The sequence below is a fragment of the Sporanaerobium hydrogeniformans genome, from assembly GCF_002735925.1.
Classification (GTDB): domain Bacteria; phylum Bacillota; class Clostridia; order Lachnospirales; family Cellulosilyticaceae; genus Sporanaerobium; species Sporanaerobium hydrogeniformans.
In genome coordinates, this window is sequence record NZ_PEDL01000005.1 from 1 (window position 1) to 57,671 (window position 57,671).

At 36.8% G+C, this 57,671-nt stretch carries 56 protein-coding genes, 1 tRNA gene and 1 other annotated feature (1 of these 58 running past the window's edge); of the genes, 55 read left to right on the top strand and 2 right to left on the bottom strand.

From position 1 onward, the window contains the following. Positions 1-124 precede the first annotated feature (124 nt). The 19 genes from CS063_RS06660 (at position 125) to CS063_RS06750 (ending at position 17,533) form a co-directional block, all read left to right on the top strand. Positions 125-853, top strand: coding sequence for an HAD family hydrolase (locus CS063_RS06660; RefSeq protein WP_099448920.1), 729 nt, complete (start codon positions 125-127; stop codon positions 851-853). 158 nt (positions 854-1,011) lie between these two features. Further along, a complete protein-coding gene (locus CS063_RS06665) occupies positions 1,012-2,310 on the top strand; it encodes a protein kinase domain-containing protein (protein WP_099448921.1) in 1,299 nt (432 codons plus the stop codon). Between the two features lie 71 nt (positions 2,311-2,381). Beyond that, on the top strand, positions 2,382-3,083 hold the full coding sequence (locus CS063_RS06670) for a vWA domain-containing protein (protein ID WP_099448922.1): 702 nt from the start codon (positions 2,382-2,384) through the stop codon (positions 3,081-3,083). Then, a complete protein-coding gene (locus CS063_RS06675; protein WP_099448923.1) occupies positions 3,073-3,915 on the top strand; it encodes a PP2C family serine/threonine-protein phosphatase in 843 nt (280 codons plus the stop codon). Before CS063_RS06670 ends, CS063_RS06675 begins: the two co-directional genes overlap by 11 nt. Then, complete coding sequence (locus tag CS063_RS06680; RefSeq protein WP_180270714.1) at positions 3,915-4,985, top strand: tetratricopeptide repeat protein; 1,071 nt, start codon at positions 3,915-3,917, stop codon at positions 4,983-4,985. Before CS063_RS06675 ends, CS063_RS06680 begins: the two co-directional genes overlap by 1 nt. A 136-nt stretch (positions 4,986-5,121) precedes the next feature. Then, positions 5,122-6,366 carry an ATP phosphoribosyltransferase regulatory subunit gene (hisZ, locus tag CS063_RS06685; RefSeq protein ID WP_099448925.1) on the top strand — a complete coding sequence of 415 codons (1,245 nt, stop codon included), beginning with the start codon at positions 5,122-5,124 and terminating at the stop codon, positions 6,364-6,366. A gap of 12 nt (positions 6,367-6,378) precedes the next feature. Beyond that, on the top strand, positions 6,379-7,014 hold the full coding sequence (gene hisG, locus CS063_RS06690; RefSeq protein ID WP_099448926.1) for an ATP phosphoribosyltransferase: 636 nt from the start codon (positions 6,379-6,381) through the stop codon (positions 7,012-7,014). After that, positions 7,015-8,313 (top strand): histidinol dehydrogenase, encoded by a 1,299-nt coding sequence (hisD, locus tag CS063_RS06695; protein ID WP_099448927.1) that lies wholly within the window; start codon positions 7,015-7,017, stop codon positions 8,311-8,313. A 1-nt stretch (position 8,314) separates the two neighbouring features. Further along, positions 8,315-9,370 (top strand): histidinol-phosphate transaminase, encoded by a 1,056-nt coding sequence (gene hisC, locus CS063_RS06700; protein WP_099448928.1) that lies wholly within the window; start codon positions 8,315-8,317, stop codon positions 9,368-9,370. Beyond that, positions 9,352-9,942 carry an imidazoleglycerol-phosphate dehydratase HisB gene (gene hisB / locus CS063_RS06705; RefSeq protein ID WP_099448929.1) on the top strand — a complete coding sequence of 197 codons (591 nt, stop codon included), beginning with the start codon at positions 9,352-9,354 and terminating at the stop codon, positions 9,940-9,942. Before hisC ends, hisB begins: the two co-directional genes overlap by 19 nt. 3 nt (positions 9,943-9,945) lie before the next feature. Next, positions 9,946-10,572 carry an imidazole glycerol phosphate synthase subunit HisH gene (gene hisH / locus CS063_RS06710; protein WP_099448930.1) on the top strand — a complete coding sequence of 209 codons (627 nt, stop codon included), beginning with the start codon at positions 9,946-9,948 and terminating at the stop codon, positions 10,570-10,572. Between the two features lie 2 nt (positions 10,573-10,574). Next, the gene (gene hisA / locus CS063_RS06715) at positions 10,575-11,291 is read left to right on the top strand and encodes a 1-(5-phosphoribosyl)-5-[(5-phosphoribosylamino)methylideneamino]imidazole-4-carboxamide isomerase (RefSeq protein WP_099448931.1); all 717 of its coding nucleotides are present in this window, start codon (positions 10,575-10,577) and stop codon (positions 11,289-11,291) included. A 15-nt stretch (positions 11,292-11,306) separates the two neighbouring features. Then, positions 11,307-12,068 (top strand): imidazole glycerol phosphate synthase subunit HisF, encoded by a 762-nt coding sequence (hisF, locus tag CS063_RS06720; protein ID WP_099448932.1) that lies wholly within the window; start codon positions 11,307-11,309, stop codon positions 12,066-12,068. Positions 12,069-12,077: 9 nt separating this feature from the next. Continuing rightward, entirely contained in the window at positions 12,078-12,746 is a 669-nt protein-coding gene (gene hisIE / locus CS063_RS06725; protein ID WP_099448933.1) for a bifunctional phosphoribosyl-AMP cyclohydrolase/phosphoribosyl-ATP diphosphatase HisIE, read from the top strand. 103 nt (positions 12,747-12,849) lie between these two features. Further along, positions 12,850-13,371, top strand: coding sequence for a hypothetical protein (locus CS063_RS06730; RefSeq protein WP_099448934.1), 522 nt, complete (start codon positions 12,850-12,852; stop codon positions 13,369-13,371). A 160-nt stretch (positions 13,372-13,531) separates the two neighbouring features. Continuing rightward, positions 13,532-14,329, top strand: a complete 798-nt coding sequence (locus CS063_RS06735) for a hypothetical protein (RefSeq protein WP_099448935.1) — start codon at positions 13,532-13,534, stop codon at positions 14,327-14,329. A 12-nt stretch (positions 14,330-14,341) separates the two neighbouring features. Then, positions 14,342-15,466, top strand: a complete 1,125-nt coding sequence (locus CS063_RS06740) for an ATP-binding protein (protein ID WP_099448936.1) — start codon at positions 14,342-14,344, stop codon at positions 15,464-15,466. Positions 15,467-15,471: 5 nt separating this feature from the next. Continuing rightward, positions 15,472-16,794 (top strand): vWA domain-containing protein, encoded by a 1,323-nt coding sequence (locus tag CS063_RS06745; protein ID WP_099448937.1) that lies wholly within the window; start codon positions 15,472-15,474, stop codon positions 16,792-16,794. A gap of 82 nt (positions 16,795-16,876) precedes the next feature. Beyond that, positions 16,877-17,533 carry a flavin reductase family protein gene (locus CS063_RS06750; protein WP_099448938.1) on the top strand — a complete coding sequence of 219 codons (657 nt, stop codon included), beginning with the start codon at positions 16,877-16,879 and terminating at the stop codon, positions 17,531-17,533. A gap of 96 nt (positions 17,534-17,629) precedes the next feature. Here the strand turns inward: CS063_RS06750 and CS063_RS06755 are convergent, their stop codons facing one another. After that, complete coding sequence (locus CS063_RS06755; protein WP_180270715.1) at positions 17,630-18,250, bottom strand: DUF4397 domain-containing protein; 621 nt, start codon at positions 18,248-18,250, stop codon at positions 17,630-17,632. A gap of 198 nt (positions 18,251-18,448) precedes the next feature. On the opposite strand from CS063_RS06755, the gene CS063_RS06760 reads away from it, so the two are divergent. From CS063_RS06760 to CS063_RS06915, 32 genes are all read left to right on the top strand, one after another. Further along, a complete protein-coding gene (locus CS063_RS06760) occupies positions 18,449-19,573 on the top strand; it encodes an AlbA family DNA-binding domain-containing protein (protein WP_099448940.1) in 1,125 nt (374 codons plus the stop codon). A gap of 12 nt (positions 19,574-19,585) precedes the next feature. Beyond that, entirely contained in the window at positions 19,586-19,936 is a 351-nt protein-coding gene (locus tag CS063_RS06765) for a hypothetical protein (protein ID WP_099448941.1), read from the top strand. Position 19,937: 1 nt separating this feature from the next. Beyond that, positions 19,938-20,351 carry an ATP-binding protein gene (locus tag CS063_RS06770; protein WP_330400991.1) on the top strand — a complete coding sequence of 138 codons (414 nt, stop codon included), beginning with the start codon at positions 19,938-19,940 and terminating at the stop codon, positions 20,349-20,351. A 40-nt stretch (positions 20,352-20,391) separates the two neighbouring features. After that, on the top strand, positions 20,392-21,696 hold the full coding sequence (locus CS063_RS06775) for a [Fe-Fe] hydrogenase large subunit C-terminal domain-containing protein (RefSeq protein ID WP_180270716.1): 1,305 nt from the start codon (positions 20,392-20,394) through the stop codon (positions 21,694-21,696). Between the two features lie 16 nt (positions 21,697-21,712). Next, positions 21,713-22,045, top strand: coding sequence for a DRTGG domain-containing protein (locus CS063_RS06780; protein ID WP_099448943.1), 333 nt, complete (start codon positions 21,713-21,715; stop codon positions 22,043-22,045). 8 nt (positions 22,046-22,053) lie between these two features. Then, positions 22,054-22,761 carry a PHP domain-containing protein gene (locus CS063_RS06785; protein ID WP_099448944.1) on the top strand — a complete coding sequence of 236 codons (708 nt, stop codon included), beginning with the start codon at positions 22,054-22,056 and terminating at the stop codon, positions 22,759-22,761. A 186-nt stretch (positions 22,762-22,947) separates the two neighbouring features. After that, positions 22,948-23,436 (top strand): NADH-quinone oxidoreductase subunit NuoE family protein, encoded by a 489-nt coding sequence (locus tag CS063_RS06790; protein ID WP_099448945.1) that lies wholly within the window; start codon positions 22,948-22,950, stop codon positions 23,434-23,436. A gap of 18 nt (positions 23,437-23,454) precedes the next feature. Next, a complete protein-coding gene (locus CS063_RS06795) occupies positions 23,455-23,853 on the top strand; it encodes a (2Fe-2S) ferredoxin domain-containing protein (protein WP_099448946.1) in 399 nt (132 codons plus the stop codon). A gap of 11 nt (positions 23,854-23,864) precedes the next feature. Continuing rightward, complete coding sequence (gene nuoF, locus CS063_RS06800; protein ID WP_099448947.1) at positions 23,865-25,652, top strand: NADH-quinone oxidoreductase subunit NuoF; 1,788 nt, start codon at positions 23,865-23,867, stop codon at positions 25,650-25,652. A 17-nt stretch (positions 25,653-25,669) separates the two neighbouring features. Then, positions 25,670-27,424, top strand: coding sequence for an NADH-dependent [FeFe] hydrogenase, group A6 (locus tag CS063_RS06805; RefSeq protein WP_099448948.1), 1,755 nt, complete (start codon positions 25,670-25,672; stop codon positions 27,422-27,424). A gap of 345 nt (positions 27,425-27,769) precedes the next feature. Beyond that, positions 27,770-28,015 (top strand): (2Fe-2S) ferredoxin domain-containing protein, encoded by a 246-nt coding sequence (locus CS063_RS06810; protein ID WP_099448949.1) that lies wholly within the window; start codon positions 27,770-27,772, stop codon positions 28,013-28,015. A 13-nt stretch (positions 28,016-28,028) separates the two neighbouring features. Continuing rightward, positions 28,029-29,744 (top strand): [Fe-Fe] hydrogenase large subunit C-terminal domain-containing protein, encoded by a 1,716-nt coding sequence (locus CS063_RS06815; RefSeq protein ID WP_099448950.1) that lies wholly within the window; start codon positions 28,029-28,031, stop codon positions 29,742-29,744. Continuing rightward, positions 29,741-30,901, top strand: coding sequence for a SpoIIE family protein phosphatase (locus CS063_RS06820; protein ID WP_099448951.1), 1,161 nt, complete (start codon positions 29,741-29,743; stop codon positions 30,899-30,901). The genes CS063_RS06815 and CS063_RS06820 overlap by 4 nt, the downstream gene beginning before the upstream one ends. Positions 30,902-31,053: 152 nt before the next feature. Next, a complete protein-coding gene (locus CS063_RS06825) occupies positions 31,054-32,586 on the top strand; it encodes a L,D-transpeptidase (RefSeq protein ID WP_099448952.1) in 1,533 nt (510 codons plus the stop codon). Positions 32,587-32,707: 121 nt separating this feature from the next. Beyond that, on the top strand, positions 32,708-34,102 hold the full coding sequence (locus tag CS063_RS06830; protein ID WP_099448953.1) for an aminopeptidase: 1,395 nt from the start codon (positions 32,708-32,710) through the stop codon (positions 34,100-34,102). A gap of 21 nt (positions 34,103-34,123) precedes the next feature. After that, positions 34,124-34,630, top strand: a complete 507-nt coding sequence (locus tag CS063_RS06835; RefSeq protein ID WP_099448954.1) for a peptidylprolyl isomerase — start codon at positions 34,124-34,126, stop codon at positions 34,628-34,630. A 26-nt stretch (positions 34,631-34,656) separates the two neighbouring features. Further along, positions 34,657-35,577: a dipeptidase gene (locus CS063_RS06840; RefSeq protein WP_099448955.1), complete on the top strand. Its 921-nt coding sequence runs from the start codon at positions 34,657-34,659 to the stop codon at positions 35,575-35,577. A gap of 72 nt (positions 35,578-35,649) precedes the next feature. Beyond that, positions 35,650-36,006, top strand: a complete 357-nt coding sequence (locus tag CS063_RS06845; protein WP_099448956.1) for a DUF1292 domain-containing protein — start codon at positions 35,650-35,652, stop codon at positions 36,004-36,006. A gap of 132 nt (positions 36,007-36,138) precedes the next feature. After that, positions 36,139-36,789, top strand: coding sequence for a peptidylprolyl isomerase (locus CS063_RS06850; protein ID WP_308415448.1), 651 nt, complete (start codon positions 36,139-36,141; stop codon positions 36,787-36,789). A gap of 84 nt (positions 36,790-36,873) precedes the next feature. Further along, on the top strand, positions 36,874-38,841 hold the full coding sequence (locus CS063_RS06855; protein WP_099448957.1) for a DNA gyrase/topoisomerase IV subunit B: 1,968 nt from the start codon (positions 36,874-36,876) through the stop codon (positions 38,839-38,841). Between the two features lie 17 nt (positions 38,842-38,858). Further along, entirely contained in the window at positions 38,859-40,988 is a 2,130-nt protein-coding gene (locus tag CS063_RS06860; protein ID WP_099448958.1) for a DNA gyrase/topoisomerase IV subunit A, read from the top strand. A gap of 27 nt (positions 40,989-41,015) precedes the next feature. Continuing rightward, a complete protein-coding gene (gene proB / locus CS063_RS06865) occupies positions 41,016-41,825 on the top strand; it encodes a glutamate 5-kinase (protein ID WP_099448959.1) in 810 nt (269 codons plus the stop codon). Between the two features lie 13 nt (positions 41,826-41,838). Then, a complete protein-coding gene (locus tag CS063_RS06870) occupies positions 41,839-42,066 on the top strand; it encodes a DUF896 domain-containing protein (protein ID WP_099448960.1) in 228 nt (75 codons plus the stop codon). Continuing rightward, positions 42,044-42,637 (top strand): 5-formyltetrahydrofolate cyclo-ligase, encoded by a 594-nt coding sequence (locus CS063_RS06875; RefSeq protein WP_180270717.1) that lies wholly within the window; start codon positions 42,044-42,046, stop codon positions 42,635-42,637. The genes CS063_RS06870 and CS063_RS06875 overlap by 23 nt, the downstream gene beginning before the upstream one ends. An 85-nt stretch (positions 42,638-42,722) precedes the next feature. Continuing rightward, positions 42,723-43,310: a Holliday junction branch migration protein RuvA gene (gene ruvA, locus CS063_RS06880; RefSeq protein ID WP_099448962.1), complete on the top strand. Its 588-nt coding sequence runs from the start codon at positions 42,723-42,725 to the stop codon at positions 43,308-43,310. Between the two features lie 13 nt (positions 43,311-43,323). Continuing rightward, complete coding sequence (gene ruvB, locus CS063_RS06885) at positions 43,324-44,325, top strand: Holliday junction branch migration DNA helicase RuvB (protein ID WP_099448963.1); 1,002 nt, start codon at positions 43,324-43,326, stop codon at positions 44,323-44,325. 89 nt (positions 44,326-44,414) lie between these two features. Then, entirely contained in the window at positions 44,415-44,792 is a 378-nt protein-coding gene (locus tag CS063_RS06890; RefSeq protein ID WP_099448964.1) for a cell division protein ZapA, read from the top strand. A gap of 46 nt (positions 44,793-44,838) precedes the next feature. Then, positions 44,839-47,163 (top strand): U32 family peptidase, encoded by a 2,325-nt coding sequence (locus CS063_RS06895; protein WP_099448965.1) that lies wholly within the window; start codon positions 44,839-44,841, stop codon positions 47,161-47,163. Positions 47,164-47,177: 14 nt separating this feature from the next. Next, positions 47,178-48,533 (top strand): FtsW/RodA/SpoVE family cell cycle protein, encoded by a 1,356-nt coding sequence (locus tag CS063_RS06900; RefSeq protein WP_099448966.1) that lies wholly within the window; start codon positions 47,178-47,180, stop codon positions 48,531-48,533. Next, on the top strand, positions 48,526-50,019 hold the full coding sequence (locus CS063_RS06905; protein WP_099448967.1) for a peptidoglycan D,D-transpeptidase FtsI family protein: 1,494 nt from the start codon (positions 48,526-48,528) through the stop codon (positions 50,017-50,019). The genes CS063_RS06900 and CS063_RS06905 overlap by 8 nt, the downstream gene beginning before the upstream one ends. A gap of 30 nt (positions 50,020-50,049) precedes the next feature. After that, complete coding sequence (locus tag CS063_RS06910) at positions 50,050-50,484, top strand: NUDIX hydrolase (RefSeq protein WP_099448968.1); 435 nt, start codon at positions 50,050-50,052, stop codon at positions 50,482-50,484. 102 nt (positions 50,485-50,586) lie between these two features. Beyond that, positions 50,587-52,086, top strand: a complete 1,500-nt coding sequence (locus CS063_RS06915; protein ID WP_099448969.1) for a B12-binding domain-containing radical SAM protein — start codon at positions 50,587-50,589, stop codon at positions 52,084-52,086. Positions 52,087-52,188: 102 nt separating this feature from the next. On the opposite strand, the gene CS063_RS06920 is transcribed toward CS063_RS06915, so the two are convergent. Further along, a tRNA-Leu gene (locus CS063_RS06920) sits at positions 52,189-52,271 on the bottom strand. A gap of 199 nt (positions 52,272-52,470) precedes the next feature. Here CS063_RS06920 and CS063_RS06925 point away from each other — a divergent pair. From CS063_RS06925 to ppdK, 4 genes are all read left to right on the top strand, one after another. Then, on the top strand, positions 52,471-53,076 hold the full coding sequence (locus tag CS063_RS06925; protein ID WP_099448970.1) for an RNA polymerase sigma factor: 606 nt from the start codon (positions 52,471-52,473) through the stop codon (positions 53,074-53,076). 15 nt (positions 53,077-53,091) lie between these two features. Continuing rightward, positions 53,092-53,910, top strand: a complete 819-nt coding sequence (locus CS063_RS06930; protein WP_099448971.1) for an anti-sigma factor family protein — start codon at positions 53,092-53,094, stop codon at positions 53,908-53,910. Between the two features lie 88 nt (positions 53,911-53,998). Then, positions 53,999-54,174: a binding site (T-box leader), on the top strand. Positions 54,175-54,225: 51 nt separating this feature from the next. After that, entirely contained in the window at positions 54,226-55,611 is a 1,386-nt protein-coding gene (locus CS063_RS06935; protein ID WP_099448972.1) for a glycine--tRNA ligase, read from the top strand. Positions 55,612-55,913: 302 nt separating this feature from the next. Beyond that, positions 55,914-57,671, top strand: partial view of a pyruvate, phosphate dikinase gene (gene ppdK / locus CS063_RS06940; RefSeq protein ID WP_099448973.1) — the 5' portion only. 867 nt of this gene lie beyond the right edge of the window; 1,758 of the gene's 2,625 nt are visible here — the first part of the coding sequence; the start codon lies at positions 55,914-55,916; its stop codon lies off the right edge, out of view.

Here is a 57,671-nt window from a genome sequence, read left to right on the forward strand (position 1 = left end):
CTTTCTATGGAAAATGAAAAACATAGAAAGCTTTTTAGGGGATTTGCATCCTTTGCTTGTAAATATCAGGAGTTTATGGCATGATAGTAAAAATAAATAGCAATAAAGAAAAGGAGAGGGTCAGGTGAAACAGATTGCTGCATTTTTTGATATAGATGGAACCATTTATCGTGAAGGGCTGATTACTGAGGTTTTTAAAAAACTAGTAAGTTATGAGCTTATCGATGGAAGCAAGTGGTACAATGATGTACGCCCTGCCTTTTTAAGCTGGGATAAACGAATAGGAGATTATGATACCTATCTTTTAAAGATGGTGGATATTTATGTGGAAGCGGCACAAGATATTCATGAAGATCAAATTGCTTATATTGCTAAGAAAGTAATTGAGCAAAAAGGAGATAGAGTATATACTTTTTCAAGAGAACGTATTAAATGGCATCAAGAAAATCAACATAAAGTCATTGCTATTTCAGGTTCACCTATTGAATTAGTTAAAGAGATGTCAGAAAAATATGGTATGGATGATTACAAAGGAACGATTTATGAGAAAACAAAAGATGGTAAATACAACGGCAAAGTGGTACCTATGTGGGATGCTGCTAGTAAGAAGAAAGCTATCTTGGAAATGGTAGAGCGTTATGGGATTGATTTAGGAGCCAGTTATGCCTATGGAGATACAGCAGGAGACTTTATCATGCTTAAAATGGTAGGGCATCCTTTTGCTATTAATCCCACTAAAGAACTCCTTACCAAAATTAAAGAAGATGAAGCATTAAAGCAAAAAATTACGATTATTGTTGAGCGTAAGGATGTGACTTATCGCCTAAATATTGAAAGTTTAGATCTTTTATAAATAAAGAGTAAGTGAACTTTTTGTAAAGAAAATCCTCCATTTTTGATGGTAAATCAAAAGGGAGGATTTTTTGTCTTGCTTTTCTAAAATTTATGTAAAAATTTAAAATATATAGTATAATAAAGCTGAATGAGCAGATAGGGAATAAGGAGAGGGGAATGCAGGTGACGATTTCAATGCTTCAAAGTGGAGATGAGCTTATTTCTTCTCAGGGTAAGGTCTATAGAGTGATTGCATTACTAGGCAGTGGTGGACAAGGAGAAGTTTATGAGGTTGAAAGTGAGGGGAAGCATTATGCTCTCAAATGGTATCATGAACATATGGCAACACTAAGACAAAGAGAAATCATTGAAAAGCTAGTGGAAAATGGTTCGCCAGATATACGTTTTTTATGGCCAATGGATCGTATTAATGGAAAGCGAACCTTTGGGTACATTATGGCACTAAGACCTAATCGGTATAAAAGTATTGTAGATTTGATGAAGCGTAAGGCAGAGCCTTCGTTTTGGGCGCTATGTACAGCGGGCTATGAACTGGCAGACTGCTTTCAAAAGCTACATTCATTAGGCTATAGCTACTGTGATATTTCGTTTGGGAATGCTTTTTTAGATCCTGAACGAGGGGAAGTGCTCATTTGTGATAATGATAATGTAGTGGTAACAGGCCTTTCCAAAAGTGGAGTAGAAGGAACGCTTGGTTTTATGGCACCCGAGATTGTTATGGGCAAAACCGGACCTAAGGCAGAAACCGATTTATATTCTTTGGCAATCTTACTTTTTTATATGTTTATGCTACATCATCCTTTAGAGGGAGCAAGAGAAGCAGATATCAAATGCTTTGATGCAGTAGCAAAGCAAGAAATTTATGGACGTACCCCTTTATTTATATGGGATCCACAAGATAAGAGTAATCGTCCTATTGCCGGTTATCAGGAAAATGCTATTATTTATTGGAATTTGTATCCTAAGTTTATCAAAGATTTATTTATAACAGCTTTTACAGAAGGGTTACATAATCCCAACCGCCGCATTGTGGAGAATCAGTGGAAACGGGCATTTATTCGCCTAAGAAACAGTATATTACAATGTCCTTCTTGTGGGGTAGAGAATTTCTATAGAGAAAGTGACCAAATTGGTGCAGGTAACATATGCTGGTGTTGCAATAAAAATATAAACAAGCCACCTTCTATCCAAATAGGAAGTACTTTCGTTGTATTAGGTAAGGAAACAGAGCTTTTAGCCCATCACCTATATGACAACTTTGACATGCAGACAGTTATAGCAAAAGTTTCTCAACATCCTAAAGATCCTACTAAATGGGGACTGAATAATGTAACGGATAAGGAATGGATTTGGATAAAGCCAGATGGCACAAAATCTGCGGTACTACCAGATAAAAACGCACCTCTTTTAAAGGGGTCACGTATTGATTTTGGGGGAGTGGAAGGGCAGTTTTAAAAGAATAAAGATGAAAAGACAAAAGATAGAAAGTAAGGCTTCTATAAGGGAAAAACAAAGGAGGAGTTAGAATGACAGAAGGATTTAAAAGACCAGGAGGAGAGATGGCGTCAAGGCCACTTCATTTTATATGGATTTTAGACTGTTCAGGCTCTATGATGGGAGAAAAAATTCAGTCTCTTAACTATGCTATTAAACAAACCATTCCAGATATGCGGGCAGCAGCAGCAGAAAATCCAAATGCTAAACTTTATGTGCGTGCCGCTAAATTTTCTGAAGGAGCAAGCTGGCATGTTGCTACGCCTACTACTATTGAGGAGTTTGAATGGTTGGATATTGAAGCAGATGGACTAACTGATATGGGTAAAGCCTTTCATTTAGTAGCAGATCAGCTAGAGATGCCGCCTATGCCAGAACGAGCCTTGCCACCTGTTTTAGTGCTTCTTTCAGATGGACAACCTACTGACTCCTATAAGGAAGGTTTAGAACGCCTTCTAAGTTTACCTTGGGGCAAAAAAGCTGTAAGGATTGCTATTGCCATAGGTAGTGATGCAGATACCACTGTATTAAAGGAATTCATTCACCAGAGTGAGATACCTGTTTTACAAGCGAATAATCCGGAGGCACTGGTAAAATATATTAAATGGGCCTCTACGGTAGCTAAACAAGTATCTAGCCCGAATAGTCGCGTTTTAACAGCTACCTCTAAAGCTAGCCCTATTGACTTAGAGGCTATTCCAGTTATAGGAGAAGAGGATAGTGATGTATGGTAATAAAGTACATATAAAGGATTGGAAAGCTATAGGTGAATCCGTTCAAGGAGCCAGTCATTTGCGGTCAGGTAAGCCTTGTCAAGATGCTCTTTTGCTTGAGAGTCTAGAAGGACAGAAGTTGCTATGTGCTTTAGCAGATGGGCATGGAAGTGAACGCTGTAAATACAGTAAGGATGGAGCAGAACTTGGTGTAAAAGTTATACACTGGTTTTGGGAGGAGCTTTTAAAAAGCCATTCGGACTTATTTCTTTATGAGTTTTTAAGCCAAACCAAAGATATTGACTTACCTAAGGCACTGGAAAAAGAGTGGAAGCAAGCAGTAAAGGCTTTTCATCAAAAAAGTGGAAGGCAAGAGGCTGAGAGTGACCAAGAATTATGGACTTGGTATGGTTCCACCTTACTCTTTATATTAGTTACGAAGCAACTGGTTTTTGCCATGCAATTAGGTGATGGGGATATTTTAGCAGTTTTTGAAGGAGGTGAAACCTCTTGGCTTTTGCCTTATGAAAAACAATATGGCACAGAAACTTACTCTTTGTGTCAAAAGAATGCATGGCAGTACTTTAGAAGTTTTTTAGCACCTTTATCTTATTATACTACCAGACCACAGCTTTTTTTACTTAGTACTGACGGCTATGCTAATAGCTTTATAAGTAGTGAAGGGTTTTTACAAATAGGAGAAGATTATTTAAAGCTTTTAAAACAGAAATCTTCCCTTTATTTAGAAAGTCATTTAAGGGAATGGCTAGAGGAAGCTACCCGTTGTGGAAGTGGAGATGATATTACTGTAGCAGTGATTTATACTACCGAGCTTGAGAAAGGAGGATGCTAATGCGTAAAAAAATCATTCGTCAAATCCTTTTTTTGAAAAATACTTATGGGGAAGAGTTGTTGCAAGATAAAAAGCGCCTCATGGCCTTTGTGAGAGATTACTTTCCTTTTGCCAAATGGGAACATCAACTTTTGCAGCTTGGCCTGGCAAGTGATATTTATGGACAACTAAAAGGTTGTGATATTCATACCTGTATGCTAAAACGCAATGAGTGTATCTGCCTTTTGCAAAAGGAGCAAGGCTGTGAACGGCGTTTGGCAGAAGAAGCTGTTGATTTATGGATGAGTCTTATTAAAAAAGAAAAAAATATAGATACTGCCTTTAGTGAGGATAAGCCTTTGGTACAAAAGTTAGGAGAAGCTTCTGGTAAACAACAAGAAAAGCTGATGCTTTCTGAAAAGGCTGAGGCTATCTTGAGGCGTGGAGATGCTTTTTATAGTGGTGAAGGTATACGCCAAAGCTATAAGGAAGCTCTGAAGACTTATGAAGAGGCAGCTAGTTTAGGTAGTGTGGCCGCTATGAAGTATTTAGGGAATATGTATTATATAGGACAGGGTGTTGGGCAGGATTATGAGAGAGCACTTTTTTGGTATAAGGAGGCAGCTAGTCAAGGAAGTGCCACAGCAATGAATTATTTAGGAAATATGTACCATGAAGGAAAAGGAACAACTGCTCAGCAAGAAAAGGCATTACAGTGGTATCAGCGAGCTGTAGCTTTAGGCAACTATACTGCTATGTTTAATATCGGGTATTTGCAACATGAAAAGCATCTTCAAAAAGAGCAACAATCCTTTGAATGGTACGAAAAAAAAGCCCAGCTAGGAAATAAAGAGGCTATTTATCATTTAGCGTATTTATATCATACAGGAGATGGTGTGGAACAAGATTACGAAAAAGCTATGAAGTGGTATAGGAAGCTAGCAGAGGATGGTTATACGTATGCAATGATTTGGATTGCCTATATGTATCTCAATGGGCAAGGGGTAGAAAAAGATTATCATGAGGCGATGAGCTGGTGTGCCAAAGCAGCTCAGTTCTTAGAGCCACTAGAGAATAAAAGAGATTGTTAGAAGATAAGGATCATCTAGCAGTCTCTTTTTATAGGCAAAAAATAAAATAAAAACTTGATTTTTTGAAATAAACCTACTATACTTACTTTAGTGATTTATTAATTTACTACTTTAATTGAGTGAAGTGGAGGGCGCTATGAAAAATTACACGTTACATATCCCAGAAGGGGTTAGAGATTATATAGGAGAAGAGGCCAGTATCAAGGAAACCTTACAAAATCAAATTAAAAAGGTTTTTACTGGTTATAGCTACAATCTAATAGAGACACCTACCTTTGAATACCTAGATGTTTTTACCCTTGGGGAAAATAGTTTTCAAAAACCTCAGCTTTATCATCTTATTAATCGTCAAGGAGAAGTTGTAGCTCTTCGAAGTGATATGACACGAGCTATTGCCAGGGTGGCTTCCACACAAAATAGTCAATGTCCTTTCCCACAGCGCTATGCCTATATGGCAAATAGCTTTCGCTATCCTGAACGTTACCAAGGAAAATTACATGAATTTACTCAAGGGGGGATTGAACTCATTGGGATTAATAGTATAGAAGCTGATGCAGAGGTCATTAAGGTAGCGATTGATGCCCTACGTGCAGTAGGAGTGGAGGATTTTACGATTCATATAGGAAGTAGTCAGTTTTTAGAATATACATTAAGTGACATTGGGTTAAGTGAAAAGAGTAAAGAAGCTGTCTATAAAGCCATTGATCATAAGGATGCAGTCAGTTTAAGAAGTATTTTAGAAGCTGCTCACATGGATAGTGAAACATTAGAAATGCTTCTAGAGCTTATGCAGTGTGCAGGAAAGATTGAACTTTTACGCAGTGTAAAAGAAAGGATGAGTGCACCTGCTTCAAAAGCAGCCCTTACTTATTTAGAGGAGCTTTATGAAGTTTTAGAAGATTATGGTGCATCCCAGTATGTGCTTTTTGATTTTAGTCTCCTTTCTTATGCGAACTACTACACAGGGGTTATGTTCCAAATCTTTACCAAAGGCGTAGGAAGTGCCATTGTAGAAGGTGGACGTTACGATGGGCTGCTTCAAATGTTTAAGGAAAACAGACCTGCTGTAGGTTTTGGGGTACATATTCATCTGCTCTTACAAAAGCTTTTAAAAGAAAAGGTAGTCCCCTCTATGAATAAGAGCCGTACTTTAGTTTTTTATAAGAGAGAAGCGCGTCAAATGGCTTTAAAAGTAATAGAAGGTTTTAGAAAAGATGGTCTAGTCGTGGAAACGAGTTTTTTTGATACGTTTGAAGAGACACTTGCTTATGGTAAACAAATGGGCATGGGAGGTGTACTTTACTTTAAAGAAGACGATAAAGTAGAAATTTATAATTTAGAAAAAGATACGATGCAAGAGACCAACGTAAATGCTTTATAAGGGGGAGAAAAAATGAGTCAAATAACCTTTGCTTTAGCGAAAGGGCGATTAGCCAAAAAAGCCATGGGCATTTTAAAAGAAATAGGCATTACCTGCAGTGAAATGGAAACAGAAAGTCGTAAGTTACTTTTTACCAGTGATGATGGTAAGTTTCGCTTCTTTTTAGCCAAAGCCTCTGATGTACCCACCTATGTAGACTACGGTGTAGCCGATATTGGGATTGTAGGAAAGGATACCATTGTGGAAGAAAATCGCAATGTCTATGAGGTCTTAGATTTTGGTTTTGGTAAGTGTAAGATGGCAGTAGCAGGTGAACCAAGCAAAAAAGAACTTTTAGCGAGTGGTGCTTTTATACGAGTAGCTACTAAGTATCCCACCATTGCGAAAAGCTATTTTGAAAAGACCAATCGTCCTGTAGAGATTATTAAGCTGAATGGGTCTGTAGAGCTTGGACCCATTGTAGGGCTTTCAGATGTTATTGTAGATATTGTAGAGAGTGGCAAGACTTTAGAAGAAAATGGTCTAGTAGTACTTGAAGACATTATTCCTCTTTCAGCGCGTTGTATCGTCAATACGGCTAGCATGAAGGTGAAACACGATACCATTCATCATCTATTAAGAGAAATGGAAAAAAGGAGGGACGTTTAAATGCTAAAAAAGATAGAAACACATGAAGCAAGGGCAGATTTTTTAAAGACTTTAGAAGTAAGAGGGAATATGGATACAGGTATCTATGCCCAAGCGACACGGCAAATTGTAGATGCCGTTCGACAAGAAGGTGATGCAGCCCTTTTCCGTTATACGAAGCAGTGGGACTCTGAAAGTCTCACACCAGCTAATGTGAAAGTTAGTAGAGAAGAAACAAAAGCAGCTTTTGAACGCCTTCCTGAAAGCTTGCAACAAGCCATTACTTTAGCAGCTGCTCGCATTGAACGTTTTCATGCCCAACAAAAACAGAAGTCTTGGATGGATTTGAAAGAAACAGGAGAAATTCTGGGGCAACGTGTGACGCCTCTTGAAAAGGTGGGTGTCTATGTCCCAGGAGGTAAAGCGGCCTATCCTTCTTCTGTTTTAATGAATGTGATTCCAGCTAAAGTAGCAGGTGTTAAACAAATTGTGATGGTAACACCTGCTTCTAAAGCAGGTACCCTTCAAGATGAAGTTTTAGCAGCAGCTTATGTAGCTGGAGTAGATGAAGTGTATAAAATCGGTGGAGCACAAGCCATAGCTGCTCTTGCTTTCGGAACAGAGACCATTCCTAAAGTGGATAAAATCGTAGGACCAGGGAACATCTATGTAGCTCTTGCTAAACGAGAGGTCTTTGGTTATGTAAGTATCGATTCCATTGCAGGCCCTAGTGAAATTCTTATCATTGCTGATGAGAGTGCTAATCCCACTTATGTGGCAGCTGATTTTCTTTCTCAGGCAGAGCATGATGAACTAGCTTCAGCAGTCCTCATTACAACGAGCAAAAACTTAGCACAAGAGGTGCAAAAAGAAGTCATGCGTTTCTTTGAAGAATTGCCACGCAAGGAAATTTTATTGGAATCTCTTAAAAATTATTGTGCCATTATCCTTGTAGAGGATCTGGAAGAAGCTTGTCAACTCTCCAACGCCATTGCTCCAGAACACTTAGAACTTGCGGTAAACGCACCCTTTGAAGTGTTAACCAAAATCACCAATGCAGGAGCGATTTTCTTAGGGCACTATACGCCTGAACCAGTAGGAGACTATATGGCAGGACCTAATCATGTGCTACCTACTAATGGCACAGCACGTTTCTTTTCACCTCTAAGTGTGGATGACTTTATCAAAAAGAGCAGTATTCTTTCCTTTACCAAGGAAGCCCTTATGCCCCTTGCAGATAGTATCATTGCGTTTGCAGAAAGTGAAAGACTCTTTGCACATGCCTTATCTGTTAAGGTTAGAAAAGAAGGAGTGAACTAATATGCCTTTTATGAAACAAAATCTAGCAGGTCTTGAAGCCTATAAAGCCCCTTATATCACAACAGGGATTAAATTAGATGCCAATGAAAACACACACCCTATCCCACAAGCTTTACGTGACCATATGAGAGAATGGGTAGATTCGATGCTCATTTCTCTTTATCCAGACACCAATAGTATAGCACTTTGTGAAGCCCTTGCAAGGAACTATGAGGTGCCTAGTGATTGGGTGGTTTGCGGAGTGGGTTCAGATCAACTTATTGATTACCTTTTACGTGCTGTATTAAAGGAAGGAGATAAGGTATTAGCTCCTGGTCCTTCCTTTAGTATGTATCGTCAAAGCACCTTTATTAATGGAGGGCAGCTTATAGAAGTGCCTTTAGCATCTGATTTTAGTTATGATGTGCCAGCCTTTTTAGAAGGCATCCGTAAGGAACAGCCTCAACTCATCTTTATTTGCAATCCCAATAATCCAACGGGGTGTGCCTTAACCAATGAAGAGATGGAACGTATTGTAACGAGTACCTCCGCTCTTGTTATTATTGATGAGGCGTATGGAGAGTTTTTAGGAGAAACAGCTATACCACTGGTTAAAAAATACAGCAATTTAATTGTTTTAAAGACTTTTTCAAAAGCTTATTCTTTAGCAGGTGCTCGTGTGGGGTATGGTGTGGCTCAGGCGCCTCTTATTACTATGATTAATAAAATAAGGCCACCTTTTAATCTTAATATTTTTGCGCAAGAAGTAGCTCTTTGGGTCATTACTCATCAAGAAGCTTTTGCACCTTCTATTGCGGCTATTGTGAGTGAAAGAGAGAGATTAATTAAAGCCTTAAAGGAACTAGGGTTAACAGTTTATAACTCTAAAGCCAACTTCCTTTGGGTAGAAACCCCTCTTGCTTTGGATGAAATCCTAACAAAGGAAGAGATATTTATTAAGAAGATGGGGTATAATGGCAAGCCTTATTTCCGTATAAGCATTGGGACACCCAAAGAAAATACACTACTTATAAATGTTTTAAAAAAGGAGGCGAGAGTATGCGCACAGCAAGCTTAAAACGAAGTACAGCAGAAACGACTATTGAAATAAGTTTAACGATTGATGGAGAAGGCAAAACCCAGGTTGATACAGGGATTGGTTTCTTTGACCATATGCTTACCCATATTGGTAAACACTCTTTAAGTGATTTAAAGGTAGAAGCCAAGGGTGATTTAGAGGTGGATTGTCATCATACTGTAGAAGATACAGGGATTGTTTTAGGAGAAGTTTTAAAGATAGCTCTTGGTAACAAAGAAGGCATTACCCGTTATGGGCATGCTATTATCCCTATGGAAGAAGCCCTTATTCTTTGTGCGGTAGACATTTCAGGACGTCCTTATGTGGATATTGAGGCGCCTTTTACAGTAACTAGGGTAGGTGACTTTGATACGGAGATGGTAGAGGAATTCTTTCGTGCTGTAGCCATTCACGCAGGACTTAATCTCCATATTCAAGTTTTAAAAGGAAAGAATAATCACCATATTATTGAAGGAATGTGCAAGGCTTTTGCTAAAGCCATGCTAGATGCTATGAGTCTCCATCCAAGAGTTAAAGGTGTGCCTTCAACAAAGGGCATCTTGGAGGTATAGAAGATGGGAATAGCTATAGTTGATTACGGGATGGGGAATCTAAAAAGTGTTTATAAGGCTTTTTATTCTCTAGGATTAGAGGCGGAAATTACATCCTCACCTGAGAGGGTTTTAAAAGCCGAAAAAGTAGTTTTGCCTGGGGTAGGAGCTTTTAGAGATGCTATTTCAGAGCTAAACCGAACAGGTTTAGGTGAGGCCGTTTGTGAAGTGGCCCAAAAGGGTACACCCCTTTTAGGGATTTGCCTGGGCATGCAGCTTTTATTTAATAAAAGCTATGAGTATGGGGAATATGAAGGTCTGAAGCTTTTACCAGGTGAAATTGTAAAATTTAAGCCTGAGAACATGGTAGATGAAGCAGGAGTCAGCTTAAAGGTACCACATATGGGGTGGAACAATCTAAATTTTTTGAAGAATGCTCCCTTATTTGAAGGATTAAAAGAAGGAGATAGTGTCTACTTCGTTCACTCTTATTATTTAGAAACAATGGCAGATGTAGTGAGTGCCACTACGGATTATGGCACCACCATTGCTGTAGCTGCTCAAAAGGATAATATCTTTGCCACACAGTTCCATCCTGAGAAGAGTGGAACGGTAGGCTTACACATACTGAAGAACTTTGGAGGATTATAAGGATGAAACTTTATCCAGCGATTGATTTAAAAGCAGGGAGCTGTGTAAGACTCTTTCAAGGAGATTACAACCAGGTGACCGTTTTTGGGAATAGCCCAGTAGAGATGGCAAAAAAGTGGGAGAGCTTAGGTGGTGCTTACCTTCACATTGTGGATTTAGATGGGGCAAAGGAAGGCAAGGGCATGAATGATACCGCTATTACTGAAATGGTGAAGGCTTTACATATTCCTATTGAATTAGGCGGTGGCATCCGCACTTTAGAGGATATCAAGGCAAAGTTAGACCTAGGTGTAGACCGTGTTATCTTAGGGAGTGCAGCTGTTAAAAATAAAGCTTTAGTCAAAGAAGCTTTAGAAATCTTTGGGCCAGAAAAAATTGTTATTGGTGTGGATGCCAAAGGGGGTAAGGTCGCCATTGAAGGTTGGTTAGAAGTGACAGATACTACAGCCCTTGAATTTTGCAAAGAACTAGAAAGCATGGGTGTAAAAACTGTTATTTATACGGATATTGCCAAGGATGGCATGATGCAAGGTCCTAATATTGAGGAGACAGCTAAGCTTGTAGAAGCAACAAAGCTGGATATTATAGCATCTGGAGGGGTATCTAGCCTTGAAGATTTAGAACGTCTTGAAGTGATTGGAGTGCATGGAGCCATTATTGGTAAAGCGCTTTATATCGGTGCTATTGATTTAGAAGAAGCTGTGAAACGTTTTCAGTAGAAAGGAGGAGAAGTAATGCTCTGTAAACGTATTATTCCTTGCCTAGATGTTAAAGGTGGGCGAGTTGTAAAAGGAGTTAACTTTGTTAATCTCATTGATGCAGGTGACCCTGTTAAAGTTGCTAAGGCATACAGCGATGCAGGAGCAGATGAAGTGGTCTTTCTAGATATTACCGCTTCTTCGGATGAGCGTAATATTATTTTAGATGTGGTAGAAAAAACAGCTGAACAGGTCTTCATCCCCCTTACAGTAGGGGGAGGTGTTCGTTCATTAGAAGACATCCGCAACATTTTAAATGCAGGGGCAGATAAGATTGGCATGAACTCTGCTGCCATTAAGGATCCTGACCTCATTTCTCAGGGAGCAGAACGCTTTGGGGACCAATGTATTGTAGTAGCTATTGATGCCAAACGTAAGGTAAATGAATCAGGCTTTGAAGTTTATATGCATGGTGGCCGTATCCCAACGGGCATGGATGCAGTAGAATGGGCACTGGAAGCCGAGAAGCGTGGAGCAGGCGAAATCCTTTTAACCAGTATGGACTGTGATGGAACCAAGGCAGGCTATGACTTAGCCTTAACCCGTGCTATCAGTGAGGCGGTTTCAATCCCTGTTATTGCATCAGGTGGTGCAGGAACCAAAAGACATTTTTTAGAAGCTTTTGAAGAAGGTAAGGCAGATGCAGCGCTAGCAGCTTCTCTCTTTCATTTCAAAGAGCTAGAAATTAAAGATTTAAAAGATTATTTAGCGGCGCATCAGGTTCCCGTTAGACGATAGGAGGCACATATGAAATACGAAGCATTTCTTAAAGCAGTGAAATACGATGCACAAGGCTTAGTCCCTGTTATCGCTCAAGATAAACACTCTAAAAAGGTACGCATGATGGCCTATATGAACGAGGGAGCCCTGAAGCTCACTCTCGAAACAGGTAAAGTTCACTACTATAGCCGTAGTCGTCAGTCTCTATGGCTCAAAGGAGAAACCTCTGGTCACTTCCAATACCTCAAAAGTATCAGCATAGACTGTGATGGGGATACCTTACTCCTTCAAATCGAACAAGAAGGTGGCATCTCTTGCCACACTGGTAACTCTAGCTGCTTCTATCGTGAGCTAGAAGAAGACTTACCAGAAATAAAAAATCAAGAAAGCGTAGTAGCACCTTTTTTAAATGAAGAAAGTGCCCACGAATTCAGCGCTCTTTACAAGGTAGTTATGGATCGCAAAGTGCATCCCAAAGAAGGCTCTTACACCAACTACTTACTTGATAAAGGGGTTAACAAAATCCTCAAAAAAGTAGGAGAAGAATGTACGGAAGTCGTTATCGCAGCCAAAGAAGAAGAAAGCAGTGAGCTTGTCTTTGAAGTAGCAGACCTTATGTACCACCTCACTGTACTTATGGCACTAAAAGGTATCACTTGGGAACAAGTTGAAGTAGAATTAGGTAAGAGAAAATAATATAAAAAGTCATGTGAGCATTTGAATGCTCACATGACTTTTTTGTTTTGTAAGTGATACAATAACGAAAAAAGTATTTATATTTGAGGAAGGAGGCAATAAGGTGAAATTAAAAAAATATAGTGTTCCTTTAGTGATGCTTATATTTATAGGATTTTTAATAGGCTTTTTTATTAACAAAAGTAAATGGAGTGGTGCTACCATTGAAAGCAGAGAACTTAGGTTAAGAGAAATCAGCAATTTAGGTGAGGCTACCACCATCGACCAAGAGATTATGATTGATGGCTATATTATTAGCGGCTATACTACTAAAAACAATAGACACGGATTAGCCGTTTTTGCACCGATAGGTAATGATAAATATGAATTTCAAACAAATGTTACTAGACCCAATGATAAATTAATCTTTACAACTGCTACCATTAATCAAAGACTTTATAACTTGTTTTGGGCAAATAAAGCAGATTTAGATTATGCAGAAATAACCTATACGATGGATGGCAAAACTGGGGAAGCAATAAAGCTAGACGCCCGAAACAATAAAATTATTTATAAGGAAGCCCCCTCAAATGACTTCTCCGTTGAATGTTATTTTGTTGATGTAAATGGAAAGCGTTATGAGTAAATAGCTTAAGAGCTAAGGAATGAAATCATCAACTTGAGTCATGAAGTTGGTGATATTTTTGTTTCAAATTTTAGCACAAAGGAGTATAATTATTATATAATAATAGAAATTAGAGCTGAAATAAGTAGTAGTTTGAAATAAACGTAAGGAAAGGGTAGCCATGGAAGAAGAAAAGCTTATTCGAATGATAAAAAATAATCCTGATGTGATTAAGACTATTTCTCATCCTACAGAGGAGATGAAAAGGCTAGCTGTTAGTGAAAAGGGTTTAGTACTAGCTTATATTGAAGATCCTATAAGGGAAATAGAAGAGTTAGCTATGAATCAGGATGTAAGAGCAATTAAGTTTATTAAAGAACCCACGGAAGAGATGATGTTACAGGCAGTTAAGGAAAGCTGGGTTCTTTTGGAATTTATAAAAAATCCTACTCAGAAGATTTTGAAATTAGCCTTAGAGCAATCTGGTTGGGCCATTCAGTATGTTAAAGAACCTAGTGAAGAATTACAGTTATTAGCTGTACGGAAGAATGTAGATGCTATCAAATATATAAAAGCGCCTTATGAAAGCGTACAGGAAGAAGCTGTGAAAGGAAGCTATGAGTCACTAAGATATATTGCTGAGCCAAGCTTAAAAGTAGAGACAATGGCCATTCAAAGGAATGAAAGAGCCATTCAATTTATCAAATATTTAGATCAGGCAAAAAAGCGCACCTTTTTAGGGGTGAATAGTTTAGTCATAAAATATATAGAAAAGGATATTACCCAAGAGGAGGTTGAAGAAGTACTAAAGGAAGTAGTGGCGCAAGAGGATGTAAGTGATAAATATATAAGAGATTTCCTAAATTGTCGTACGATGGATCGCGTGTTGTCACATAGGGATAAGATGCTATTTATTGATAGGTATGGCAGTAAAAAAGCAAAGAAGATAGCAGTAGATGAAAAACTAAAGAGGATATAGGAGAAGGTAAGCATGAATTTTAATGATACATTAAAGAGTGCCGAGTTGGTACTAGCTACAGGAGAAGTTCCTCTCATTGTAGGGGAAAGTGGCATAGGCAAAACAGCCCTAGCCAAAGAGTTAGCAAAGAAAAAGGGTTGGAAGCTCATTGTCATAGATGGCAATTTGCTTAAAGAGGGAGAAATAGGTGGATTGCCAACCATAGAAGCTTATATAACAAGGGATGAAAAGGGTCATCCTATCGAAAAAAAAACCACAGTCTACGCAGTGCATACCAAATTAAGAGAAATAGATGAAAAGCTTGCTAAAGGTGAGAGTGTTCTTTTATTTATTGATGAGATCAATCGTTGTGAGCATACTGTTCAACAAGAGCTGATGAATCTCATCTTAAATCGAGAAATTAATGGCTACAAGCTTCATGAGGAGGTTAAGGTTTTGGCAGCCATGAATCCTTCTAGCAAGTATGGTGCGGATTTTGAATATCAAGTCGTAGATATGGATGTGGCTCAAGAAAATCGATTTGTTTGGCTTTTTATGGAGAGTGATGTCACTCAATGGTTACAATGGGCTATAAAGGAGAAGTTAGAACAAAAGGTTATCGCATTTATTTCAACTTTTCCAGAGTATCTAAATAAGAAAAATGAAGGGGATGTTCGTGCTACACCCCGTAGCTTTGAAAGGATTTCAAAAAGTTATACGTATTATAAGGCCAATAAAGAGCTACTATCTAGAGCGGTTTTTCTGAATGTTGTAAAGGGAAATATAGGAAGGGTTTTGGCAGAGGAGTTTCTTCATTTTATAGAGAGTGACTATAAATCCTTAGTGACTTTTCAAGATGTTTTTTTGGGAGAAACTTTGAGTGAATATGTAGCAGAAAGAATACAAAAAGAGAGTCATACAAGGCTCTATTTAACAGCCAGAAATATTTTAAGTTATCTAGAAAGCCATATGGAAGAGTTAGAAATAGAGCCTAGTATTAAAAGACTTATTGCATTTATAAGACTTTATCCTGTAGATCTTAGGATTGGGATTATGAAAGATATGAAAGAGAGTTATAGGGCTGTCTACGAAATAGCTATGGAAAACGAAGCATTTGTGGCACTTTATTTTGAGGCGCATCGTTTAATGAGAGGTTAAAGGTTATGGAAACTTATTTTGAAAAACAAACCCAAGCCCTTTATACAGAGGCTATAGAGCTTTTAAAAGAAACAGAAAAGGAAATACCTGAAGATTTCCGAAAGGCTTTTTTTAAGCTTATTGACCAAGTAAATATGAGTTTAATGGAAGAAAAAAATGATTTTTATAGTTATTTTTTAATTCAAATGGATAGGGAAATTCGCTTAGATTTAGAATACTATACAGGTGTAAATTTTAAAGGTGCACATTATGTGATTTATTTTAATCCCCTTTTATTTTTAAATTTAACATTAGAGCAAATGAAATCTTCTATTAAACATGAGATCCATCATATTCTCTCTTTGCATTTAGTAAGAGCCAAAGAGCTCAAAGAGAAGTATAGCTCACTTGCTATAGATAGAGCGATGGATATTGTTGTAAATCAATATTTAAAAGACCTACCTCCTTATGCAACTACCTTAGAACAAATAAATGTGAAATATGACTTAAAGTTAAAGCCTTATGAGCCCTTTGAATACTATGTGGAGAAGCTTCAAATAGAAATAGATTTGTCAGAGCAAACTGAGGAGGAGGACATGCATGCGATTTGGGAAGAGTCTGAAGTATTAGATGAAAAGCTACTACGAGACTTTACAGAAAAGTTTGTAGAGGCTTCTCAAAAAGGAAAGGTTCCTACTTATCTAGAGGGGCTACTAAATGGCCTCAAAAAGAATAAAGAGGAATTGCCTTGGCAACTTTATCTTAAACAGCTAATGGGAACAGTAGAGGGGCATAAAAAAAAGACTAGGATGAGACGAAGTAGAAGACAGCCTGACAGGCTAGATTTACGAGGTGAATTAAGAGCACATCGAGCAGAAATAGCTGTGGCACTAGATATAAGTGGGAGTATGAGTGATGAAGAATTTAAGCAGGCCATTAAAGAAGTTCTTGGTATTGTTAGGAGTGTGAATTATGAAATAACTGTCTTGGAATGTGATGATCAAATCAGACGTATCTATAAAGTGAAATCTGAAAAGGATTTAAAAGAGAGAAACCCTATACGAGGTGGCACGAAATTCACCCCTGTTTTTGACTATGCCAATCAGCATAAAATAAATGTATTAATTTATTTCACAGATGGCAAAGGAGAAGAGAAACTAGAGATAGTTCCTAGAGGGTATAGGGTGTTATGGATTATTTCAGGAAGGGGTGACAAGCTTTCCTTAAAAGAACCTTATGGTAAGGTAAAGAAACTAAGTCAAATAGCAGTCAAAGAAGTTTATTTAGATATGAATGATGTAAGAGCAGATGGCTACTCTATGAATAATCAAGCACCTGGCATTCTTTAAAGCCTCTAGAAATATTTGCCCTAGTAACTATCCTTGTTATACTATTAAAAGGAAATCATAAAAGACTAAGGAGAATGAGAGAATGAAAAAGCAAAAGTGGAAAGCAGGAAATATGATTTACCCTTTACCTGCTGTAATGGTAAGCTGTGGCACAGTAGAAAAGCCCAATATTATTACGATTGCGTGGACAGGAACGATTTGTACCAATCCAGCTATGACGTATGTCTCTATTAGGCCCTCTCGCTTTTCTTATGAACTGATAAAAGAAACCGGTTATTTTGTCATTAACTTAACGACGAAAGAGCTTCTTAGGGCAACTGATTATTGTGGGGTAAGAAGTGGACGTGACCATGATAAGTTTTCCGAGATGCAGCTGACACCCGACTATGAGAATGAATCTGGTTGCCCTATGATTTTAGAAAGTCCAGTAAGCATTGAGTGCAAGGTCAAGCAAATCATGCCTTTAGGTTCTCACGATATGTTTATTGCAGAAGTGATGAATGTCTATGTTGATGAGAACTATATGGATGAAAAGGGAAAATTTCAGCTGAATCAAACAGGACTTATTGCCTATTCTCATGGTACGTATTTAGAGTTAGGTCAAGAATTAGGCACCTTTGGCTATTCGGTAAAAAAAGGAAAGAAAATCCAAAAGAAAAATAAGGAATCAGAAAGATTGAATAATCAAAAGACAGGTGAAAAATCTAGAAAGAGAAATAAAAAATCTAAAAAGAGATGAGCCTTAAGTAAAGTGAAAGGTACATGAGTATAAAAAGCAGATGCTTCTTTGAGGGCATCTGCTTTTTGGACTTTTAAGAGGTGTATCTTCATATATTTATAAATAAGAAGGTCCATCTAAAGGGAGGATGGCAAGGTAAGGATAGTCTTTTGTTCCCTGACCTACTGCATAAACCGAATAAAAACGATAGGGTTTTAATTTTATGGATTGAGTAAAAAGGACAGTATGTGTAGCTGCTTCTTGAAGTTTAAGGGTGTAGTTGCCAGGTGGAAAAGCAGTATAGGAAGAAAGTTCACCAAAGCTTATATGGCGAAAGAGTGTTTTCTCTTCCTCTAAGCTAAGTTCCAAACGACTTATAGTAGCTGCAAAGTGACCTAGTCGTATAACAAGGTGACCATCTGGCAAGGGACGTCTTATATCTTCTAAAAAGAAGCAAATAGGTGTGAGAAGTTTGAAGGAAGCTGGAGCGATGAGGCAGGTATAAATTTTTTGATTAAAGACGCTGATTTTTTTAGTTGTAATCATTTCATGTGTATGTGTATGACGGAGTTCTAGGGTATGCGTACCTGGTTCAAGGGAAAAATAATGAGTGAAGTCTTCAAAAAGTAAATCTTGAGCAAGAGGTTTTTCATCCAAATAAAGTGTGAAGCTTTCCCCAGAAGGGAAGGCATGGAAGAATCGAATAAAGGCTTGTGGTACCATTTCTTTTTTTTGCATAAAGCCACTCCTTAAGAAAGAATTAGTATAGTATATGATTAAAAAAGAGTAGATAGGCATAGGAGATAGAATTTCAAGGAGTGAAGACATGCCGTTAGAGAATAAAGATAGGGATCCTGCTTGTCACAACTCAAGTTTCCATGCTAAAATAAAATATAAAATTATAACAATTTTGACATATAAGAAGGGAGCCTATCAGTGAATAGACAAAAAATCAAACAGTTATTAGCACAGGATGAAGGGTTTAAACTGGATTTTAAGCTGAAGCTTTCTTTAGAACTTGAATCAGAGAAAAAAGAGTTTGTAAAAGATGTTATTGCCATAGCGAATACGCCAGATGGAAGAGGTTATATTTTGTTTGGTATAGAAGATAAGACCAAAGCTATTGTAGGTATTGAAGAGGTACCAACTGATATAGAGGAACGTATTCAACAAATCATAGTGAATCGGAGTGTTCCGCCTGTTCCAGTTAAATTTGAATTAGAAGAAATAGAGGAAAAGACCATTGGGATATTAACTATTTTTAAAAGCATGCAAGTTCCTCATCAAATGCTACAAACAGGTGCATTTTATGTGCGCCGAGGTTCTACCACAGATAAAGCAACCCGTCATGAGATAGCTAGTATGCTCCAACAATATGGCATGCTAAGTTTCGAAAATGTACCTTGTAGGCAAGCCACTTTAGAGGCATTAGATTCAGTTCTTTTGCAAAGTGTCTTAGGTTATTTTGTAGATTATAAAGAACAGGATAAATTGATTTTAAGCACCCTTGGGATTATTGCGCCAGAACCTGAAAAAGAAAGATATTATCCAACTTATGGTGGCTTATTACTTTTTGGTAAAAATCCTCAAGATTTTATTGCGCAAGCTGTATTAGAGATTAACTATAAAGGAAAAGTAGAAGCGATTACAGGAAACATTACAACTATGCTTAAAATTTTTCAAGAACGTATGCAAGTACTTCTTCCAGAGCAGTATCCCATTCAAGGCCTTTTAGAGGTCGTTACTAATGCAATGATCCACCGGGATTATTGGAATAACACCCAGTATATTGAAGTTAGGATAGAAGAAGAAACGCTAACAGTCACCAATCCCACCAGTTGCATGTATACAGAGATAAGAGAAGGAAGAGTTAGGATAAACCCTTGGTTATATTCAAGACTTCTTATTTTAGGACAAAAGGGCAATAGCTTTCATTTAGGTATTGGACTTTCTAAGGCAAAAGCTTTATTTGAAAATAAAAAGGAAATACAAATAACTACTCATTTGGAAAGTAATACCTTAGAGGTTATATTACCAGGTGTTCACTATTATAAAGTATAGGAGGCTACAACAATGAAAATGAAAAAGGTACAAGAAATTTTAGAGGCCCATATTTGGGCAGGAGAAGAGGACTTAGAAGGAGAAGTGTATGCAGCATGTGGTTGCGACCTTATGAGTGATGTGTTAGCTTTTGCTAAAGAAAAGGTACTTCTACTTACGGGACTTGTTAATCCTCAAGTGATTCGAACAGCGGAAATGTTAGATATCCGAGCTATTGTATTTGTGAGAGGTAAAGAGCCCTCTAAAGAAATGATTGAAATGGCAAATCATAAAGGTATGATTATTTTATCCACACAAGAACCACTTTATATGGCTTGTGGCAAACTTTATGCAGCAGGATTAATGTGTGAAAGTGAGGATTAAGATGAAGTTACATTATGAAGTAGATGGGGATAATTTTTTAGTAGCAGGAGAAGCTTCTGGTGCAGTGAAGCGTACCTTGAAACAAATTGGCATAGATGCAGCCATAATAAGGAAAATTGCAATTTCCATGTATGAAGCAGAAATGAACATGGTGATTCATGCCGATGGAGGAGAAATTGATGTAGAGATTACCTCTGAAAAAGTGAAGATTGTGTTAAAGGATAGAGGACCTGGTATCCCTAATATAGATTTAGCGATGAAAGAAGGATACTCTACTGCTTCCCATGAGATTAGGGAACTAGGCTTTGGGGCAGGGATGGGGCTGCCTAATATGAAGAAGTACAGTGATGACTTAAAGATTACATCTGAGGTAGGCGTGGGGACTACAGTACAGTTAGTTGTTTTTTTGCACTAGATAAAGAGTAAAAAAGGAAGCTAAGAGAGGAGGAATGCAGATGTATAGCCATTCTGTAAGATTAGAAAAGGAAAAATGTATTGGATGTACAGATTGCATTAAACGTTGCCCAACAGAAGCTATACGCGTAAGAGGGTCTAAGGCTCAAATTATAGAGGAGCGTTGTATTGATTGTGGAAACTGTATTCGTATATGTCGCAATGGTGCCAAGAAGGCGGTGACGGACGATTGGCGTATGCTAGGTCGATTTAAACATCGTGTTGCCTTACCTGCACCTTCTTTTTATGCTCAATTTCCTAAAGCTAAAAGTATTGAGCACATCTTAAATGCCTTATATGCCATTGGTTTTACAGATGTATTAGAGGTAGGTGCAGCGGGTGAGGTGATAGCAGAAAAAACCTATGCATGGTTAGAAGAAGCCACACATTTTCCTGTTATTTCATCTTCATGCCCAGCTATTGTAAGGCTTATTCAGCGGCGGTTTCCATCTCTTATTCACCAAGTACTTCCTATTATCTCACCTATGGAACTAGCAGCCAGATATGTAAGGGAATGTTATAAGAAGCAAGGGGCTTCTAGAGAAGAGGTAGGGATTTTCTTTCTTTCACCTTGTCCTGCTAAAGCTACGGAGATAAGGCGCCCTAAAGGAATTAAGGAGTCCGAAGTAGATGGAGTTATTGGGATGCAGGATATTTATAAAAAAGTACTTCCTTATTTAAATAGTGAGGGAGTAGATAAGATTATACGTCAAACCAGCTTAGAAGGATTAAAGTGGGCAAGGCGAACAGGTGGATTAAATGAAGTACGTTTAAAGAGTCATTTATCTGTTGACGGGATGGACAATGTTATTGGAATTTTAGAAAAGGTTGAAGATGGGACACTGACAGAAGTACATTATATAGAAGCTTTAGCTTGTACAGGAGGTTGTTTAGGGGGAGCATTGACCGTGGAAAATCCTTTTGTAAGCCGCTGTTATCTTCAAAAATGGATGGAGCAAGATAAGAAAGAAAAAAGAGTACAAAATACGGAGTTATTAGAAGATATAGCTAAAATGCCTGTGAGATATGAAAAGAGTATTGTGCCACGACCAGTATTTTCGTTAGATCATGATACGCAAAAAGCTATAGAGAAAATGCAAGCTATTGAGGAGCTTTATACTCAATTACCTCAAATTGATTGTGGTTCTTGTGGAGCACCCACTTGTCGTTGCTTTGCAGAAGATGTGGTACGTCATAATGCTCAAATTGAAGAATGTATTTTTATGTTTAGGAAGAAAGTGAAGGAGCTTTCCGAAAATATGCATGAGCTTACACAAACAACTCTTCCTACAGCAGATGAAAATTAAAAGGAGGTTACGGAAAATGACTGTGGAGTATATAGTAAATACATTAAAAGTAGAGGTAATAGCAGGTAAAGAAGGGCTTTCTAATGAAGTAAGTGGAGGATATACAGGTGATTTATTAAGCTTTGTCATGTCTCATGCGAAAGAAAAAAATATATGGCTTACCATTCAGGGGCACATTAATTCGGTAGCAGTTGCTAGCTTGCTTGGACTCTCAGCTATTGTTCTTACAGAAGGGGTAGAAGCTGATCAAGAGATGCTAGATAAGGCTAATGAGGAAGGTATCCCTATTTTAAAAACCCTCTTTAATAGTTTTGATTTTGCTGTAAAGCTAGCACAAATAGAAGGCTAGGTGAGTTTATGAAGCTAGCCTACGACTTCCATATTCACACCGCAGCCTCACCTTGTGGTGATCAGTGGATGTCTCCACATAATATTGTTAATATGGCACTTTTGAATGGTTTAGATGCCATTGCTATTACCGATCATAACACCTGTGCTAATTGTGCTTCAGTTATGAAAGTAGGCAGAGCAAAGGGCCTTCTTGTCATCCCAGGAATGGAAATTGAGTGCCAGGAGGAGTTTCACACAATAGCCCTCTTTCCAAGCTTAGAAGCAGCTTATGAAGTGGAACGAAGTGTTAAAGAAGGGTTGCCTTCTCTTAAAAATCGTATTGATATTTTTGGCAATCAGTGGAAACTAGACGAGGAAGACGAAATAGTAGGTGAGATTGATCAGTTTTTATTAACAGCTACATCACTTACTGCACAAGAAGTTTTTAGAAAAGTACGCGAAGTAGGTGGTATTATTTATCCTGCTCATATTGATAGACAGAGTTATAGTATCCTCTCTAATTTAGGTTTTATTCCACCAGAATTAGGAGTAAATGCTATAGAAATATCAAAGGGAGCTCCTAAAGAAGTATATGAAAGGAATTATATAAATTACCAATTATTGCAGTCTTCCGATGCACATTATTTACAAGATATCTCAGAAAGAAGGCACTTTTTGTCGGCAGAAGCATGTACAATTTATGAAATCTTCAAGGTTATAGACAAAAAAACTTAAATTATTTAAAAATGAATTAAATTACACATAAATAGTGTTAATTCGAAGTAAAAAGATAATTAATTGACATTCCATTTTTTTTGTGTTATTTTCATAAAGTAAGTGGTTATTTTATAGGGTTTATGTTAAAAAATTAACAAAAGAAAGCTACAAGAATTAAAAAAATAGTCATAAGGAGGATGCATTATGTCATGTGAAAGCTGCACAAATGAACTGACAAAGAGCCTGTATTTGGAACTTGAAAAGTTCATCAATGAACTACCAGAAAAAAGAGGGGCACTCATTTCTGTACTTCATAAAGCCCAATCATTATTTGGTTACTTACCAAAGGAAGTACAAGTATTTGTAGGGAAGAAATTAGGGGTACCTGTTTCTCAAGTTTATGGTGTAGTCAGTTTTTATTCTTTCTTTACTATGCTTCCAAAAGGAGAACATCCCATTTCTGTTTGTCTTGGGACAGCTTGCTATGTAAGAGGTGCAGATAAAGTATTAGATGCCTTCAAGAAAGAGTTAGGTATTGAAATAGGAGAGACAACACCAGATGGTAAGTTCTCATTGGATGCTTTAAGATGCGTAGGTGCTTGTGGGCTTGCTCCAGTTGTCTTAATTGGAGACAAAGTATATGGACGTATTAACACTGCAGATGAAGTTAGAAAAATTCTTAGCGAATATTAAAATAGAGGAGGATTACCTATGCCTAAGATCATGTCTTTAGATGAATTAAAAGCTCTTAGAGATAATGTGAAAAATAAAGTAGATTTACGTATAAAAGGCGAAAACGTAGATAAAATGGTCGTTGTACGTGTGGCTATGGCAACATGTGGGATTGCTGCTGGAGCAAGAGAGATTATGAATACTTTTGCTGATATGGTAAGAGAGCATGACCTTGATTATGTCATGATTACACAAAGTGGTTGTATGGGATATTGCTATGCAGAACCTACTGTAGAAGTAACACTTCCAGGTCAAGAGCCTGTTGTATATGGTCATGTAACAAAAGAAAAAGCAAAAGAAATTTTAGAAAAACATATCCAAGGTGGGGAAATGGTAGATGGTATTATTCCAGTTGCTCACAAATCATTAGATGAGTAGGAGGCCTGTCAATGTCAAAATATAATATGCACATTTTAGTTTGTGGAGGTACAGGGTGTCTTTCTTCACAATCTAATTTAATTGTGGAAAATTTAGAACGTTACATAAAAGAAGCCAATATGGAAAATCAGGTACAAGTTTTAAAGACAGGTTGTTTTGGTTTTTGTGAAAAAGGACCTATTGTTAAGATTCTTCCAGATAATACTTTCTATGTACAAGTTAAACCAGAAGATGTAGAAGAGTTAGTAAAAGAACATGTGATTAAGGGACGTCGTGTAGATCGCCTTCTTTACCAAGATCCAACAACAAGTGAACATGTCGAAGATTCTAAACATATGGATTTCTATAAAAAACAACAACGTGTAGCTCTTCGTAATTGTGGGTTCATTGATCCAGACAATATTGAAGAATATATTGCAAGAGACGGCTATGCTGCTCTCGGTATGGCACTTAGTATGTCTACACAAGAAGTTATTGATGAAGTGAAAAAATCAGGTCTTCGTGGACGTGGGGGTGGTGGTTTCCCAACAGGACTTAAATGGGAATTTGCCTCTAAAAATGCAGCTGATCAAAAATATGTGGTATGTAACGCAGATGAAGGGGACCCAGGTGCATTCATGGACCGCTCTATCTTAGAGGGAGATCCACACTCTATCGTAGAGGCGATGGCAATTTGTGGTTATGCTATTGGTGCCACAAAAGGTCTTGTGTATATTCGTGCAGAATATCCTTTAGCAGTAAACCGTTTACAAACAGCTATTCGTTCTGCAAGGGAATATGGTTTGTTAGGTAAAAATATTTTAGGAACAGATTTTGAATTTGATATTGAAATTAAATTTGGTGCAGGTGCCTTTGTATGTGGAGAAGAAACAGCACTTATTCATTCGATGGAAGGTATGAGAGGTGAACCTACTACGAAACCTCCATTCCCAGCGGCAAGTGGTTATTGGGGAAAACCAACCAATGTAAATAATGTTGAAACCCTTGCTAATATACCTGTTATTTTCCTAAAAGGAGCAGATTGGTTTGCTTCTATCGGAACAGAAAAATCAAAAGGTACAAAAGTATTTGCTTTAGCAGGTAAAATTAATAATGTGGGTCTTATTGAAGTACCAATGGGTACAACTTTGAGAGAAGTTATTTATGATATCGGTGGTGGTATCAAAGATGGTAAGAAATTTAAAGCAGTACAAACAGGTGGACCATCTGGTGGCTGCTTAACAGAAGAAGACTTAGATACACCTATTGACTTTGATAACCTTATAGCAAAAGGCTCTATGATGGGGTCTGGTGGTATGATTGTTATGGATGAAGATGACTGTATGCCTGCAGTTGCTAAATTCTACTTAGAGTTTACAGAAGAGGAATCTTGTGGTAAATGTACTCCTTGTCGTATAGGAACAAAGAGACTTTCTGAGATTTTAAGCAAAATTGTATCAGGTAAAGGAACAGAAGAAGATCTTGAGATACTTAAAGAGCTTAGTCAAGTAATTAGGGATACAGCACTTTGTGGTTTAGGCCAAACTGCTCCAAATCCTGTTCTTTCTACACTTAATAAATTTGAAGATGAGTATATCGCTCACGTACGGGAGAAGAGATGTCCAGCTGGTCAATGTAGTGCACTTTTACAATACAAAATTACAGATAAATGTATTGGCTGTACAGCCTGTGCAAGAGTCTGTCCTGTTAATGCTATTACAGGAGCTGTTAAGGCAAAACATACGATTGATCAAGAAAAATGTATTAAGTGTGGCGCTTGTATGGAAAAATGTAAGTTTAAAGCCATTGTAAAAGAATAGGAAAGGGAGTGGAAAATATGTCAGAAATTAAAATTACAATCGATGGCACCGACGTGATGGTTGCACCAGGTGCAACAATATTAGATGCTGCTAAGAAAATAGGTGTACATATCCCTACTCTTTGCCATTTAGATTTACATGATACAAAAATGGTGAATCAAGGTGCTTCATGTAGAATATGTGTTGTAGAAGTAGAAGGACGTAGAAATTTAGCGCCTGCTTGTGCAACGCCTGTTACAGACGGAATGATCGTTAATACGCGTTCTATTAAAGTACTTCATGCTAGAAAGGTAGTACTTGAACTGCTTTTATCAGACCATCCAAAAGATTGCTTAGTATGTGAAAAATCAGGGAATTGTGAACTCCAAGATTTAGCTATTACTTTTGGCATACGTGATATTAAAATAGGTAAAGATGGTGCACAATCCACTTATAGAAAAGATGTAAGTGAAGCCATAGTTCGTGATATGGATAAATGTATTATGTGTAGACGTTGTGAGACAATGTGTAACAAGGTGCAAGCAGTAGGTGCTTTATCAGGTGTCAATAGAGGTTTTAATGCCGTAGTAGCACCCGCTTTTGAGGTAGACCTTATTGATTCGGTATGTACACATTGTGGACAATGCGTAGCTGTCTGTCCAACGGGCGCTCTTTGTGAAAAGGAACATATATGGAGTGTAGTGGATGCTTTAGCTGATAAAGACAAAATTGTTGTTGTGCAAACTGCACCAGCTGTTAGAGCCGCTTTAGGTGAAGAATTTGGTATGGAGCCAGGTACACTTGTAACAGGTAAAATGACAGCAGCACTTAGAAGATTAGGATTTAATTATGTATTTGATACAGATTTTGCTGCTGATGCAACGATTATGGAAGAAGGCGCTGAACTTGTTGACCGTCTAACAAGATTCCAAAATGGTGATCCAACAGTAAAACTACCTATTCTTACAAGTTGTTGTCCTGCTTGGGTAAACTTTTTTGAAAGTCAATTTCCAGATCTTTTAGATGTACCTTCAACAGCTAAATCACCTCAACAAATGTTTGGTGCTATTGCAAAAAGTTATTTTGCTGAAAAAATGAATATTCCAAGAGAAAAAATGGTAGTTGTATCTGTTATGCCATGTTTAGCTAAAAAATATGAAGCTTCTCGTCCTGAATTTAATAGAGATGTAGATATTTCTATCTCAACAAGAGAGCTTGCACATCTTATTAAGCAAGCTAATATTGACTTTGTAAATCTCCCAGACGAAGACTTTGATAATCCATTAGGTGAATCAACAGGTGCATCTGTTATATTTGGTACAACAGGTGGTGTTATTGAAGCTGCTGTACGTACGGCTTATGAAGTCATTACAGGGGAGACTCTTGAAAAGGTAGATTTTGAAGAGTTAAGAGGCTTTGAAGGCATAAGAAATGCTACTGTAAAAGTAGGTAATCTAGACCTTAATATAGGTATTGCCCATGGCCTTAGTAATGCAAAAGCACTTCTTGAAGAAATCAGAAATGGTAATCCAAAGAATTTCCATGCGATTGAAATCATGGCTTGTCCAGGTGGATGTATAGGTGGAGGTGGTCAGCCTTATCACCACGGCAATAGTGAGATTCTTAAGAAACGCCAGACAGCAATTTATAATGAAGATAAGAATAAGGTTCTTCGTAAATCTCATGAAAATCCATTTATTAAAGAAATGTATAAAGATTATTTTGAAAAACCAATGAGCCATAAAGCACATAAACTTCTTCATACTTCATATGAAGCAAAGGAAAAAATGTAAACGCAAAGAAAGTTTTATTGAATAATAGAAGAATAAAAAAGATAGAAGGCAAAGGATTTGTTTTCTATCTTTTTTTATTTGAACAATAAGTTTTAATAGATTTCTACTTAATCAAACTTATAGTTAGCTTTTGACAAGAAAGAACTGATTCATTAAAGATATAAGTAAACTGCTAAAAGTTATGAAAGGAATAAAGGGAGGATAGATGAATTTAAAAGAAAAGCAAAGTAAGAAGGGATAAAAAAAAGTCAAGAAAATAAGAAATCATTTGATTGACTAAAAAATAACAATGGAGTATGCTAGATTGAGAGAAGCAAATGAGGTTCTAGTAAAGGAGTGGGGAAAATGAAGGTTGTTAAAATTTGTATTGGAAGTGCTTGTCATCTCAAAGGCTCCTATCATGTAATAGAGGCTTTTAAGGGATTGATTGAAGAATATAAGCTTGAAGAAGAAATAGAATTAAGTGCTGCTTTTTGTGTAGGAAAATGTACTGAAGCAGTATCTGTTGTGAGATGGGATGGTGAAGTGCTATCCGTTACCAAAGCTAATGCAAGAGAGATATTTATTAACCAAATTGTTGCCTATCTTTAAGGAGTGACTACCTATGTGGATTATTAATTTTTCAGAAGCAGATTGTAAAAATTGTTATGCTTGTGTAAGAGCCTGTCCAGTACATGCTATTGAAGTAAAAGCAGAACAAGCTCAAATTATGAAGGAAAGGTGTATCGGTTGTGGCAGATGTCTCAAGGCATGTCCTAAAAATGCCAAGCAAGTAAAGCCTGAATTAGAAAGCGTAAAAGAATATGTGAAAAGACCTGGAAAGGTTGTAGCTACTGTAGCACCTACTTATGTGGGTGTGTTTGGCGAAAATGCAAGTAAGCTTAGCACAGCTCTTAAAATGCTAGGTTTTGATGCAGTAGAGGAGACAGTAGTAGGTGCTGACTTTGTAACCGAGCAATATGAAGCTTATGCCCAAAAAGAGGATGATGCTTGTTATATTACAAGTTGTTGTTCTTCAGTAGTTTATTTGATTGAAAAGCATCACCCTAAACTTATCCCTCATTTAATTCCAGTGGTTTCACCTGTTGTGTGTCATGCTAGAATGTTAAAGCAAACTTATGGTACAACTAGCAAGGTAGTTTTCATTGGTCCATGTCTTTCTAAAAAGATAGAAGGCCATGAGGAAGAAAGTATAGATGCCGTACTTACTTTTGATGAATTAGAAAAGTGGCTAGCAGAAGAAAATATTCATTTAAATGATTTAACTAAAAGTGCTTTTGACCAAACCAATAGTAAACAGGCCTTTTACCCACTTGTAGGGGGAGCTACTAAAACGGTTAAACAAGAGGGACTTAAAAAGCAAATTATCCCTGTAGATGGTGTAGAGGAATGTAAGGAAGTACTAAAAGCTATAGAAGAAGGAAGCCTTAAAAACATTCTCTTCGAAATGAATTGTTGTAGACATAGCTGTGTAGGTGGTCCAGGACTTTCAGAAGATGGTAGAAGCGTTTATGAACGTAAAGAATGGATTAAGAAATATGTAAAAGAGCAACAAAAGCAAGGTGAAGGATGTAAACAGACAGATATGAGAGCTATAAAAGGCTTAGAGATAGGACGCCGTTTTGAGCCACTTTATGTACCACTTAAAAAACCTAAAGAAGGACAAATACGTGAGATTTTGGGAAGTATTGGTAAGTATACCGAAAATGATGAACTTAATTGTGGAAGCTGTGGTTACCCTACTTGTCGAGATAAAGCTATTGCTGTTTTTAATGGTATGGCAGAACCCAATATGTGTTTGCCTTTTATGCGTCAAAAAGCAGAAACTTTAAGTAATGTTATTTTTGATGCGACACCCAATCTCATTATTATTGTAAATAAAGAATTAGAAATTATAGACTTAAATCCTTCAGCTGCTCAATTCTTTCATACAACAAAGGAAAGTATGATCGATCTACCTATTGAGATTTTATTGGATACCGATATTTTTATGCAGGTAAAAGAAGCTAAACGTAATGTGGTTAGTCAAAAAAAGATAGTTAAAAATACACAATCTACAGTTATTCAAAGTGTGATTTGGATTGAATATCATCAGGTGATGCTTTGGATTGCACATGATATCAGCCGAGATGAAAAATTAGAAAAGCGTCTTCAGACCATGAAAATTGATGCGATTAATATGGCACAACAAGTTATTAATAAGCAGATGACAGTAGCTCAAGAAATTGCAAGTCTTTTAGGGGAGACCACTGCAGAGACCAAGGTAACGCTAACTCAACTTAAACATTTGATTCAAACAGAAGAGGACGTGAAACCATGAAATTCTTTATAGATTTTGCAACAGGGAGTTTAAATAAACAAGGTGAAGAATTATGTGGAGATAAAGTGGAATTTGTACAAGAGGAAGAGAGTTTTATAGCTGTTCTTTCTGATGGATTAGGAAGTGGCGTGAAGGCAAATATTTTAGCTACTTTAACGGCTAAAATTGCCATTACAATGCTTAAAGAGGGACTATCTATTGAAGAGGTTGTAGATACCATTATTCATACTCTACCGGTATGCTCAGTACGTAAATTAGCTTATTCGACCTTTACCATTATTAAAGTTAATAAAGAAGGTATGGTGTATGTAGTAGAGTTTGATAATCCAAGTGTGTTTTTTCTTAGAAACAATCAAGTGATTCCTCTTGATACAACAGTGAAGGAGATTAACGGACGTCAAATCAAAGAGAGTCAATTTGAATTACAGGAAAAAGATATTCTTGTTTTTGTCAGTGATGGAGTGATCCATGCAGGAGCCGGTATGATTTTAAATTTAGGTTGGAGCTGGAAAGAAGTGGCAAATTACTTGCAGACAGTCACAGACCGAGAAACAACAGCCAAGATGGTAACTAATCTTTTGTTAGGGGTTTGTGAGGATCTTTATATCAAACGTCCAGGAGATGATACAACAGTAGCAGCTATTAAAGCCATTACGCCAAAGAAAGCTACTTTACTTTCAGGCCCACCTGTTGATAAAAATAGGGATAAAGAGATGATTAGTCATTTAATGCATACTATCGGGAAAAAAATTGTATGTGGTGGAACAGCTGCTAATATGGTTGCACGGGAGTTAGGAACAGAGATTAAAACGAGTTTTGAGATGCCTGATCCCAATATCCCACCTATTGGCTACATACGAGGAATTGATTTGGTAACTGAGGGAATCTTAACTTTAAAAGGAGCGGTAGAACGATTAGAAAGAGTAAAGGTATCTAAAGAGCTGGATTTTCTTTATGCAGGTGATGGTGCCTCTCAGCTAGCACGTATCCTTTTTGAAGACTGTACACATATTAAAATGCTTATAGGAAGGGCTATTAACCCAGCTCATCAGAATCCGGATTTTCCTAATGAATTAAGTATTAAACTTCATGTGTTGCATCGATTAGAGCAAGTTTTAATCAGCTTGGGAAAAATTGTAGAAGTAGAATATTACTAATCTAAAAAGTGATAGGCGACAGATAAGTCTCTATCACTTTTTTAGGTGTTTAAATTAAAATAATTAAACATTATCTTCTTTATTGCTAATTAAAAAAGTATTTGATATACTTAAAAGGTAAAAAATGGAAATTAGTAATAGGGGGATAAAACGTGAAAAAAATACCAGTGATGTTATGTACTGCAGCATTTTGTACACAAATAATTTGGGGAAATGACGTAGTAGGAAAGACAGTAACTAACTTGAATCAAGTCCAGCAACTGGAGACAGTTGAAAAGGAGCAGATAGTTACTCAAGAAGAGGAAATAAAAGACATAGCTATAAATCGCCCACTACAGAAATGGGATTTTGATATTAAGAAGCCTTTAGGTAACTTACAGCTAAGCAAAATAAAAGTAAGTTTAGCAGATAGAAGCTATGATACATATGAACTTGAAGGAGGAGTGTATATTCCCCTTCTTGCTTTAGAGAATATGGGATTTGTCATTCAAAAATTAGAAGGTGGATTAAAACTTAACTGGAAGAATAGTTCAGGGTCAAAAACAATACCAACACTGCATAATCAAGTTGTAACCTTTAGTGAACAAGTTGTTTACATAGGACCTTTTCGTTTTTTTTGTTTGCAAACTAAAGATCAACTTTTAATTTCTGTTAAGGCACTAGAGAATTATTTTGAAATAATAGCGACTTCAACAGAAAAAATTCTCTCTCCCTATATATATATACCCGAGCATTACATAGAGGTAGATGAAGAAGGCATAAAGAATGTGGGAGCTGAAGTATTAGAAGTTGATTTTCAGCGTCTTTACTGGGAAAAAGGGCAAGTTGTTGAGGAACCAGCTCAAAAATGGCAACTTAGTCCAGGAGAGAAAAGAGCTTTTGATACACCACAAGGTATTTCGAAGGATGCAAAGTTTTTAACGACTCACCTCTTAGAATGGCTTTGTGAAGGAATACGCATGGAAAGTACTTTACCTATAGGAAAAGAGGAAATAGCTCTTTTAAAAGAATACGAACAGAAAATAACTAAAGAAGAACAAAATACTGAAGAATCTATACTTTTTCCTACTTTTGTTATTGAAGGGACTATGAAATATGCGACAAATGGTTTTAAAAAAGGGGAAAAAGTACAAGTTTGGGCTGCACAAGATGGTTTTTATTATTGGGTGATTTCAGTAAAGGGGCAAAAGGTTAAGGTGCCTTGGAGAAGTGTAAGTATTCCTAAAAATCCTCAACCTCTTAAAAATCAGCCAACGAAGGAGCAAATAGAAGGCTTTATTAATAGTACAGGGATGAAAAGTAAGACAGCTTATTTGATTTGGTCAGACTTATCACGTCAGTATACCTATGTTTTTGAGGACAAAGGGAAAGGGTGGGAACTTATCCGGCGTATGGCTTGTTCTTCTGGTAACAATGTAACACCTACTCCAACAGGTGAATTTGAGTTAACCAATCGTGTACCTTATTTTGGACTTGATAAAGGCTATCGTTGCAAAAATGCCTATCAAATCTTTGGAGATTACTTGTATCATTCTGTTCTTTTTGATGTAACGGGTTCTCGTATTATTAGTGGTTATAATCAGCTTGGACAGCAAGCTTCTCACGGATGTATCCGTTTAGCACCTGAGGATAGTTTATGGCTTTATGAGACAATGCAAAAAGGGACTAAGGTGTGGATCCGCTAAACCGTATAGAGATAAATAGAATAAGGATGGAACGGGCATACTTGAATAAAAGCGACTGAGTAACTGTAGAATTTTAGAAAATTATGGTATACTACAGCTAGCAACTGATAAGGAGGATAACATGACAACATTGAAAAAAGAGTATAAAACCGTATGGTCTCAGTATTCTGAGGCAGATTTAAAGGCACTGTTTGCTTATGGTGAGCGTTATAAAGCATTCATTTCTAACTGTAAAACAGAAAGAGAATGTGTACGCACAATGGTGAAGTATGCTGAGAAAGAGGGCTATCAAAATATAGAAGAGCTAATGAAGCAAAATGCCCAAATTGGCCCTGGGGCAAAAGTATATGCCAATTATAAGGATAAAACACTTATTCTCTTTTGTGTAGGTGAGCGTCCTTTAGAAGAAGGGCTTAACTTATTAGGAGCTCATTTAGATTCACCACGCCTTGACTTAAAGCCTAACCCACTTTATGAGGATAATGAACTAGCTATGTTTAAAACACACTATTATGGTGGCGTAAAGAAATACCAATGGGTAGCCCTTCCCTTAGCTATTCATGGTGTAGTGGCTAAAAAAGATGGGACAGTTGTAAATATTCATATTGGTGAAGCAGAAGAAGACCCTGTAGTAGGTATTTCTGATTTACTGATTCATTTAGCGAAAGAACAGCTAGAGAAAAAACTAGGAGATGCTATTTCGGGTGAAGATCTTAATATTTGTTTAGGTAGTATGCCACTAGAGGGTGAAGAAAAGCAAGCTGTAAAAGCGAATATTTTACATTTATTAAATGAAAAATACGGTATTGACGAAGAAGACCTTGTGTCTGCTGAAATCGAAATCGTACCAGCTGGTAAGGCGAGAGATTATGGTCTAGATCGTAGCATGATTATTGGCTATGGACAAGATGACCGTGTATGTGCTTATGCTTCTTTTGAGGCACAGCTTGAAGTGACAAATCCAAAGAAAACAACAGTATGTGTGCTTGTAGATAAAGAAGAAATTGGCAGCGTAGGAGCTTCGGGTATGCAATCTAAGTTTTTCGAAAATAGTGTAGCTGAGCTGCTTAATTTAGTAGGTGACTATTCAAGCCTTAAATTACGTCGTACTTTAGCTCATTCTAAAATGCTTTCTTCAGATGTAACAGCAGGCTACGATCCAAACCATCCTACGGTTTTAGAAAAGCAAAATGCGGCTTATTTTGGGAAAGGTGTGGTATTTAACAAATACACTGGTTCCAGAGGAAAATCAGGTTCTAACGAGGCAAATGCAGAATATTTAGCTGAGCTTCGTCGTATTATGGCCGATAATCATGTAACATGGCAAACTTCTGAACTTGGTCGCATTGACTTAGGTGGTGGTGGAACAATTGCTTATATACTTGCCAACTACGGTATGGATGTTATAGACTGTGGAGTAGCAGTGCATAGTATGCATGCACCATGGGAAATCACCAGTAAGGCAGACATCTATGAAATGCGAAAGGCTTATATAGCCTTTTTACAAAATGCTTAAAGAAAAGTGGAGGAAAATAAAATGGAAAATACAAACCCAGTTGTAACAATTACAATGGAAGATGGCAGTCAAATTGTAGGAGAGCTTTATCCAGAAATTGCACCTGAAACAGTTAAGAACTTCATAAATCTTATCCAAAAAGGTTTTTATGATGGTTTAACTTTTCACCGTGTTATCAGTGGCTTTATGATCCAAGGTGGATGCCCACAAGGGACAGGAACAGGTGGTCCAGGTTACCATATTAAAGGTGAATTTAGTGCCAATGGCTTTAAAAATGATTTAAAACATACACGTGGTGTATTCTCCATGGCACGTGCAATGGATCCTAACTCTGCAGGCTCACAGTTTTTTATTATGCATCAAGATTCACCTCATTTAGATGGACAATATGCAGCCTTTGGTAAAGTGATAGAAGGAATGGATATAGTAGATGCTATTGCAAGCACCCAAACAAACTTTATGGATCAACCCACTGTACCTGTTGTAATGAAAACAGTTACTGTAGATACAAAAGGTAAAGACTACTAGATGAAAGAAAGAAGAGGGGGAGCTATTTGGCAATTATTGATTTTCATTGTGATACCATTGCTAAACTCTATGAAAATAAAGGAAGCTTAAGAACCAATACGTATCATGTGGATCTTGAAAAATTAAAAGCATCAAAGTACTTGGCTCAGTGGTTTGCAATTTTTATAGATAAAGAACAAGTAGAGAGTTCTTTAATAGAAAAAGCTCTTGAAATGCTTACTTATTTTAAGGAGCAGTTAACACTTTGTAGTGACACCATAACCCTAGCAACTAGCTACGAAGCTTATGAAAGGATAAAAAAACAACAGAAAATAGCTGCTTTTTTATCCTTGGAAGAAGGGCAAGTGATAGAAGGCTCACTAGAGAATCTTATAAAGCTTGTAGAAGAAGGAATTCGTTTAATGACTCTCACATGGAACTATGAAAATACCCTTGCTGCCCCGCATTGGAGTACGAAAGGACTGACTTCCTTTGGAAAAGAGGTAGCACAGCTTGCTAATACACTTCCACTTCTTTTAGATATTTCACATGCTTCAGAAGGAGTGTTAAAGGATTTACAAGGCTTGTATCATAAGCCTATTGTAGCTTCTCATTCCAATGCTTATGCCATTTATCCACATACCCGTAATCTGTCCGATGGAGCCATCCGCCAGGTGGCAGAATCAGGGGGAGTTATAGGAATTAACTTTTATAGTGTGTTTTTAGATGGAAGCATGTATAGTACGATTGAGGCCATAGAACGTCACCTTAATTATATTCTTAAAGTAGGTGGTGAAGAAGTCATTGCTTTAGGCTCTGATTTTGACGGCATTGTCTGCAAAAATGAGGTATGTCATGCTGGAGAAATGGGTAAACTGACACAGAGCCTAAGTAAGAAATACAGTCCAAGACTTATTGAAAAGTGGACCTATCAAAATGCAGAACGCCTTTTAAGGGAAAACTTCTAAAGGAAAGGGCTTGGAAAATTTACACAGTATGCTATAATAAAACAGAAATCCATTCCTAAGGAGGAACGAAACATGGAAGAGAACAAAAAATGTGGTTGTAACCATGAAGAAAATACCTGTGATTGCTCACACGAGGAACATGACTGCGAATGTGGTTGCAACGAAGAAGGTTCTGTTATTTATATTACCTTTGAAGACGAAGATCAAGAAGTGCCATGTGATGTACTGAGCATTTTTGAAGTAGATGATGTGGAATACATTGCTGTTGCCCCACAAGATGAAGAAGAAGTACTTATCTTCCGTTATTCAGAAGAGGGAGAAGAAGTCAAATTAGATGAAATTGAAACAGATGAAGAATATGAAAAAGTAGCAGCAGAATTCGATGAACTATTCTTTGGTGAATTTGAAGAAGGTTCAGAAGAAGAATAAAAGAGGCTTAGCCTCTTTTTTTTTGCTTTTTTGTAAAATATAAAGACGGGAAATCTAAAAGCAAGACGCATTAGGACAAAGTATAAAAAAAGCAGGAATACCCCATACTTAATAAAAGGAAAGGGGTGTGTTATGAGAAAAATAGTTAAGATAGGACTTCTTGTTTTCTGTCTGACCTTAATGGGAGGAGTAGCTTATATGGAAAGCCGAGCGAAAACTTCACCAAAGGATTGGCCACATCCTATTGTAACAGTAACTTTAGAAAATGGTGAAGTATTTAGAATAGAATTATATCCAGAAGAAGCACCTAATACAGTTAATAATTTTATAACACTTGCTCAAAAACGTTTTTATAATGATCTTGCCATCAGTAAGGTTATTCCAGACTACCTCATTCAGACAGGGGATCCTCTAGGAAATGGTAGAGGTTTTCCTGGGTATCTCATTAAAAGTGAATGTAGGCAAAATGGCGTGTCTAACAGCCTACCCATTGAAGCTGGTACAGTATGTATGGCACGAAGTAGTCGATTTAATACAGAAGGCTCTCAGTTTTTCATTCTTCTTCAAAAAGACAGCCGTTTAGAAGGCTATTATACAGCTTTTGGAAAAGTGATAGAAGGACTTCCCATACTAGAGGAGCTATCTAATGAACCAGCTAGTGGCAAAGGAGTACTTCAAACAGAGAGAAGAGTAAAGACCGTTACTATTGAAACGTTTGGATATGCCTACGACGAACCGGAAGTTTTATCTCCTGTACAAGTACGCGAAGCAAGTCATTTTTAGAAACTTATACAAGATTTAAAACTTGACAAGAAGTAGGGTTTTCTTTACAGTTATAGGATAAGAAGAAATTTATAGGTGATAGAGATGAAAGAGAAAACATATGGTAACCAAAGTATATCTGCCTTAAAAGGGGCAGATAGGGTAAGACTTCGTCCAGGAGTTATCTTTGGGTCGGATGGATTAGAAGGTTGTGAACATTCAGTATTTGAAATATTAGCCAACTCAATTGATGAAGCAAAGGAAGGTTACGGCAGTGTCATAGAAGTAACCTTACATACGGACTATTCCATTACTATCCAAGATTATGGAAGGGGTATTCCCTTAGATTTTAATGAGGTAGAGCAGCGTTATAATTGGGAATTAGTTTTTTGTGAGCTATATGCTGGGGGAAAATATAATAATAATGAGGGTGAAAACTATGAATTTAGTTTAGGGCTAAATGGACTAGGTTCATGTGCAACCCAATACAGTTCAGAGTTTATGGATGTAGAAGTAAAACGAGATGGCATGATTTATGAATTGCATTTTGAAAAAGGGGAAAACATAGGAGGGCTTCGCAAAACTCCAGGAGAGTTTAAAAGGACAGGAACGCGCATTCATTGGAAGCCAGATAAAGACGTTTTTACAGAAGTGGATATTCCAGCCACTTATTTTCAAGATGTCCTAAAACGACAAGCAGTGGTGAATAAAGGGCTTAAATTTAACTTTAAAAATGAATTGGAAGGCATAACAGAAAGTTATTATTATGAAGAGGGGATTGTGGGTTATGTAAAAGAATTAGCTGTAGGCAAAAATTTTACAGATATTCGAGTAGCAGAGCAGGAAACAAGAGGGCAAGATAGTCCAGACCGTCCAGAATATAAGCTTAAATTTCAAATAGCTTTTTGTTTCTGTAATGAAAAGAATAGTTTAGAGTATTACCATAACTCAAGCTATCTTGAGTATGGTGGTTCACCAGATAAGGCTATAAAAAACGCCTTTGTTTATGCCATTGATCAGTATCTTAAAAATGAAGGTATTTACAATAAAGATGAAAAGAAAATTACTTTTGTAGATGTTCAAGATAGCTTGATTTTAATTGCTAACTCTTTTTCAACCATAACAAGCTATGAAAACCAAACTAAAAAAGCAATTACAAATAAATTTATTCAAGAGGCGATACAAGAATATCTTAGGGAATACTTATTTATTTATTTTACAGAAAACAAAGATGAAGCAAGTAGGATTGCTAAGCAAGTTTTAGTTAACAAACGTAGCCGTGAGAAGGCAGAGCGCACACGTATTAATGTGAAAAAGCAGTTGAGTGGCTCCATTGATATTAGCAATCGTGTTAAAAAGTTTGTGGATTGCCGAACAAAGAAGGTAGAAGAACGCGAACTTTATATTGTAGAAGGTGATTCAGCGCTAGGTTCTTGTAAGTTAGGACGTAATGCAGAGTTTCAAGGTATTATGCCTGTACGTGGTAAAATTCTTAATTGCTTAAAGGCAGATTACGATAAGATTTTTAAAAATGATATTATTGTAGATCTTTTAAAAGTATTAGGCTGTGGGATTGAAATTACATCAAAGCATAATAAAGATCTGCATACCTTTGATATAGACAATTTAAGATGGAATAAAATTATTATCTGTACAGATGCAGATGTAGATGGTTATCAGATTCGTACGCTTATTTTAACGATGCTTTATTCCTTGGTACCAACATTAATTAATAAAGGCAAGGTATTTATTGCAGAAACACCTCTTTATGAAATTAACACAAAGGGTAAAACCTATTTTGCGTATTCAGAATATGAAAAAGGACAGATTCTAAAAACTATTAAGACGAAATATACATTACAGCGTTCAAAAGGGCTGGGTGAAAATGACCCGGATATGATGTGGGAAACCACTATGTGTCCAGAGACAAGACGTCTTATTCAAGTTGTTCCAGAAGAGATAGAAGCAACGAAAACGATGTTTGATAAACTTTTAGGAGATGACCTGGCTGGTCGTAAGGAGTATATTGCTACAGAAGGTCATCGCTATTTAGAGTTAGCGGATATGAGCTAGAGAAAGGAGAACGTTTAATGGAAGATCATGTGATTCGCCAGAACATTACCGAAACACTTGAAAATAATTATATGCCTTATGCCATGAGCGTTATTGTCTCTCGTGCATTGCCCGAAATAGATGGATTTAAACCCTCTCATCGTAAATTGTTATATACCATGTATCGTATGAATCTTATCAAAGGAGCACGAACCAAATCAGCTAATATTGTAGGACAAACCATGCGACTTAACCCCCATGGAGATATAACTATTTATGAAACCATGGTACGCTTAACGGAGGCGAATGGGGCACTTAATCTACCTTTTGTTAATTCAAAAGGTAACTTTGGTAAAGTATATTCCCGTGATATGGCTTATGCAGCAGCTAGGTATACAGAGGCTAAGCTAAGTCAAGTATCAGCAGAGCTTTTTAATGATATAGAAGAAAATGCAGTAGATTTTGTGGATAATTATGATGGTACTATGAAGGAGCCTGTTCTTCTTCCAGTTACCTTTCCCAATATTTTAGTTAATCCTAACCAAGGGATTGCTGTTGGGATGGCAAGCAATATTTGCAGCTTTAATCTTAGGGAAATTTGTGAAGCAACGATTGCGTACCTAAAAGATGAGAAAGCAGAAATGATGGACTACATTATTGCTCCAGACTTTCCAACAGGAGGCAGTATTGTATATGATGCAAGCGAAATCAAGAATATATTAGATACAGGTAGAGGAAGCTTTAAAATACGCTCACATTATAGATACATGAAAAAAGAAAATTGTATTGAAATTACTGAAATTCCCTATACCACTACAGTAGAAACGATTATCGATAAAATTGAAGAGTTAGTGAAAGAAGGAAAAATTAAGGAAATCATAGATGTGCGTGATGAAACAGATTTATCTGGTTTAAAGCTTACCATTGATTTAAAACGTAATACAGACCCTGAACTTTTGATGAGTAAACTCTTTAAAATGACAGCACTTGAAGATAGTTTCAGCTGTAATTTTAATGTGCTCATCGGTGGGATGCCACAAGTGATGGGGGTAAAAACGATTATTGGGCACTGGTGTGACTTTAGAAAAGAGTGTATTGTAAGAAAATACACCTTTAATTGTGAAAAGATGGAAAAGAAACATCATCTCTTATTGGGTCTTAAAAAAATCTTATTAGATATTGATAAGGCTATTTACATTGTGCGTCATACAGAAAAAGAAAAAGAAGTTGTACCTAATCTGATGCAATCTTTTGATTTAAGTGAGATGCAAGCAGAATATGTAGCTGAAATTAAATTGCGTCATTTAAATAAACAATATATCTTAGAAACCTTAAAGGAGCTGGATGTATTGGAGGCAGAAATGAAACGTTTGAGAGAAATCATTTCTAGTGAAGCAAAGATAAAAAAGGTTATTAGCGATGAACTAAAGCAAATTCATAAAAAATATGGTAGAGACCGACGTACACAAGTGATTAAGCATACGGAGATAGTAAAACCTAAGGCAGAAGTTTTTATAGAAGATTACCGTGTAAAACTTTTCTTTACAGATCATCAATACTTAAAGAAGATTACCTTAGTTTCCTTAAGAAGTAGTGGAGAGCAAAAGTTAAAAGAAGATGATGTCATCTTACAAGAAATGGAGAGCAGCAATAAAAATGAGTTATTACTTTTTAGTAATAAATGTAATGTATATAAGTTAAAGCTCCATGAAATTGAAGATACAAAAGCCAGTCAATATGGAGTGTATTTACCGAATTTATTGGAGATGGAAGAAGGTGAACAGATTATCTTCATCCATCCAACGGCAGATTATAGTGGATTTATAGCCTTTGGTTTCTATAATGGAAAGGTAGCTAAAATCCCTGTGAAGGCTTATGAGACAAAAACCAATCGTAAAAAGCTCGTTAAGGCATACTCTGATAAAGTACCTTGTGTAGGAATGGCTTATGTAGAGGAAGAGGATTTTGTAAAATTAGTAAGAGAAGATGAGAAAGTAGCTATTGTACCTACTTATCTTATTAGCGAGAAGCAAAAGAAAGACTCGGCAGGCATTCAGGTTTTGAACATTACTAAAAAGATTGGAATGAGTCGGATTGAAAAAGTAGAAGATGAGGCCCTTACAAAAGGGGCTGTAAAAACTATTCCAGCGGCAGGAAAACATTTATAAGTCGCAAGAAAATGAGGGGGCAATAAAATGTGCGAGGCTACACGTGAAGCTATAAAGAAAGCAAAAAGAATTGTTATTAAAATAGGAACTTCTTCACTTACTCATGAAAATGGGCGTGTGAATTTGGATAAAATGGAGAAATTAGCTAGAGTATTAACGGATATTAATAATTCAGGTAAAGAAGTAATCCTTGTTTCTTCGGGAGCAATTGGAGCCGGAATGCAACGAATCGGGCGTAATAAAAGGCCTGAAGATTTACCTTTAAAGCAAGCAACAGCAGCTATTGGACAAGCTATTTTAATGCAAATGTATCAGAAATTTTTTGGAGAATACAATCAAGTAATAGCACAGATTCTTTTAACTAAAGATGTGATGGAGGATGAAATTAAAAAGGTAAATGCTAAAAATACCTTTGAGACTTTATTAGATTTAGGGGTTATTCCTATTGTTAACGAAAACGATAGTATTTCTACGGCTCAAATTGAAGGATATCGCTTTGGCGATAATGACACGCTTTCAGCCACAGTAGCTCATCTTATTGGAGCTGATCTTTTAATTCTTCTAACAGATATTGATGGACTCTATACAGCTAATCCGAAGGAAGATGCATCGGCAACTTTAATCCGCACAGTAGAGGAGATTACGGAGACTATCAAGAATTTAGCAGGTGATGCAGGTTCGCATTTGGGTACAGGAGGAATGATTACTAAAATTATGGCAGCAGAAATTGCTAAAGCATGTGGTGCGCATACCATTGTAGCTTCTGGAGACCATATAGATATATTAAATGCCATTTTAAATGGTGAAGAAATAGGCACTTGGTTTGTGGCCAACTAGAAAGGAAAACAATATGGAAATGAATAAACTTATTGCACGTATTAATGAGCTTGCACGTAAACAAAAGGATGAGGGTTTAACAACCCTTGAGCAAGAAGAACAAGCAAATCTTAGACAAGAATATTTAGCCATTTTCAGAGGTAATTTTAAAAATCAATTAAAAAATACAAAAATTCAAACACCAGATGGTAAACTTCACCCTCTCACCTATAGACCAAGTGATAAACAAGTTAAGCATTAGGCAATCAATTAGGGAACAGCGTAAAAGGCAAGAGCAAGCGGAAATAGAGTGGGCTTCTAAGCAAATAACTGAAAAGCTTAAAACCTTAGAAGCATATCAAAACGCAACAAAAATATTGAGTTATGCCGCTATGCCTTTAGAAATACAAACTTCTACTATCCATCAAAAAGCACGAGAAGAGGGGAAGCAGGTGGCCTATCCATTGATGGGACCTAATGAAGGAGAAATGACTTTTTATGAGGTAGATAGGTTAGAGGAGTTAGAAGTGCATTATTATGGTTCTTTAGCCATAAAAGAGCCTAACCCTTCGTGTCATACGTTAATCATTCCAAGCAAGGGAGATATTATGCTTGTTCCTGGCTTGGCTTTTGATAGAAAAGGTGGACGAATAGGGTATGGAGGTGGTTTTTATGATCGCTATTTAATCAAGTATCCCTTTCTATATACCATAGGGGTAGGACAAAAATTTCAACTTTTAGAAACAGTGCCTATGGAAGAAACAGATCAACTCCTTAAAGCACTTTTAATCAGTGATAAGTCATGGGGGTGTGAGGAAATACAGGTAATATAGCCTGCTTTCCTTGCATCCTTATTTGCTATTTTTCACCAGATAGTATACAATAAGAACAAATGTTCTAAATCATGAGGAGTCAAGGATGATTACGTATATTAGAGGTAAATTAGTAGAACTGGGTGAAAGTTTTATTGTTATTGAAACAAATGGCATAGGTTATGAGATATTTTGTAATGGTTACACCTTTGAGGTGACTTTAGGTAAAGAAGAAAAGATTTATATTTATGAGCATATAAAAGAAGATAGTTATGATCTTTATGGATTCAAAACGAAAGAGGATAAAGAACTCTTTAAAAAACTTATTAGTGTCAGTGGTATTGGTCCTAAGGGAGGCATGCAAATTTTAAATAAGTATGCAACAAGTGAGGTCATTGGCTATATTACACAAGGAGACACTAAAGCACTTAGTAAAGTGAGTGGTATCGGCCCTAAAACAGCTCAACGTCTAGTGCTTGAGCTTAAAGATAGTTTAGCCAAACTAGCTCTTGCAGAAATACCTCTCTTACAAACAGGTAAGGAAGATTATAAAGAAGTAAAGGAAGAAGCAATTGAAGCTTTAATGATTTTAGGCTACGGACAAAATGAATCAAAGAAAGCTGTTGAAGCTCTCTTTGAGTACCAGGATACCAGTGAGAAGCTCATTAAAAAAGCCTTAAGTTTACTAGGCTAGAAAGGGGGAAAAGATGACAAAACGCATGATGTCTTCAGATTTACAGCTAGAAGACTCGGAAATAGAAAGTAATATTCGTCCCTTGACATTAGAGGACTATATTGGTCAAACTGCTATTAAAGAAACAATCCGCATTTTTATAGAGGCAGCTAAGAAGCGTGACGAACCACTCGATCATGTGCTTTTATATGGACCACCGGGTCTTGGAAAGACAACACTTGCAGGTGTTATAGCCCATGAGATGGGGGTTAAGTATAAAGTAACCTCTGGTCCAGCTATAGAAAAACCAGGTGATTTAGCAGCTATTTTAAATAATTTACAACCAAGAGATATCTTATTTATTGATGAGATTCATCGTATGAGCAGACCTATTGAAGAAGTGTTATATTCCGCCATGGAAGATTACTGTATTGATATAGTGGTAGGGAAAGGGCCAGCTGCAAAATCTATTCGTCTGACCCTTCCACCTTTTACGCTAATAGGAGCTACCACAAGGGCAGGTATGCTAAGTTCACCGCTCAGAGATCGGTTTGGAATTATACAACGACTGGAGTATTATACAGATGAAGAGTTGGCGCAAATTGTAAGTCGTACCGCACGTCTTTTAGAAACGCCTATTATAGAAGAGGCCGCTCTTGAGATTGCTAAAGCCAGTAGAGGGACTCCAAGAGTTGCTAATAGGTTGTTAAAGCGTATAAGAGATATTGCACTTATCAAATATGAGAAAAACATTGATTTTACAGTATGCTTAAAGGCTTTAGAGTTATTAAATATTGACCGAAGAGGTTTGGATGAAATTGATAGGCGAATTATACAGGTTATTGCAACTCAGTTTAAAGGGGGACCGGTAGGTCTTGAAACTTTAGCAGCTGCTATTGGAGAGGAAAAGGATACATTAGAAGATGTGTATGAGCCCTATCTTTTGCAGCAAGGCTTGTTGCAACGTACACCTAGGGGACGTATGTTAACACCTTATGCTTATGAATGCTTTGAGTTAGGAAGTCTATCTTTGTGAGGAATGTTAGAGAGAAAGAGTAGGTTTTTTAACATCCCTATGGTATAATGACAAAAAAGGTAAAACTAAGCGTATAGGGGTGGTGAGTGATGTCAAAAAATAAGGTAGAAGTCATTATTGGCGGAACTATTTTGGCACTTCAAGGGGAGGAATCAGAAGAGCATATTCAAAAGGTAGCTAGCTTGATAGACAAACAACTCATGGCAATTCAAAAAAACAATGTGAGAAAGAACTTAAATCCTACAAAGGTGTATATGCTAGCAGCCTTAAATATTGCCAATGAATATATTAAGGCTTTAGAAGAGCTAAGTGTATGTATGGATGAAATTCAATCTTTTGAAGAGGAAAAAGAACGGCTTAAAAGAGAGCTTTCAGCTTTAAAAGAAGAGAATGCAAAGCTTCAACTCTTAGAACAACCCACTTATGCGTCCGTTAACAGAAAGAAACATATTAACAGGGGGAGGTAATACCTTCCCCTGTTCATTCTATAAAGAGAAAAGGTGAACGATTTAGATGGTAGAATTATTAGCCCCTGTGGGAAAACTAGAAAACGCTTATGCGGCTATTGAAAATGGAGCCAATGCCCTTTTTGTAGGAGGCAAATGCTTTAATGCAAGGAAGTATGCAGACAACTTCACAGACGAAGAACTAGAAACGATTGTACGGTATGCGAAACTTCGTGATGTAGCTGTTCACGTCACAGTCAATATTGTGATTAAAGAGCAAGAAATGGAAGAACTCATTGGCTATTTAACGTATTTAAATGAGTTAGGTGTAGATGCCCTTATTGTACAAGACTTAGGAGTGGCACGTTTGGTAAAAACACATTTTCCTCAGATGGTATTACATGCCAGTACACAAATGTCAGCACACAGCATCGAAGATGTCTTATTCCTCAAGGAAGCTGGGTTTAGTCGTGTCGTCTTAGCACGTGAATTGCAATTAGATGAAATAAAGGATATTTGTGAAAAATGTGATGTGGAGATTGAAACGTTTATCCATGGGGCCATGTGCTATAGTTATTCAGGGCAATGTCTAATGAGCAGTTTAATTGGTGGGCGTAGTGGTAACCGTGGACGTTGTGCACAGCCTTGTCGTATGCGCTATACCCTTCAAGAGGGAAACCGTTCACTTACAGAGGATACATTTATGCTGAGTCTAAAGGATATGTGTACACTAGAGGATTTACCTACCCTTATAGCAGCGGGTATAACCTCTTTTAAGATAGAAGGGCGTATGAAATCACCTGAATATGTGGCTTCTGTAGTAAGTACTTACCGTAAGTATATTGACCTAGCTGAAAAACAGCTAACCTATCAAGTGGCTCGTGAAGATTGGGGAAGAGTGGAAGGAATTTTTAATCGTGGGGGCTTTTCAAAAGGTTATTATTTTCAAAAGTCAGGAGTGAATATGATAACAGAAGAAAGTCCTAAACATTTGGGTGTGCGTATAGGTACAGTCATAGCTTTTTCTCCCAAAACGTCTACAGCGACCATTCGATTGGAAGGCAATTTAAATGCAGGAGATGGCATTGAAATACTAAGAACGGGTAAAGAAAGTGTGGGTGCCGGGATTTCAAGAGCTTATAAAAAAGGAGATACTCTTATTCAAAAATTGGAGGGATATGTAGCACCTTCAAGTCCTGTTTATTTAACCAAAAATCATCAGCTGATTAAAAGCTTAAAGGCATCTTACCAAAAGCCATTACGTAAAATCCCAGTAGAACTTTTAGTCGTTGGTAAAATAGGAAAACCTCTTTATTTACAACTAAAATATAAAGACCTAACCGTTACTTATCAAGGTGAAATAGTACAACAAGCATTAGAAGCTCCACTTACAGAAGAAAAGGTGATGAAACAATTAACCAAATTTGGGAATACTTCTTTTGTAGTGGCAACTTCAAGTGCCCAATGGACAGAGGGTGCTTATTTAGCAATTAGTCAGCTTAACGAAGCACGAAGACAGGTTATTGCATTATTAGAAGCAGCACTTTTAAAAAAGGAAAACATGCAACAAAAACCGATTATACGTGAAACACCTAAGACATTGGAAAATAGTAATTGGCATGTAGGTGTACGAACACTACAGCAATTAAAGATTTGCCTTGATTATACAGAAATAACACGTATTTATTGGGAATGGCAATATAATAATGAAGATACACAAATAGCATTGGAACAGACAAAAAAAGCAGGGAAAGAGTTTTATATTGCCTTTCCAAGTATCATAAAAACAGCTCATTATACGCGCTATAAAAAAGATTTCTTCATATGGGAGAAGTCAATTTGTGATGGGTATTTAGTGCGTACCTATGGTCTTTGTTATCTTTTTTCAGGAACGACTAAAAAGATTCAGTTAGATTACAACTTTAACCTGCTTAATAATGAAGCTGTTCTTTTCTGGCAGGATAAAGGGATAGATGGTATGACGCTTTCGCCAGAACTTACAAGAAAAGAAAGTGAAGCATTAAGAGGACCATTAGAACGTTTAGTTTATGGTTATTTGCCAGTCATGACTACCTCGCAATGTCTTTTAGGGAATTATAAGCAGTGTCAAAAAGGTAAAGATACAAAAAGAAGTTTGTATCTTAAAGACCGAAAAGATAGTAAATGGCCGATTGTAACAGATTGTGAAGGGTGTGTCATGCAGCTTCTCACTCCAAAACCGTTAGTTGTTAAACAAGTAGAAAGTTTCAATAGACAGAGAACAACACATTTAAGGTTGCAATTTACTTTTGAAAAGGATTATGAAATCAAACAAATTTGTGAAGCTTATTTGTATAAAGATGAAAAGTCTATTACTACCTTAGATGGGGTAGCTTTTAAAACTGTTGAATAAAGAAAGGAGAATCTATGGCCTATTTTAATTTGGCAATTTTATTAAGTCGTGCTATTTTTGCAGGGTTTAGTTTGCTCTTTATTATTGTTGCCTATAGCTTTATGCAGCCTTTTACGCATTATGCTCTGGGACATTCCAGAGAAAAAAATAGGTTCCTTTATCTCTGCCTAACCTTTATTCATTTAGGTGGTATAGCTATTTTAGCAGGAAAGACAACAGACGTAGTGGCACGAGTGGCTATTTTGCGTAATGGACTTATTGTTTTTATCCTGATGAGTCTGACACTTTGGCTTCTTAGATTTTGGCGAAGAGATAAAGAAATTGTTTTATGGAATCTTGTTTTTTTCTTGATGGATATGGGTTATTTGATGTTAGAGCGTTTAGATCACGATTTGGCAACAAAGCAAATAATTGCCTACCTATTAGGAGTAAGCTTTGCCCTTGTACTTCCAAGCCTTTTTTCACTAGTAATTCGTGCCAGCAATCGCTACTTGTATCTAGGCATCTTACTACTTACAATGCTTTTACCCTTTATTGCTGGAGATACCATATTAGGAGCGAAGAATTGGGTTAATATCGCAGGCTTACGTTTTCAACCTTCGGAAATTGGAAAAGTTGCTCTAGTCCTTTACTTGGCAGCACTATGGGGTGGAAAAAAGAAGATGACTTTTTTAGAAATTTTACAAGGCTCTTTAGTGGTAGCTATAGCTCTTGGCTGTTTGATTATTCAGCGTGATTTGGGAGCTGCCCTTTTATACTACATGACTTTTCTAGTGCTACTTTTGTTAGCTACTGGTAAGCTTTTACTTCCTTTATTAGGACTAGGATTAGGTGGTTTAGGGGGAGTAATGGGCTATTTTCTCTTTTCACATGTACAGGTACGTGTTGAGGCATGGCAAAACCCCTGGCAAGACATTACTGGTTCAGGATATCAAGTTGTTCAAGGTCTTTTTGCTATGGGAACTTGGGGATGGCTTGGAAGTGGCCTAACTCGTGGAACACCAAGTGTCATTCCTTTTGCTTCTACAGATTATATTTTTCCAGCTATTTGTGAAGAATTTGGAAACTTTATGGGGATTATTTTACTCCTATGCTATTTAGGGATTATTTTACAAACTTTACAAATTACAAGAAGACAACATAAGCGTTTTGAACTCTTGGTAACAATGGGAATAGGTGCTTTATTTACCTTACAAACTTTTATTATTTTAGGTGGGGTGCTTAAGATTATTCCACTTACAGGAATTACCACACCTTTTATGAGTGCAGGTGGTTCTTCTCTTGTTGTGAGCTTTGGCATGATTGGGCTACTTACCTATTTATCCTATCAAAGTAGAAAGCAAGACATAGAGGAGGGGGAAAATGACTAAAAAAAAGGAAAAAATCCCTTTTAAACCTATTAAAGAAAATGCTAAAATTTATCAAAAAAGTCGACCTAAAAAACCTATTACCTCTTTGGAAAACAATATGCGTTATACAGGTCTTGTAGGCGGTATGTATATAAGCCTATTTATGTTATTAATTGGTTATTTAGTTTATTTTACAGCTTTTAAACAAAAACAAATTGCAACACATCCTTATAATACACGATTAAACGTTATGGAAGAAGAAGTAGTAAGAGGGAATATTTATGATGCCAATGGAGAACTTTTGGCAATAAATAAAGAAGGGATACGTTATTATCCACAAGGTAATCTTTACGCTCATGCTGTAGGTTATGCTCAAATGGGTAAAACAGGTATGGAGGCGGTTGCCAATACCCAGCTTCTTTACCCAGACTATTCTTTTACTTCACTTTTTAAAAATGCTTTTCAAAATGAAAAATTTGAAGGGCGAAATGTGGTACTTACCTTAGATCAACGTTATCAAGAAGCTGCTGCAGAAGCTTTAGGAGACTATAAAGGTGGTGTAGTTGTATTAGAACCTTCTACAGGTAAGGTAAAAGCAATGTATTCAAGTCCTACCTTTAACCCTAATAATTTAAAGGAAAATTGGGAAGAACTAAGACAGGATACAGAACGCTCACCTTTAGTGAATCGTGCAACGAGTGGCTTATATCCACCAGGCTCTATTTTTAAAACACTGACAGCTCTTGCTTTTTTAGAAGAAAAAGGGGAGAATGCATATGACTTTACTTATACCTGTGAAGGAGAAATAAAAGGTGAAGATTACACAATTCAGTGTTATAATAAAACAAAGCATGGCAAGGTAGATTTAAAGCAAGCCTTTGCAGTATCTTGTAATACGTACTTCGTAAAGCTGACTCAAGAGATGCCGATAGAAAATCTAAAGGCTATGGCTGAAAAATGTGGTTTTAACGAAGTTTTAGCTTTTGATATGGATCATGCGATGAGTAGATATCAGCTTCTTGCGAGTGATACAGCTTTTGAGAAAGCTGCAACGTATATTGGGCAAGGTAAAACGCTGGTAAGTCCTTTGCATATGGCGATGCTTGCAGGAGCTATTGCTAATGATGGCATTTTGATGAAACCTTATCTTTTAGACCGTGCCACCAATCAAAAGGGAACAGATAAAATGAAAGTACTTCCTCAATATGTTTCAGCCATACTGGATGAAAAGCTTGCTAAGCAAATGCAAGAGCTTATGAGACAAGTGGTAAAGGAAGGAACAGGAAGTAAACTTGCCCGTAAAAATATTCAAGTAGCTGGTAAGACAGGTACAGCTCAAAATGAGACAGGTAAAGATCACTCTTGGTTTATGGGTTTTGCAACAGCTCTAGATAACAGCAAAGAGCCTATTGCTTTTGCAATTATTGTTGAAAATGGTGGGAAGGGTGCAAAAGCTCTTGATGTGACCAATAGACTATTACAGGTATATGAGAAGATAGAGGAATAGTGAAAATGTAAAGAGTAAAGAGGGACGTGTATGATAAGAATGGTAAGCTGTGGAGGGGTTGTTATCCATAAGGGAAAGATGCTCCTGCTTTATAAGGATTATAAACAAAAATATGTAGGCTGGGTACTTCCTAAAGGGACTGTAGAACCAGGAGAAACTCACCAGACGACAGCTCTTAGAGAAGTAAGAGAAGAGACAGGTGTTGAGGCGCGTATTATTCGGTTTATCGGTTCAAGTGAGTATACCTTTCAAGGTCATGAAGACCGTATTTGCAAAACAGTACATTGGTATCTGATGCAAGCAGATAGCTTTTATTGCAAACCCCAACGTGAGGAATATTTTATTGATGCAGGATACTATAAATATTACGAAGCCTATCATCTTTTAAAGTTTAGTGATGAGCGTTATATTCTTAAAAAAGCTTACCATTTATACAACGAATACCGTGGGCTCCATCATTCTTGAAAGTCTTATCTAGAAGGATAGGGCTTTTTTAATTGAATATTATAGAGGATAGTGATAGAATGGAAGAAGTATGAAAAAAAGTGTCGAGGAGTGCAACAAGAGATGACCAATAAAAGAGTATTATTAGTAGGATTTTATAATGAGAAAGCATTAGGTGTGAGGTATTTAGCTAATGCCATAGAAAAACATGGGTATGAACCACATGTTTTATTTTTTAAAGGCTTTAATAGTATTGAGCCCAGTAAAGCTACTGAAAAAGAATTAGAAATGCTCAGAGAGCTTATAAAAGAAATTAAACCCTGCTTTATTGGACTGAGTGTTATGAGTTCTTTATATTTAGAAACGATTTATCTTGTAAATAAAACAATTAAAGAGCATTTTGATATTCCTGTAGCTTGGGGAGGGGTATTTGCAACGCTTATGCCTGAAAAAGCAATAAAGGAATGTGATTTTGTTATGCGTGGTGAGGGTGAAAAAACCATTGTTGAGCTTTTAGATGCCTTACAAAACGGAGAAAGTTATGAAACAATCCAAAACCTTGCTTATTTAAATGCACAAGGTGAATACATATGTAATGAAATTCGTCCACTTGAACAAGATATTGACCTGTATGGTTATCCAGCCATTGGAGCAGAAAATATGTATCTAATCCATGGGGATAAAATACATAGAGGTGATCCTCAACTCAAGTCTTTTACTTATGAATTAAATGCTTCTAGAGGTTGTCCTTTTTCTTGTTCTTATTGCAGTGCTATTAACTTACGTCGTCTTTATAAAGGCAAAGGACGCTATGTACGTTTCCGCACTGTTGAAAGTGTAATGGATGAGTTAAATGAAGCGAAGCGCAAAATTCCTAAACTCCGTGTTATTCACTTTTGGGATGAGATTTTTTCAGATGAAGAAGGATGGGTAGAGGAATTTGCAAGACGTTATAAAAAAGAAATTGGTATTCCTTTCCGTATATGGGGGCATCCGATGAAGGTAGATAAAAAGATTATTACTCATCTTGTAGATGCAGGCTTACATCAAATTGTAGTAGGGATTCAAAGTGGTTCACCAACTGTAAGAAAAGATACTTTCCATCGTCCAGAGACGCAAGAACAAATTATAGCATCCAGTCATATTCTTTCAGAGTGTAAGGTGCCTAAGGTTTATTATGACTTTATGATTCGCCATCCGTTCGAAAACCAAGAGCAGCTTAAGGAAACCTTCTATTTATGTTTAGAGCTAGCTCATCCTTTTAGTCTCAATATCCATGGACTCAACTTTTTACCTGCTACGGATATTGTGCAAATGGCTATAGACCAAGGCTATCATACAAAAGAAGAGTTAGACAGTATGATGTTTAGTTCCATTCAGGAGCAATATGATCAATATTGGGGACCCAATGTATATCATAAAATTACAGCAGATAACCTCTGGGTAGCTCTTATTTATCTTACTCAATTTCCACAAATAAGAGAAGAAGTACTTCGTTTAGCTAAAGAAGTAGAAGCAGGTAGAGGTCAAAAAGAAGTCTTAAAGTTGAAGGATAAGATGGAGAGAAAAACAAAAATAAGTGAGTATATAAATAAAGCAAAATTAGTACTTAAAATAAAGTAAGATATCAATAAAGAACATCGGCACCCATTGCTGATGTTTTTTTAATTCTAAGAAGAGATAAAGACATACAAAAAAGCACATCTATATAGATGTGCTTTTTAATGCCGGCAGTGGGACTTGAACCCACACGTAGTTACCTACAACAGATTTTGAGTCTGCCTCGTCTGCCATTCCGACATGCCGGCCAATCTTGAATTGTTTTAAGACAAGTAGTATATTACCATATTCTAACTGAAAGTGCAAGTAAAATGTAAAGATATTCAGTGGTTTTTTGTAACTCACTAAAAAAGGAAAAGATTGTATCTTAATGCTTAATCGATTACAATAAAAGTAATGGCCTAAGATTTAAAGTAGAAGTTGGCCCATAGAAAGGAGGACAAGCTCATGGAAGAAGCAAGGGAAAGAATGCTGATTGAAAAAGTGAAAAGTGGCGACATGGAAGCTTTTGAAGAGCTACTCTTTCACTATGAGAAGCCCATTTATACTATTTGTTTACGCTTATTAAAGGATGAAGAAGAAGCCATGGATGCAGCACAGGAGGTTGCGCTTAAGTTATGGAAGCAGCTCCATCTTTTTAAATATAAATCAAAACTCAGTACATGGATTTATCGATTAACGACTAATCAATGTTTAGACCAGCTAAGAAAATGGAAGCATAAAAAAGATATTTCCCTCTTTCAACAAGATACTCATAAGAAAGAAGAATGGATATTTGAAAAACCAGATGAAGAGATTAGTATAGAAAAGCAAATCGAACAAAAAGAACTTCAAGCTATTTTACAACAAGCACTTATGGAATTAAAAGAAGATTATCGTACAATTTTAGTGCTACGTGATATACAACATTATGCTTATGAAGAGATTGCAGAGGTCTTAAATATCACTTTAGGAACGGTGAAATCGAGACTGTCCCGTGCAAGAGGGGCTCTTAAAAAAGTTTTGGAACAAAACAAGGAACCCTACCAATCTTTTTTTCGTCTAAAAAGGTAATAAGGAGTGTGTCCTATGAAATGTAAACATTGTATAGAGAGGCTATCAGAGTACTACGATAACCAACTTAATAGTAAAGAACAACAACAAATAGAAGCACATCTTGGCACATGCACTTATTGCCAAGAAGAGTGGCGAAAATGGAAATTTATTTTAGAAGAAGTACATCATTTAGAAGAAGTTCCTGTACCAGAAAATTTACATGAGCGTATGTTAGCAGGTGTAAAAAAGGAACAAAGTAAAGAATTAATAGATAAAAATCACAAAACTTTTACTAAGTATTGGTATAATCGATCATGGATAAAGGTTACGGGAAGTGTGGCAGCTGTTTTTATACTTGTCATAACTTTATCTCAACAAGGGGGATTTTTTAGAAAAGAAAGTAAAACCGAATCAGGGGTAGAACCTTTAACGGTTGCTCCTTATGAAGCACAAAGCATGATAACGGAAAGCGTGGGACCACAGACACGCATGGCTATACCTGAAGAACAAAATATACCAGAGGCAGCCTCTGCAGCAAATCATGCAGATACACAGGCAAATCAAAAGAGAGAGGGAACTATAAAACAAGATAATCAAGCAGTTGTAGAGCAATGGGTAGTTACGAACAAAGATCAAAAAAGTCTTTTAGAGACATTACAGACTTATAGTATAGAACAAGGTTTCACTCTATTTATGGAACAGGAAGATGTAGGGACAGAAGGTATCTACTTAACAGGTGTTAACGATAAGCAAGCTCTTAAAACTTTTTTAGAAGAAAGAGGAGCAGAAGTACAGATTACTGTGCAAGAAGCAGGAAAAGACCTTAAACTTTTTTTACAAACTGGGCAATAGGTCATAAAATTATAGAAATAAGGGAAGAGTGAAAGGAAGGACTTGACAGTTTCTATGGTTTTTGCTACATTAAGAGCGTAAAGTTATAATCCTTGCAGTGAAAAAGAAGAGTAGCATCTTTTAAAGATTTTTTAGCGAGATTGGGAGGGTGGAAGCCAATCAAATCCTAGATGTGAAGGCACTTTGGAGCAAGACTTAAAAGAGGAATAAGTCTAGGCTTATTCAATAAGGGTGGAACCGCGGAAGTTACCTTTCGTCCCTTGCCAGGGATGGGAGGTTTTTTATTTTATCCAAAAATGAGGAGGAGTCAATGAAATGGTTGAAAAAAGTATGCAACAAATAGTAGCTGTAGCTAAATCAAGAGGATTTGTTTATCCAGGATCTGAAATTTATGGTGGTCTTGCAAATTCATGGGATTACGGTCCACTAGGGGTAGAATTTAAGAATAATATAAAAAGAGCTTGGTGGAAAAAATTCATTCAAGAAAGTCCTTATAATGTAGGAGTAGATTGTGCCATTCTAATGAATCCACAAGTATGGGTAGCTTCAGGGCACGTTGGTGGCTTCAATGATCCACTTATGGATTGTAAAGCATGTAAGGAACGTTTTAGGGCAGATAAAATCATTGAAGATTATTTAGAAGAACAAGGTACTCCAGAAGTGGTAGATGGATGGACAAATGAACAGATGCAAAGCTTTATTAAAGAAAAGAATATTGCTTGTCCAACCTGTGGTGCCCATGACTTTACAGATATTCGCCAATTCAATTTAATGTTTAAAACTTTCCAAGGTGTAACCGAGGACTCTAAAAATGTAGTTTATCTACGTCCAGAAACTGCACAAGGTATTTTTGTTAATTTTAAGAGTGTACAACGTACAAGTCGTAAAAAAGTACCTTTTGGTATTGGTCAAATTGGTAAGTCTTTTAGAAATGAAATTACGCCAGGTAACTTTATCTTCCGTATTCGTGAGTTTGAACAAATGGAGCTTGAATTTTTCTGTAAACCAGGTACAGAGCTTGAATGGTTTGACTATTGGAGAAGCTATGCCAAAAACTTCTTATTAAATTTGGGAATTAAAGAAGAGAATATGCGTCTTCGTGACCACTCAGCAGAAGAACTTTCTCACTATAGTAATGCTACAACAGATATTGAGTTTCTTTTCCCATTTGGTTGGGGCGAGCTTTGGGGAATTGCAAGTCGTACAGATTTTGACTTAAAACAACATCAAACACACTCTGGAGAGGATATGCAATATTTTGATCCAACGACAAATGAAAAATATATCCCTTATTGTGTGGAGCCTTCTTTAGGAGCAGACCGTGTGACACTTGCTTTCTTATGTGAAGCATATGATGAAGAAACATTAGAAGATGGTGATACACGTACAGTTTTCCGCTTCCATCCTGCTCTTGCACCTGTGAAAGCTGCAGTACTTCCTCTTTCTAAGAAGCTTTCAGAAGAAGCAACTAAAGTATATGAACTACTTGCCAAAGAATTTAATGTAGAATTTGATGAGGCAGGTTCAATTGGTAAGCGTTATAGAAGGCAAGATGAAATAGGTACACCGTTCTGTATCACCTTTGATTTTGATTCGTTAGAAGACCAAATGGTAACTGTGCGTGATCGTGATACGATGGCACAAGAGCGTATTGCTATTAGTGAGCTTGTTAGTTATATTCATGACAAAATGAAGTTTTAGACAAAAAATAGCCAAAATCTAAGAAGATTTTGGCTATTTTTTTATTAATATAAGAAAACAAAAGGATATCTAAAAGAAAAAAGAAGGATAATGGTAAAAAATTAACAAAAAATAATATTTACTAATGTGAATAATGTTTAATATTATAAATGAAGTCATAAAAGTTTAAAACACTATGTCCTAATCTAAATTTTATGTTATAATAGGAAAGGAATGAAAAAAGGGGCAGGTCTGTAAATTCGCCGCCAATTGATTTACACCAGAACCTTAATCATTATGCATAAAATTTAGGAGGGAAATAAATGAGTAAGAAATGGGTTTATATGTTTCAGGAAGCAGAAGCTGGAAACAAAAATTTATTAGGTGGAAAAGGTGCCAATCTTGCAGAGATGACACAACTAGGTTTACCTATTCCTCAAGGATTTACAGTAACTACAGAAGCATGTACTGGTTACTATGAAAATGATAAAACACTTTCAGAAGAAATGATGAATCAAATTAAAGAATGCCTTGGCAAACTAGAAGAACTTGCAGGCAAAAAATTTGGTGACACAGAAAATCCACTTCTTGTTTCTGTACGTTCTGGTGCTCGCGTATCTATGCCAGGTATGATGGATACCGTTCTTAACTTAGGTCTTAATGATGTGGCTGTAGAAGGTCTTGCTAAAAAAACAGATAATGTACGTTTTGCATATGACTCTTATCGTCGCTTTATTCAAATGTTCTCAGACGTTGTAATGGAAATTCCAAAACCACGTTTTGAAAAAATTATAGATGAAATGAAAAAAGAAAAAGGTGTAGAACTTGACACTGACCTTACAGCAGACGACTTAAAAGAAATGGTTGTACGCTTTAAAGCACTTTACAAAGAAGAAAAAGGTGTAGATTTCCCACAAGAACCTGAATTCCAATTGATGGAATCTATCAAAGCTGTTTTCCGCTCTTGGATGAATCCACGTGCCATTATTTATAGAAGAATGCATGACTATCCATCTGAATGGGGTACAGCTGTAAACGTGCAAATGATGGTGTTTGGTAACATGGGAGAAACTTCTGGTACAGGCGTTGCCTTCACAAGAAACCCTGCAACAGGTGAAAATAAAATTTATGGTGAATATTTAATCAATGCACAAGGTGAGGATGTTGTTGCGGGTATTCGTACGCCTAATCCAATTACTCAGCTTGAACAAGACATGCCAGAGGTATACAAGGAGTTTACAGAAATCTATACAAAACTTGAAAATCACTACCGTGATATGCAAGATATGGAGTTTACTGTTGAAGAAGGTAAATTATTCTTCCTTCAAACACGTAATGGAAAGAGAACAGCACAAGCTGCTCTTAAAATTGCTGTAGACCTTGTAGCAGAAGGGAAAATTGATGAAAAAACAGCTGTTTGCCGTGTTGATCCTAAACAACTTGATCAACTACTTCATCCAACCTTTGATACAAAGGCATTAAAAGCTGCTAAGATAATTGGTAGTGCACTTCCAGCTTCACCAGGTGCAGCAACAGGTAAAGTATATTTCACAGCTGAAGATGCAAAAAATGCAGCAGCTGCAGGTGAAAGAGTTATCCTTGTTCGCTTGGAAACTTCTCCAGAAGATATTGAAGGTATGGTAGCTGCTCAAGGTATCTTAACTGTACGTGGTGGTATGACTTCTCACGCAGCAGTAGTTGCTCGTGGTATGGGGACTTGCTGTGTATCTGGTTGTGGAGAAATCAAAATTGATGAAGAAGCTAAATACTTCACACTAGGTGGAACTACCTATAAAGAAGGCGACTACATTTCACTAGATGGTTCTACAGGTAATATTTATGGTGAAGAAATTAAAACAGTGGAACCAGAAATTACAGGTGACTTTGAAACACTTATGGCTTGGGCTGACAAAGCAAGAGTACTTAAGGTAAGAACCAATGCAGATACACCAAAAGATGCAGCCAATGCAGTACGCTTTGGTGCAGAAGGTATCGGGCTTTGCCGTACAGAACATATGTTCTTTGAAGAAGATCGTATTATGAAAATTCGTAAAATGATTGTTTCTAAAACAGTTGAAGAT

Excerpts from the sequence above, each read along its gene's own strand:
- nuoF (WP_099448947.1), top strand. The coding sequence starts at position 23,865 with ATGTCAAAATATAATATGCACATTTTAGTTTGTGGAGGTACAGGGTGT.
- CS063_RS06670 (WP_099448922.1), top strand. The coding sequence starts at position 2,382 with ATGACAGAAGGATTTAAAAGACCAGGAGGAGAGATGGCGTCAAGGCCA.
- CS063_RS06755 (WP_180270715.1), bottom strand. The coding sequence starts at position 18,250 with ATGCAAAAAAAAGAAATGGTACCACAAGCCTTTATTCGATTCTTCCAT.
- CS063_RS06770 (WP_330400991.1), top strand. The coding sequence starts at position 19,938 with ATGAAGTTACATTATGAAGTAGATGGGGATAATTTTTTAGTAGCAGGA.
- hisF (WP_099448932.1), top strand. The coding sequence starts at position 11,307 with ATGCTCTGTAAACGTATTATTCCTTGCCTAGATGTTAAAGGTGGGCGA.
- CS063_RS06855 (WP_099448957.1), top strand. The coding sequence starts at position 36,874 with ATGAAAGAGAAAACATATGGTAACCAAAGTATATCTGCCTTAAAAGGG.
- CS063_RS06735 (WP_099448935.1), top strand. The coding sequence starts at position 13,532 with ATGGAAGAAGAAAAGCTTATTCGAATGATAAAAAATAATCCTGATGTG.
- CS063_RS06675 (WP_099448923.1), top strand. The coding sequence starts at position 3,073 with ATGTATGGTAATAAAGTACATATAAAGGATTGGAAAGCTATAGGTGAA.
- CS063_RS06870 (WP_099448960.1), top strand. The coding sequence starts at position 41,839 with ATGGAAATGAATAAACTTATTGCACGTATTAATGAGCTTGCACGTAAA.
- CS063_RS06895 (WP_099448965.1), top strand. The coding sequence starts at position 44,839 with ATGGTAGAATTATTAGCCCCTGTGGGAAAACTAGAAAACGCTTATGCG.
- hisH (WP_099448930.1), top strand. The coding sequence starts at position 9,946 with ATGGGAATAGCTATAGTTGATTACGGGATGGGGAATCTAAAAAGTGTT.
- CS063_RS06815 (WP_099448950.1), top strand. The coding sequence starts at position 28,029 with ATGTGGATTATTAATTTTTCAGAAGCAGATTGTAAAAATTGTTATGCT.
- CS063_RS06785 (WP_099448944.1), top strand. The coding sequence starts at position 22,054 with ATGAAGCTAGCCTACGACTTCCATATTCACACCGCAGCCTCACCTTGT.
- CS063_RS06820 (WP_099448951.1), top strand. The coding sequence starts at position 29,741 with ATGAAATTCTTTATAGATTTTGCAACAGGGAGTTTAAATAAACAAGGT.
- CS063_RS06845 (WP_099448956.1), top strand. The coding sequence starts at position 35,650 with ATGGAAGAGAACAAAAAATGTGGTTGTAACCATGAAGAAAATACCTGT.
- CS063_RS06930 (WP_099448971.1), top strand. The coding sequence starts at position 53,092 with ATGAAATGTAAACATTGTATAGAGAGGCTATCAGAGTACTACGATAAC.
- CS063_RS06910 (WP_099448968.1), top strand. The coding sequence starts at position 50,050 with ATGATAAGAATGGTAAGCTGTGGAGGGGTTGTTATCCATAAGGGAAAG.
- CS063_RS06790 (WP_099448945.1), top strand. The coding sequence starts at position 22,948 with ATGTCATGTGAAAGCTGCACAAATGAACTGACAAAGAGCCTGTATTTG.
- hisC (WP_099448928.1), top strand. The coding sequence starts at position 8,315 with ATGCCTTTTATGAAACAAAATCTAGCAGGTCTTGAAGCCTATAAAGCC.
- hisZ (WP_099448925.1), top strand. The coding sequence starts at position 5,122 with ATGAAAAATTACACGTTACATATCCCAGAAGGGGTTAGAGATTATATA.
- proB (WP_099448959.1), top strand. The coding sequence starts at position 41,016 with ATGTGCGAGGCTACACGTGAAGCTATAAAGAAAGCAAAAAGAATTGTT.
- CS063_RS06745 (WP_099448937.1), top strand. The coding sequence starts at position 15,472 with ATGGAAACTTATTTTGAAAAACAAACCCAAGCCCTTTATACAGAGGCT.
- CS063_RS06740 (WP_099448936.1), top strand. The coding sequence starts at position 14,342 with ATGAATTTTAATGATACATTAAAGAGTGCCGAGTTGGTACTAGCTACA.
- hisB (WP_099448929.1), top strand. The coding sequence starts at position 9,352 with ATGCGCACAGCAAGCTTAAAACGAAGTACAGCAGAAACGACTATTGAA.
- CS063_RS06810 (WP_099448949.1), top strand. The coding sequence starts at position 27,770 with ATGAAGGTTGTTAAAATTTGTATTGGAAGTGCTTGTCATCTCAAAGGC.
- hisG (WP_099448926.1), top strand. The coding sequence starts at position 6,379 with ATGAGTCAAATAACCTTTGCTTTAGCGAAAGGGCGATTAGCCAAAAAA.
- hisIE (WP_099448933.1), top strand. The coding sequence starts at position 12,078 with ATGAAATACGAAGCATTTCTTAAAGCAGTGAAATACGATGCACAAGGC.
- CS063_RS06680 (WP_180270714.1), top strand. The coding sequence starts at position 3,915 with ATGCGTAAAAAAATCATTCGTCAAATCCTTTTTTTGAAAAATACTTAT.
- CS063_RS06900 (WP_099448966.1), top strand. The coding sequence starts at position 47,178 with ATGGCCTATTTTAATTTGGCAATTTTATTAAGTCGTGCTATTTTTGCA.
- ruvA (WP_099448962.1), top strand. The coding sequence starts at position 42,723 with ATGATTACGTATATTAGAGGTAAATTAGTAGAACTGGGTGAAAGTTTT.
- CS063_RS06750 (WP_099448938.1), top strand. The coding sequence starts at position 16,877 with ATGAAAAAGCAAAAGTGGAAAGCAGGAAATATGATTTACCCTTTACCT.
- CS063_RS06935 (WP_099448972.1), top strand. The coding sequence starts at position 54,226 with ATGGTTGAAAAAAGTATGCAACAAATAGTAGCTGTAGCTAAATCAAGA.
- CS063_RS06915 (WP_099448969.1), top strand. The coding sequence starts at position 50,587 with ATGACCAATAAAAGAGTATTATTAGTAGGATTTTATAATGAGAAAGCA.
- CS063_RS06780 (WP_099448943.1), top strand. The coding sequence starts at position 21,713 with ATGACTGTGGAGTATATAGTAAATACATTAAAAGTAGAGGTAATAGCA.
- CS063_RS06835 (WP_099448954.1), top strand. The coding sequence starts at position 34,124 with ATGGAAAATACAAACCCAGTTGTAACAATTACAATGGAAGATGGCAGT.
- hisA (WP_099448931.1), top strand. The coding sequence starts at position 10,575 with ATGAAACTTTATCCAGCGATTGATTTAAAAGCAGGGAGCTGTGTAAGA.
- CS063_RS06805 (WP_099448948.1), top strand. The coding sequence starts at position 25,670 with ATGTCAGAAATTAAAATTACAATCGATGGCACCGACGTGATGGTTGCA.
- CS063_RS06775 (WP_180270716.1), top strand. The coding sequence starts at position 20,392 with ATGTATAGCCATTCTGTAAGATTAGAAAAGGAAAAATGTATTGGATGT.
- CS063_RS06830 (WP_099448953.1), top strand. The coding sequence starts at position 32,708 with ATGACAACATTGAAAAAAGAGTATAAAACCGTATGGTCTCAGTATTCT.
- CS063_RS06860 (WP_099448958.1), top strand. The coding sequence starts at position 38,859 with ATGGAAGATCATGTGATTCGCCAGAACATTACCGAAACACTTGAAAAT.
- ruvB (WP_099448963.1), top strand. The coding sequence starts at position 43,324 with ATGACAAAACGCATGATGTCTTCAGATTTACAGCTAGAAGACTCGGAA.
- CS063_RS06795 (WP_099448946.1), top strand. The coding sequence starts at position 23,455 with ATGCCTAAGATCATGTCTTTAGATGAATTAAAAGCTCTTAGAGATAAT.
- CS063_RS06665 (WP_099448921.1), top strand. The coding sequence starts at position 1,012 with ATGCAGGTGACGATTTCAATGCTTCAAAGTGGAGATGAGCTTATTTCT.
- CS063_RS06765 (WP_099448941.1), top strand. The coding sequence starts at position 19,586 with ATGAAAATGAAAAAGGTACAAGAAATTTTAGAGGCCCATATTTGGGCA.
- CS063_RS06850 (WP_308415448.1), top strand. The coding sequence starts at position 36,139 with ATGAGAAAAATAGTTAAGATAGGACTTCTTGTTTTCTGTCTGACCTTA.
- CS063_RS06905 (WP_099448967.1), top strand. The coding sequence starts at position 48,526 with ATGACTAAAAAAAAGGAAAAAATCCCTTTTAAACCTATTAAAGAAAAT.
- CS063_RS06890 (WP_099448964.1), top strand. The coding sequence starts at position 44,415 with ATGTCAAAAAATAAGGTAGAAGTCATTATTGGCGGAACTATTTTGGCA.
- CS063_RS06925 (WP_099448970.1), top strand. The coding sequence starts at position 52,471 with ATGGAAGAAGCAAGGGAAAGAATGCTGATTGAAAAAGTGAAAAGTGGC.
- hisD (WP_099448927.1), top strand. The coding sequence starts at position 7,015 with ATGCTAAAAAAGATAGAAACACATGAAGCAAGGGCAGATTTTTTAAAG.